This is a genomic window from Micrococcus sp. NPDC078436 (assembly GCF_040702705.1).
In the GTDB taxonomy this organism is placed as follows: Bacteria; Actinomycetota; Actinomycetes; order Actinomycetales; family Micrococcaceae; genus Micrococcus.
On record NZ_JBFBLX010000014.1, the window covers coordinates 1 to 56,253 of the forward strand.

Genomic DNA, 56,253 nt, shown 5'->3' on the forward strand with positions numbered 1-56,253 from the left:
TGGAGTACTACAACACTGAGCGGGGTCACGCCGCGCTCGGAGGACACCCGCCCATGAACCGGGTGCCACCAACCTCATGACCGGGTACACCTAGGCTGGGGGCATGAGCGCCCCCTCCCCCCTCGGACTCCTGCTGGACGTGGACGGTCCCCTGGCCTCCACCGAGACCCGCACCGTGCCGGAGGGGATCATCACCACCCTCGCCCGGCTCGCCCAGCGGCGCGTGCCGATCGGCTTCAACACGGGCCGCTCCGCCGACTTCCTCCTGCACAGCGTGATCGCCCCGCTGCGGGCGGCGGGGCTTCCGGACGACGCGCCGTTCTACGCCGTCTGCGAGAAGGGCGCCGTGTGGTTCCCCTTCTCCGCCGTCCCCGAGGGTGAGCTGCCCGAGGTGAGCGTCGACGTCCCCGTCCCGAACTGGGTCCGCACCGATCCGGACATGGCGATCGACCCCGAGCTGCGCGAGGCGATGTGGGCCGTGAACGAGGAGCGGGACGAGGACGTCATGTTCGCCGACCGGACGAAGCTGGTCATGGTCTCCCTCGAGGAGGAGGTGGGCGCGGACGACGCCGAGTTCACCCGGGTGCGCGACGAGGTCGTCGCGGCGATCGAGGACCTGCTGGAGAGGCGGGGCCTCGCCGAGGAGTTCGATGTGGACCCCACCATCATCTCGATCGACGTGGAGCACGCCTCCTCCGGCAAGGACCTCGGCGTCGCGCGGTGCCTGGGCTTGATGGCCGACGACGGCGTCGCCGTCCCCGAGCGCTGGATCACCGCGGGCGACTCCCGCTCCGACTACGCCATGGCGGACGCCCTGCACGCCATGGGCGCGCGCGTGGAGCACATGGACGTCCGCCCGGAGGACGGGATCCCGGAGAAGGCGTACGGCGTCCTCACCGCCGCCGACCTCGCGGAGCGCGGCGTCGGCCAGGCGGAGGACGTGCACGAGCGCGCCGGCGAGTCCCTCCTGCGGTGGGCGGAGCGGGACCTCCTCGGCTGAGCGGGTCCGCGTCACGGGGCGTCACCGGCGTCAACACGGCGACACCGGAAGTGGCGGCCGGCCGGCGTCGAGAGTGCACTGGGCCCATGACCGTGCACGCAACCGACACCCCCTCCCCCGCCGATGCGCGGGGCACCGCCCCGCTCGAGGTTCCCGTCCTCAACCTGTCGACCATGCGTCGGGCCGACGGCTCCTTCGACCCCGCGTTCCTGGAGCGCCTGCGCTTCGCGGCGCACAACGTGGGCTTCTTCCAGATCGTGGGCTACGGCGCGGAGCCCGGCCAGGTGGACGCGCTGTTCCGCGTGACCGCCGAGTTCTTCGCCCGCCCCGAGGCGGAGAAGCTGGCGCTGCACAACCAGGAGTCCCCGCACTACCGGGGCTACTCGGCGATCGCCGCCGAGCGGACGCAGGGCCGCCCCGACTCCCGCGAGCAGCTGGACTTCTCCGCGGACCGCGAGCCGATCCCGGCCGAGCGGATCGGCGAGGGGGAGGAGTTCTGGCACCTGCAGGGCCGCAACCAGTGGCCCGCCGGCATGCCGGAGCTCGAGCGCACCGCCATGGCGTGGACGGCGCTGATGGACCGCGTGGGCGAGGACCTCCTCAAGGCGCTCTGCGTGGCCATCGGCCTGGACGAGGACCACTTCTCCGCGGCGTTCGACGGCGACCGCGCGTGGATGGCCAAGCTGGCGCACTACGTCGGCGGCGTGGCCGAGGCCGGGACGCAGGGGGTGGGGCTGCACGCCGACTACGGGTTCATCACCCTTCTGCTGCAGGACGAGGTCGGCGGCCTCGAGGTGCGCCCCTACGGCCAGGACGCGTGGCTGCCGGTGGAGCCGATCCCTGGCGCGCTCGTGGTGAACCTCGGCGAGATGCTCGAGGTGGCCACGGACGGCTACCTCATGGCCACGATCCACCGCGTGCAGTCCCCGCCGCCGGGCGTGGACCGCTACTCCGTGCCGTTCTTCTACTCCCCCCGCCTGGACGCGGTGATCGAGAAGGTGGAGCTCCCGGCCGAGCTGGCCGCGGACGCCCGCGGGGTCTCCGACGACCCGACCAACCCGATGCTCGCCTCCTTCGGCTCCAACATGCTCAAGGGCTTCGCGCGCGCCCATCCGCGGGTGACCGAGCGGTTCCACCCGGGGCTGCTGAACCGCTGAGCCACCCCGCGGGAGCGGAGGTGTGAGCAGGAGGACAGGGCCCGAGTGGACCCCGGGGCCTGTCCTTCCGCACGGCTCGGTCCTAGCGTGGACCGGGAAGCGGCGCCTCCCCTCCCGAGCGGGGCGCCTCCCCCGACCCAGAGAGGTGCGCACCATGGCCACCGTCGCCCGCAACATCGTCGAGAGCCTCCACGCATCCGGGGTCCGCCGGATGTACGGCGTCTCCGGAGACTCCCTCAACGGCCTCACGGACGCGCTGCGCGACCACGGCGGCGTGGAGTGGGTGCCGGTCCGGCACGAGGAGTCGGCGGCGTTCGCGGCCTCGGCCGAGTCCCAGCTGACCGGCGAGCTCGCGGTGTGCGCCGGCTCGTGCGGCCCGGGCAACCTGCACCTCGTCAACGGCCTGTTCGACGCGCAGCGCACCCGCACGCCCGTCCTGGCGATCGCCGCGCACATCCCCTCCGAGGAGATCGGCTCCGGCTACTTCCAGGAGACCCACCCGCAGGAGCTCTTCCGCGAGTGCTCCGTGTACGTGGAGCACGTCTCCTCCGCGGACCAGATGCCCCGCCTGCTGCGCACGGCGATGCGCGCCGCCGTCGAGCAGCGCGGTGTGGCCGTGCTGGTGATCTCCGGCGACGTGGCGCTGACGGAGCTCGACGCCCCCGCCGAGGCCGTCCGGCACACGCCCTCCACCGTGGTCCCCGCGGACACGCTGCTCGTGGAGGCGGCCCAGGCGCTCAACGCCGCCCAGCGGATCACGATCCTCGCCGGCGCCGGCGCGGCGGGCGCCCACCGCGAGGTGGTGGCCCTCGCCGAGCGGCTCCAGGCGCCCATCGTCCACGCGATGCGCGGCAAGGAGCACCTGGAGTACGACAACCCGTACGACGTCGGCCTCACCGGGCTGCTCGGCTTCTCCTCCGGCTACAAGGCGCTCAAGGGAGCGGAGACGCTGCTCATCCTCGGCTCCTCGCTCCCCTACCGCCAGTTCTACCCCGAGGACGCGACGGTCATCCAGGTGGACATCCGGGGCGAGCAGATCGGCCGGCGGATCGCGGTGGACGTGCCCCTCGTGGGCGGGGTGAAGGAGACCGCGGAGGCCCTGCTGCTGCGGCTGCGCGGCAACGCGTCGTCGGCGTTCCTCGAGGAGATCCTGAAGGAGTACCGCACGACGCGGAAGGACCTGGACGAGCTGGCCACGCCGTCCCGCTCCACGATCCATCCGCAGTACCTGGCCCGCCTGATCGACGAGCGCGCCGCCGACGACGCCGTCTTCATCCCGGACGTGGGCTCGCCCGTGATCTGGGCAGCGCGCTACCTCACCATGAACGGGCGCCGCCGGCTCATCGGGTCCATGAACCACGGCTCCATGGCCAACGCCATCATGCAGTCGATCGGCGCACAGGCCGCGTACCCCGGGCGGCAGGTGATCGCGCTCGCCGGCGACGGCGGCCTCTCCATGATGCTCGGCGAGCTGCTCACCCTCGTGCAGAACGGCCTGCCCGTCAAGGTGGTGGTGTTCAACAACTCCTCGCTGAACTTCGTGGAGCTCGAGATGAAGGCGGCGGGCTTCGTCACGTTCGCCACGGACCTGAAGAGCCCGGACTTCTCCGTGGTGGGCGAGGCGGTGGGCCTGCGCGGCTTCCACGCGGAGACGTCGAAGGAGCTGCCGGACGCCGTGGACGCCTTCCTGGCCCACGAGGGCCCCGCGATCCTCGACGTCACGACCGAGCGCCAGGAGCTGACGATCCCGCCGAGCGTGGAGGCCGAGCAGGCCAAGGGCTTCGCCCTCTACGCGATCCGCACCGTGCTGGACGGCAAGGGCACCGAGCTCATCGACCTCGCCAAGGCGAACATCCGCCAGCTGTTCTGAGCGGACCCTGGCGGCCGACGGCGGCGGCCCGTCATCACCGGAGCCGGACAGCCCGCCCCCCGGTCTGACCGTCCCTCCGGTCGGACCTGCGAAAAGGGACAGGATCTGCGTCGAGGACGCAGATCCTGCCCCTTTCTGCCGACCGGGCCGGCGCCCGTCGAGTCGGCGGACGACGCGTCAGGCGCGGTGCGAGCCGGCCTCGTCCACGCCGCCGTCGCGCACGGACGTGGCACCCGGGGTGCCGGCCGCGTGGCGCTCGAGCTCCTCGCCGGTCATGCCCTCGCGGACGAGCCCGTCCGAGCGCAGCTCCCAGAAGTCGGCGTTGCGGATGCCGAGCGGGCGCGGGTCGAACTGCGGGTCCAGGCCCTGCTTCTTCTGGGCGTGGTAGTCCTTGAGGGCCTTCAGGGCGGGGCCCTGCAGGAACAGGATGCCGATGATGTTCATCCACGCCATGGAACCCACGCCGATGTCGCCGAGGCCCCAGGCCGCACCGGTGGTGGTGACGGCGCCGTAGGCCACGGACACGAGGATCAGGCCCTGCAGCAGGCGGATGACCACGCGGCGGACGGTCGAGTTCTTGGCGCCGCGGAACAGGTACGCGACGTTGACCTCCGCCATGTAGTAGTACGCCACGATCGTGGTGAACGCGAAGAACGCGAGGGCCACCGCCACGAAGGAGGGGCCGAAGCCGGTGAAGACGGTGTCGAAGCCGTTCTGCACGAAGGCGGGGCCCACCTTGGAGTCGGCGGGGAGGTTCCCCTCGAAGAGGACCGGGGTGGTCACGGCCTCGCCCTGGTACACGCGGTACATGCCGGTGGACAGGATGATGAACGCCGTGGCCGTGCAGACGAACAGGGTGTCGATGTAGACGGCGAAGGCCTGCGCATAGCCCTGCTTGGCCGGGTGGGAGACCTCCGCAGCGGCGGCCGCGTGGGGGCCGGTGCCCTGACCGGCCTCGTTCGAGTAGACGCCGCGCTTGACGCCCCACTGCACGGCGAGGCCGAGGATGGAGCCGAAGATCGCGTGCGTGCCGAAGGCGCTGGAGAAGATCGCTCCGAACACGGCGGGGATCTGGGAGAAGTTCAGGAAGAAGACGATCAGCGCCAGGATGATGTACAGGACCGCCATCACCGGGACGACGTACACGGCGAACGTCGCGATGCGCTTCACGCCGCCCACCACGATGAACGCGAGGATGATGACGATGCCGATGGCCACGGCCCACGCGGGCGCACCCCAGGCCTCGTTGATGGACGACGCCATGCCGTTGGCCTGCACGCCCGGGAGGAAGAAGCTGGTGGCGAAGACCGTCACGATCGCGAAGATCACGGCGTAGACCTTCAGGACCGGGCCGAACGCCGTGTGCTTGTAGGCCTTGTCGAAGTAGTACGCCGGACCGCCGCGGTACTCGCCGGTGTCCTTGTCCTTCTCCTTGTAGATCTGGCCGAGCGTGCACTCGATGAAGGAGGTGGCGGCGCCCAGGAAGGCGACCGTCCACATCCAGAAGACAGCGCCCGGACCGCCGAAGGCGATGGCCGTGGCCACGCCGCCGATGTTGCCCATGCCGACACGGCCGGCGAGGGACATCATGAGGGACTGGAAGGACGAGGTGCCGTCCGCGGACTTCTCGCCGTTCTTGAGCTGGGCGAGCATGTCAGGGATGCCCCGGACCTGGAGGAAGGCCGTGCGGAGAGAGAAGTAGACGCCTGCGAGGAGGCAGAGACCGATCAGGGGCAACGACCAGATGTAGCCGTTGGCCTCATCGATGAATTCGGCGAAGGTCATGGTGAGTCTCCGAAGTCGGGGTGCGAGCACCGAGACGGAGCGGGATCAGGGAAGGCGCCCCGCGGCAGGAAGGGAATCTGCTGAGGGGAACAGTACGCCACTCTGTGATGCCCGTCTCATCATTGGTCGACGCGTGACTCCCTGAGCCCGTGCGCCCGCCGCCGCACCCACACCCGCGCTCGTCCAGATCCTCCGGACGGGTCGCCCAGATCCTCCAGTCATGCGAAAAGCCCCGTCACCACGGGGGTGACGGGGCTTACCCGCGGAGGATGGGGGATTCTCCCCCGACCCGCATGATCTAGCCGATTCTGGAGGATCGGCTAAGGGCATGACTGTTCAGTGACTAGTAGGCCCCGGCACGGCGGCAACCGTCCGGGGCATGGTCCGAACAGTGAAGGTGTCCGAACATGTCCCACCCTACCCGTACCCTCCCCCAGCTTCTCCAGCCCGTCGCCCGCGCTGTCGTCTCTCTGACGCTCACGGCGGCGGGCTTTGTCGTGCTGTTCCTGCCCTCGATCTGGACCGGCCCCATGTGAGCCTCCGGCCCCCGCACGCGGGGCCGCGTCCTGTCCGCCGTCCTGGAGACGGTGGGCGGCACGAGGTCACAGCGTGACTATCCAGGCGGGACAGCCGGCCTACCTGATCCAAAGGCTCCGGCGCAGTCGAAACACCCTCCCCGAACCGTCCGAACTGCCGGGCGGAGGAACGGCCACGAGCTCGGCCACACCTAGGGCCATAACGGCAGACACCCCGAAACTCGGGGGGTCTAGTCGGCGTGGGCGAACGGCGCTGAGTGAGGGCGGGGGCGTCGGGAGCTTTGGGGCAGGGGACTTGAACAAGCCCGCCCGTAGGTCCGCTAGTCCCCGCAGGGGACGCCTTAGAGGCAACCAGCACACCAACCACCGGCCAGCACGGCCACGAACAACGGAGACACCATGAACACCCAGCAGCAGACCACCACCGTTCCCACCGGCTTCCGCGTCGAGGTCGATACCCAGGGCGACGACACGATCACCACCATTGCCGGCCCCAGCTCCGGCGGGGTGACCACCTTCATTGACGAGCGCGACGGCTCCGTGGTCCTGGCCGTGGACGGCTACGACAAAGACCTGTCCACCGGACTGGACCTGACTTACGAGGACGCCCGCCGTCTGGCCCGCGATCTGTCCGCCGTGGTCGAGCGTCTGGACGACTTGCAGCGCCCCGAGGTCGAGCGGATTGCCCGGGAGCTGCACGCGCGTGGCAAGCGGGCCACCGTGGACGAGCTGGGTCAGCGTGCCCATGACGCCGGGGTGAGTGTCGTCGCCGTGATGTCCGCGTATCAGGCTCTCGCGCGCGCCTGACCGGCGGGAGTACCCACTGAGCGGGTACCCCCGGAAGCACGAAACGGCCCCGGGCATTGCGGCAGGCGACACCACACGTGAGAGTTCCTTGAACACCGGGTGATCTGCTGGATTCTGTCAGAGTATGTCCAAGTATGTCGTCTCTACATACTCCTATACACTTCCCGCCGCCCGGCTATGATCCTCGTGTGGACCCAACCCTCAACCCATACAGCCCGGGCTCCGGCATTGCTCCGCCCTTCCTCGCAGGCAGAGACGCAGACCTCAGTGCCCTTGCCAGCCTCATCCACCGCGTACAGGACTCCAGGTCTGGCCGCGGCATCATCCTCTCCGGCCTCCGCGGCGTGGGTAAGACTGTGTTACTGAACCGTCTCCGAGGCATGGCTGATGAAGCCTCCTGGCTGACCATCCAGTTCGAGGCGCGCCCTGGGAAGGATGGGGCTAAAATTTCCCGCCAGACACTGGGTCAGGGACTGCAACGAGCCTCGCTGACGTATCGAGCCAAAGCGGCATCCGAGAAAATCGCGGCGATGTTAGATTCTATTCGGTCTCTCAACGTGACCCTTGGCGCAGATGGATTTAGTGTCGGCATAGAGAAGGACGCCATTAAGGGGGCCACTGGATCTCTTGAGGTAGATTTTCAGAGCACTATGGAGGCTGTCTGCCTAGTCTTACGTGACGAAGGCAAGGGTTTCGCTTTATTTATTGACGAAATGCAGGATCTCGACAAAGAGTTGATGCAATCGCTGATTGTGGCACAGCATTACGCCAATCAAAGAGAGCTTCCGTTCTTCGTGATCGGAGCAGGACTACCAAGCCTGCCAGCCCGATTGTCAGCGACTCGAAGCTATGCAGAACGGCTTTTTCAATACCGACCGATCGGACGCCTGCGACAAGAGGAAGCGGAGGAATCACTAGAGAGGCCAGCCGAGCGAGAGGGCGCGGCATACACCTCAAGTGCGCTCGAGATCCTCCTCAAGGAGTCGGGCCAGTACCCTTATTTCTTGCAGGAGTTCGGAAGCGCCCTGTGGGAAATAGCCCAAGACTCGCCATTCACCGAAGAGGCCGCTAGGGCGGCTGCGATTGCCGGCAAAGCCCGTCTCGATGCTGGATTCTTCCCCTCTCGGTGGGACCGCGCGACCCCCGGAGAGCGCGACTATCTCATCGCAATGGCGCAGGATGGAGAGGACCCCTCCCGAAGCGGGATTGTTGCCGACCGACTAGGGAAGGCGCCCCAAGGCCTGGGGTTGGTTCGCGCCAAGCTAATCGAAAAGGGGCTCATCTATGCGCCTGAGCGTGGGCAAGTTGCATTCACCGTACCCGGAATGGCGGATTACATCGCTCGCATAAGCGATTAGGCCAGGTTTCTGTGCTCTGACAGAACCTTGCGCTACCGTAGCGATCAGCGCCGCCCGCCGCATTCCCCCTCCGCTGGCCCGGCGGCGCTAGGTGCCCCCGGCCAATCCCGTTTCAACGCCGGGGGCACCGCTCGTTCGTTTCCCACCTAGGCAACCCATCGGTGACCACCTAGCATCACCACATGAGCAACGAGACGCCGATCCCAGACCGCTGCCCCACATGCGGCGGCGTGATCCGCCTACAGAAAGAGATCGAACCATCCCTTGCGGGCGGCAAGGTGTGGCGCTGCAACAAGGGCTGCTTCGAGCAGCGTTAAGCGCTCCGCCCGCCCCGCAAGGCGGGCCCGGCTAGATCAGCGCCCGAACTTGCCCGTAGTGCGCTTGTTCTCCCACCGCTGGAGCTGGTGAACCGCCCTACGCGAGTAACCGATGGACTCCATTGCGTCCTGCACCTGGCGCACCGTCATCCCACTGCCGGCCACCTCGCCCATGAGCTTCGGCATCAAGACCTCTGACTGCCCGTTCCGGTCCCAGCCGTTGTTGCCGTAGAAGTCGAGGTCGTCCAGCAGCTCCGATTGCTCGGCAGTGAATCCATCCCAAGTGTGCCCAGGGGGCTTTCGAGCCATTGCGGCACTCCTTCTCGCGACCTACGGGTGAGACGCATGCCACAGTACGGGCACGCTGGCGCTGGGGGTAGGTGTCTTCCCAATGGCGGTCACCACGGGCCCTCACCCGCCCTCGGGTCCGGCCCCGCCCACTCGGCCACGGTCGCGGGAGACAGACGCGCCTCCCACATGCGGTTCATGAGGGCGCCATGACGCTTCCACCACTCCTCCACGTCGTCAGGTGTCCCAGAGCGCCACAGCGCGCGCCACTCGGTCACAATCGCCGCGTGCTCGGGGTCCATCTTCACGGGACGACGGCGACGCTTCATGCCGCGCCCCTCACCTGCACGCCGTAGGCACCACGGGCCGCCCGACGCTGGGGCCGATTGTCCTCGGCGTCCGGGATACGGAGAGCGGCCAGGATGCGGGCCAGGTTGATCCGCTGCTGACGGGCTTCCACGTGCAACGGCTGGGCCACTTCATCGCCGCGCGCGTTGGTGACCGTCAAGGGCGCGCCCTCGGCCTGGGCGGCGAGCTGGTCCAGCAGGTCGGCGGTCCGGCACGCCTCCAGCAACAGCAGCTCCTCATGCGTCTCCAGTTCCAGGCTGTTCGTCACGTCGTTCCACAGGCGGGCGCCGCGCTCGCGCAGACCGGCGGGAGGGTTCGAGGTAGTCACTTGATCTAGTCCTGTCTTTTAGTGCGGGAGAACGGCGTACAGGGCCGTTCGGGATGGGGTCTGGGCCTCGCGCACGCGCGCGAGGACTGTTTCAGGTCACTCACAATCTGCGCTCCTATACGCAGGGCGGCAGGGGAGGCCGGGGGGAGGGTGGGGGGGTGGGGGCGACAGAGCCCCCGGGGGGCAGTCGCCCCACCTCGCAAGGCTGCGTAGGTAGGGCGACTGCAAGAAGATGCGTACGGTCCGCCTGAACCGATTGGGTTCCTCGCTTTCCTCTAGTCAGGCGGTATTTGTCCGCGCGCCGGCGCAGCGAGGTCTTTGCAGGTGAGCATCCCGCTCGTTCGCTTCGTTCCGGCCCGTGCGGGGTTGCACGTCCAGCCGGTGACGTTGACGCCGTGTCTCATGCCTAGAGCTTGGAGCGGGTCACCATGCCCCCGGGCCACCGAACACATGGACGGTGAACTGATCGGACTTCGGCGTCACAGCCGCCTTCTTGGTCGCTTCGTCGCCCCGGCGGGCGCGTTCGTGGGCGGCGTCGTCTCGTGCCTGGGCCTCGCGGTCAAAGGCGATGTAGGTCGTCTTCTCCGGCATTGCCTCGGCGGTGGCGATCACGATCCATCGCGCCATCGGCTGCACCTCGGCGGCGCCCAGCCAGTCCCATCCGTAGTCCCAATTCGGGCTGGTGCTATCGAAGTAGGCATCCCTCAGACGATGCTCTCCTGCGTCGGGGTGCGCGATGTTCCGCCCGTAGCGGGTGATGGGCGCGTTGTGGTTGACCCCGTCCAGAGAGTCCAGAAAGCCGGCAATGCTGTTCATCTGCATGGCCAGGTCGGTGAACGTGGACCACTGAGAGGCGGCGGGGCTGCTGAGTACGTTCACGGCGCGGAGCTCTCCGCCGCCGAACGTATTGCGGTACAGATCGAGCCAGGCGGTGGCGTGCGTGTTGAACATCTTTTCGAGACGAGGACGAGAATCGGCGGCCATCTTGTCGATGGCGGTGGTTTCGTCAGTGGTCAGGCGCCTCAGCACGGTGTCCGTGCGCAATGCCTCGAGAGTGCTCTTGAGTGCGTCAAGCTCGGTCGCGGCCTCCATGATCTCTTGCCGGTCGCCGCGAATGACGATGCCGGGCATGGAGTCATCGAGTGCCTTGATTTCTCCCTCGATGCTCTGCCGGAGGGCGCTTGCCGTCTCCGTGGCCTTCTGTGCTGCCGCGACTTCCTTGGACGGCTTGAGTCCGGCTGCGGTCATCTTGCTTAGCAGAGTGATGGCGCGGTGGTTGCCTCGACCGAAGGCGTTGAGAAAGTAGTTGTCCATGCTGGTTATTACCTTTCGAGGGGCGCACTATTGCGCAGGCGGTGGGGTGAACTGGAAGTAATGGAGCAGGCTAGATGCGTCACTCGCGATAGCTGTTGGGGTATCGCGTGCGCATCCTCTTGAGGCTTTCCGAGCGGGTGGGCGAAAATTCCAGGGCGCGCTCGTAGAACGACTCAAGGCTCGGCTTTGGTGGATACCCGAGTCTTTGCATTTCCTCGCGCGTCTTACCTGCGTCACTTGCCTGCTCGAAGATCAACAACTTTCGGTAGGCCTGGGGAGTGATGCGGGAGTTGTATCTGAAGGATGAATCTGAATGGTTCATGGCCGTGTTTCCTTCTGGGGGTTAGACGGATGATGCTCTGAGGTGTGCTGTTTGGAGAGTGCGGAGGATGCCGCCCCTATAGGGGGCGGGTCACGCGGCACGGGGCGGGGCGTGGTGAGCGTGGAGACGCCGGTACGCGGGTCGGTGTCCGTGATCCCGTGGCGGCGGTTCAGCTCGGCCAGGAATCCGGCCAGCCGGTCAGGCTGGTAGCCGCGTCGCGTGCTCATGCGGCCTCCGTCTCGTGGGCGCCGCGCAGTGCTTCCAGCTCGGCCTCGGCCTTCTCGGCGCGTACACGGAACCGCTCGGCCCGCTCCATGTGGAACCGGACCTGCTGGCGCATGTTGTCCTCTGTGCTCGGGCGGTCGGTGTTCGGGGTGTCGGTCATCGTTGGGCCTTTCTGGGGACGACGACGGCCCCGGCATCGCGGGGATGCTCGGGGCCGTCTGTATCGGTGTAACTCGTGTAACTGTGTATCGGGTTGGGGGCACTAGCCCCGACCTCTCCGTTACAGAGTTACAGGTGTTACAGGGGGGTGCGGGGCGTATACGCCTTGCTTCACGCGCATGATTCGCCCGGCTTCGTAGGCACGCTTGAGGTACACGCGCACCTTGGAGTCGTCCCAGTGCAGGAGCGTCGCCAGCTCCTTGGGTCGGATGCCCTCGGGGCACTTGCCTACTTCTTCCACGAGCTGGGCCATGTCATCGCTAACGCCTGCCGTGGCCCGCATGGTCTCAGCAGCTCGGGCCGCTTCGGCAAGGTCACCGCCGATGGTGTGCCAGCGTGAGCCGTCGAAACGCACCGCGTACTCACCTTCTCGGGCATCGCGGGACGTGACGGAGAGCGTGCCCTCCTCCTGATTGCGGTCACGGCGGATCACGAGGATCGAGTCAGCCGCGCCGGCCAATCCCTGAGTGCCACTGACGGCCTCCAGGAAGTCCTCCCGGCCCCCCTTGTTGGTGTGATGGACCACGATCAGGGAGGAGCCTGTGCAGGCGTCCACGAGGTTCTTCAGCGCGGACATCTGCGAGTAGTCGCGCCCGTACTGGTCATTGCTGCTGCTGTGCCCGCGCACCTTGCCCAGCGTGTCCAGGATGACCAGCGGCCTTTCATCGGCGTGACGGTCCAGAAACGCGCGAACCGTCACATCCGGGGCGGCAGTGAGGGCGGTGAGGAACAACAGGTTCGGCCCGCCTTCCACGTCCAGCATGTTCATGCGGGACTGCAACCGGCGCGGGCCGTCCTCCAAGGCCAGGTACAGCACGGGGCGCTGATCTACAGGGATTGTGCCCAGTGCCTTTCCGCCCGTGGCGGCTGCTTGTGCCAGGTCCAGCACCATCCACGATTTCCCCACCTTGGGCGCGGCCACGAGCAGCGTCAGGCCCTCGGGGATCAGCCCAGGCACGACGTACTCCACGGGGGCGAACGTCTGCCGGGTCAACCAGTCAGCGGAGAATGCGCCGTCCAGGGGGTCCGGGGCGGTCACCTCCGACCAGTCCACTTCCAACTCATGCGGCGTCGGCAAGGGCGCTCACCCCCTGCCGCGCCTGAGCGTGCCAGTCACGGAATTGGAGGACGGAGCGCAGCTGAGCAGCCTCGGCCCCGTCCCAGACGCCGAACGTGCGGCGGACAGAATCCACGATGGCCGGGTGCGCCGTGCAGTCGTGCTCGGACGCGAGGGCCAGCACGAGGGCGATAGCGCGCCCCCAATCGCCGCATGGGCAGGTCGGGGCGTGCTCGGCCTCGGCCAGCTTCTCCAGCAGCTCGGACGTGAACAGATCGTTCTCCCGGACCTCACTCACTGGCCCCACCCCCGTACACCTCGGGCACCAGTCGGCAGAGCACGACCTCGGCATGGTGCCCGCGGGCCACCGCGCGATCAGCAGCCCTCTGGGCGGGCTGTGCCTGGAGGAAAACGCGGCGACGATGGCGGGGTTCAGGGTCACCCGGCACGGTCACGACGAGGACGAAAACGCCCGCGACGAGATCGGCAGAATCCGGTACGATTGAGGGAGAAATCGGCGTCTTGGTGGTGTCTGATTCGGTCTTGGTGTTGAGCGCCGTCCCCAGGGTGAGGGGGCGGCGTTCTTCTGTCTGGGGATGGGTCACGCGGCGGTCACCGCCTCGCGGGCGTACTGCTCGGCCGCTCGGCGCTGACGGCCCCGGGTGAGGGTCTGGTAGGCGGCGTGCTGTTCCCGTCCCATGAGGGGCCGCGCGTCGGGTCCGACATTGCCGGCCTCCGTCATGCGCTCGATGGGCCGCAGATTGGCTGGTCCGGGATGCAGGGTCTCGGCCCAGCGGTCCGGCAGGGTCGCATGGGCCAGGGCGGCATCCTTGTAGACACGGCGGGTGAGGTAGTCCGCATTGCGACGCGACAGCCCCAGCTCACGGCGGTAGTGGTGGTGCAGCTCGGCAATGGTGACCTTGTTAGTCTCCATCTCAGGGGCCTTGGGTGAGCGTTCGCTCACAGGCCGGGGAGTGGTGGCGGTTCTCAACGGGCATCACCGCCCCGGAGGGAACCGAGAGGCGTCACGGGCTGCCGGAGACGCTGAACGTCTTCCGGGTCGATGCGGATGAGCCTGGGGCCGTAGCGGTAGGCGGCGAGGTCGCCGCGGGCGATGAGGCGGCGGATCGTGCTGGGAGAGGTGCCGAGATAGTCGGCGGCGTCTGCGATGGTCCAGCGAGATTCTTCAAGTCGAACGGCTGTCATGAGGTGTCCTCTGAGAACACGAATGCCGAGCACACGGCCACGTCTGTCTGTGGTCTCGTGGTGCTCGGCGTCCCATGCGGGGCACTCCATATGGAGTGTCTACCGTTCGCCCTACTCACCGGGAATCAGCTGTGCAGCCTACCGCCTTCGCGGTCCCAGCCCCTCGGGCTAGCGTCGTCATTCACTTTTCGCGGTCATACTATGGCACATGCACCACTAGCGTCAAGCATGGTCACAAATTGGCAGGGCTGCCATCCATTCCCGCAGTCAGGCTCGCCAAGCGGGACCGCTCAGCGTGCTGGTAGACCTCCACACTCTTCACGTCTGAGTGCCCGGCGTAGGCCTTCAGCTCGGCCAGTGTCGCGCCCTGCTGTCCCAGGCGGGTGAGGGCGGTATGACGCAGGCCGTGGAAGGTGAAGTTCTCCAAGGGCGTGCCACCCTCGGCCACCTTGACTGCATTCAGCTGGTCCATTGCGGTGCGGAATCGCTTGCCGATGGTGTTCGGGTTGTGCAGCCGGTTCCCCCCTCCGGCGCGAGGGAACAGCAGCGCGTCAGCCTCGGGGTCGGTGTGGGCACGGAGGTGTGACTCCAGGTCATCCACGATGGCGGCAGGCACGGGGATGACGCGGCGTCCGGCCTCAGACTTCGGGGCCTCCTCACGCACGCCTGAGCCTCGGGCCTGGACCTGGGCGGCGACCTGTAGCCACGTCGTCCCGTTGTCGTCGCGGGTGATGTGGCGGCGGCGCAGTGCCAGCACCTCCCCCAGACGCAGACCGGCCCAGCCGGCCAGCAGCACGGCAAGTCGATCAGAGGCCGGCATGAGGTCTGCCAGGCGGGTGAGGTCGTCCGGGGCGATGACCTCGCGGTTGCGCTCTACGGGCCGGTTCTTGCGGCGGAACTTGCGTGCGGCCAGCGGCGGGACGGGAGAGGTCAGCAACCACGGATCGAAGGTGCGGGGCAGGTCGGCGGCGTCGCCCGTGGCGAACTTGAACACAGCGGCCACGTCGCGGTGAATGCGAGCGGTGCCGTCGATGCCCAGGGGACTCGCCTCCATGCGATCCAACCAGTCGTTGACCTCCAGGGCGGTGACTTCGGAGACGGCCCGATCCCCGAACTCGGGGAGGAAATGGGCCTCCAAGTGCCGCTTGTAGGTGTAGACGGTGCCCTCTTTCAGACCGGACGCCGCCAGCCATGCCAACCACGCCTCGGACAGCTCGCGGACAGTGCGGGTGTCCCCGAGTGCCTGGGCCTTGCGTGCCTCGCGTTCGGCCTTCAACCGCTGGCGGCGCACGCTGGGCGGCTCGAACGTGCCGCGTGCCTTCTCTGCACGGGCGATGTCGAGGGCGGCGCGCGCGTCCCCGATGGTCTGGAACATGCCCAGGGAGTGCTGCACGCCGTCAACGAAGAGGCGGGCACGGTAGGACTTGCCGATCCGGCTGATGCCTCGCGGGAGCTTCGCCTCCTTCGGCATGTCCCATCCCCCTGACTAGTTGACTGCTATGTGTCTGGTTCTATGGTACCTTGTGACCATCACTGAACAGCCGTGACACAAGGGCAACCGCCCACAATCGGCTCAGACATGCGAAAAGCCCCGGAACCACTGGGGTCCCGGGGCTTACCCGCGGAGGATGGGGGATTTGAACCCCCGAGGGCGTTAACCCAACACGCGTTCCAGGCGTGCGCCATAGGCCGCTAGGCGAATCCTCCTTGGCTGCCCCAATGCGGAAGACCGCACAAGGGCAGGCTCCATCATAACCAGGTGGCGCGCCGGGACGCCAATCGCCCGCCCGACTGGCCCTGCGTCCGAGCGCTGGTAGACTCGTGGACGGCCCCTCACGTGGTGTCATCTCGCTGAACTCCCCCAGGACCGGAAGGTAGCAAGGGTAGGTGGGCTCTGGCAGGTGCGTGAGGGGTCTTTCACGTCGTCAGGAGGTCCCATGTCCGCTGGCCGCTATGCACCCTCGCCCACGGGGACCCTGCACCTGGGCAACCTGCGCACCGCACTGGTCTCGTGGCTGGCGGCCCGCGCGTCGGGCCGGCCCTTCCTGCTGCGCGTCGAGGACCTGGACCGCGTCCGCTCCGGGGCCGAGGCCGAACAGCTCGCCGACCTCGCCGCCGTCGGGATCACGTGGGACGCCCCGCCCGTGCGCCAGTCCGAGCGCACTCCCCGCTACGACGCGTCCGTCGCCGCCTTGCGCGCCGCCCACGGCGCGGACGTGGTGTACGAGTGCTTCTGCTCCCGCAAGGACATCGCGGAGGCCACGTCCGCACCGCACCCCACCGCGGAGCCCAGGGACGACGACGGCGCCGCGGCCCCCGACACGCCCCTCGCCTCGGGCGCCGCACGGCGGCCTCCGGGCTTCTACCCGGGCACGTGCCGCGGCCTGACGGAGGACGAGCGGGCCGAGCGTCGTCGGACGCGGCCGGCGGCACTGCGGATCGACGCGGCCCGGGCGGCCGGCCTGCCGGCGGGCACCGTGCCGCGGGCCCACGCCCGCGACGTCCTCCACGGCGAGGTCACGGGCCTCGTGGACGACCTCGTCCTGCGCCGCAACGACGGCGCCTACGCGTACAACCTGTCCGTCGTCGTCGACGACCTGGCCCAGGGCGTGGACCAGGTGGTGCGCGGCGACGACCTGCTCGACTCCACGCCACGCCAGCGCTGGCTGGCTGAGCTGCTCAGCGCGGCGCGCGGCGAGACGGCGCCGCCCACCGAGTACCTGCACGTTCCCCTCGTGCTCAATGCTGGGGGGAGGCGACTGGCCAAGCGGGACGGCGCCGTCACCCTCGCCGACCTCGCGGCGCAGGACCCCCGCTGGACGCCGGAGCGCGTCCGGGACCGCCTGCTGGAGTCGCTCGGCCTGCCGGCCGGCCCCCTCGAGGGCGCGGTGGCGGCGTTCGACCCGCGGGGGCTGCCACGCGAGCCGTGGGTGTTCGACCCGGCGGGCTTCGTGGCCTGACCCGGCTGGCAGCGGCCGGCACCCGAGGCGCCGACCGCGGCCGCGGCTCAGAGAACCTGCGCGGCCTGGTCGAACTCGAGGCGGCCCTGGCGCGGGCTGACGGCCTTCTCGTGGTCGGAGGCCGCGTGGCCCACGTTGATCACCACGAGCGAGCGCCAGCCGCTCTCGGCATGGAAAGCGGCGTCGACGCCGTCGGTGCTGAAGCCGGCCATGGGGCCCACCTCGAGGCCGAGGGCGCGCAGGGCCACGGTGAGGTAGCCGATCTGGAGGAGCGCGTTGGTGCGGCCCATGCCGTCGCGCAGCTCGGCCTTGCTCTCCCACTGCTCCCGGAAGCCCTCGCGGAAGGGGGCGAGGTGGGGCATGTGCTCGTGCCAGCGCGGGTCGTAGGCGGCGATCAGGGTGAGCGGCGCCGCGAGGGTCTTGTCCGCGTTGAACCCGGCCATGTGCGGGGCCAGCCGCTCGCGGGACTCGCGCGACTCGACCGCGGTCAGGCGCAGCGGCTGGCTGTTCATGGCGGTCGGCGCCCAGCGCACGTGCTCGTAGGCCTCGCGGACGAGGGCGGTGTCCACGGGCTGGTCCGTGAAGTGGTTCGTGGTGTGGCGGTCCTCGAAGAGGGCGGGCAGGACGGAGGCGTGGTCGATCCGGGTCATGACGGCGTCAACGCCCGCGCGGACGCACGCCATTCCCGCCGCTCCTGCACAGGCGTCGCAGCGGGCGGCGGGGGCCGACGACGGCGGCCGGCGGGCCGTACGGCGTCCGGGTGAGCCGCTAGGGTGAGCCAGGTGAGCACCGCCCTGTATCGACGCTATCGCCCGGACCGATTCGAGGAGGTCATCGGGCAGGATCACGTCACGGTCCCGCTGCGCACCGCGCTGTCCAAGGACCGGGTGAGCCACGCCTACCTCTTCTCGGGCCCGCGCGGCTGCGGCAAGACCACCTCCGCCCGCATCCTCGCGCGCTGCCTGAACTGCGCGGAGGGCCCCACGCCCACGCCGTGCGGCGAGTGCGACTCGTGCCGCGACCTGGCCACGGGCGGGCCCGGCTCCCTGGACGTCATGGAGATCGACGCCGCCTCCCACGGCGGCGTGGAGGACGCCCGCGGCCTGCGGGAGCGGGCCACCTTCGCCCCGGTGCGGGACCGGTACAAGATCCTGATCATCGACGAGGCCCACATGGTCACGGCGGCAGGCTTCAACGCGCTGCTGAAGATCGTGGAGGAGCCGCCGGAGCACCTCAAGTTCATCTTCGCCACCACGGAGCCGGAGAAGGTCATCGGGACCATCCGCTCCCGCACCCACCACTACCCGTTCCGCCTCGTGCCGCCTGAGCCGCTCATCGCGTACCTCGAGCAGCTGTGCGCCGAGGAGCAGGTGCGCGTGGAGCCCGGCGTCCTTCCCCTCGTGGTGCGGGCCGGCACGGGCTCGGTGCGCGACACCCTCTCCGTGCTGGACCAGCTCATCGCCGGCGCCGAGCAGGGTGCGGTGTCCTACGACCTCGCGGTGAGCCTGCTCGGCTTCACGCCGGAGGCCCTGCTGGACGACGTGATCGACGCCGTGGCCGCGGACGACACCCCCACCGTGTTCCGCGTGGTGGACCGCGTGGTGCAGTCCGGCCAGGACCCGCGCCGATTCGTGGAGGACCTGCTGGACCGGTTCCGCGACCTCGTGATCGCGCGCGCGCTGCCGGAGGAGGCCGGTGCCATCCTGCACGGCATGCCGGAGGACCAGGTGCGGCGCCTGTCCGCGCAGGCCGCCCAGCTCTCCCGCGCGGAGCTCTCCCGGCTGGCGGACGTCACCAACCTCGCGCTGACGGACATGGTGGGCGCCACGAGCCCCCGCCTGCACCTCGAGCTGCTGATGGCACGCCTCGTGCTGCCCGCCACGGACGACACGCACCGCGGCCTCTCCGCCCGCCTCGAGGCGCTCGAGCGGCGGCTCGAGTACGGGGGCTCGCCCGCGGCCTCTGCACCGGCCCAGGCCGCCGAGGCCGCCGAGGGCACCCCGCACACGGGGGCCGTCGGGGAGGCGGCCGGCCTCTCCGGTGCCGCCCTGGCCCGCGCAGCCATGCGCCGACCCGAGGCCGAGGAGACCACCCCCAGCGCCCGGCAGCAGGACGCGCCGGCCCGCCAGGAGCAGCGCCCGGCCGCCCCCACGCAGGCGCCCGCCGCGCCCGAGACCCCGCCGTCGTCGGCCGCCCCCGCAGCGCCGACCGCGCCGACGCCGCCGAGCGTCCCCGAGCAGTGGTCCCCGCCGCAGCAGGACGGATCCCCCACGCCGGACGAGGCCGCCGGCAGGGCGGACGCGGAGGGCAAGGGCCCGGAGAAGCCGGTCCCGGAGAACACGGGCGCGGAGCCGACCTCCGCGGCCCCGTCGTCCCAGCGCTCCGGCGAGGCCGAGGGCCGGGCCGCGGCCCCGAGCACCTCCGGCACGGGCCCCTCCTCCGCGAACCCCGTGGAGATGGTGCGCCGCGCCTGGCCGGACATCCTGGCCGCCCTCGAGGACTCCTCGCGGCTGGTGTGGATGCTGGTGAAGGACAACGCGTCGGTCACCGGATACGACGGCTCACTGCTCACGATCGGATTCCAGCAGGACGGCCCGCGGCAGTCGCTGCTGGGCCGCGGCGGTGACCGGGTGCTGGCCGAGGCCGTCCACCGTGTGCTCGGCATCCGCCCGGAGCTCGACCTCATCCTCGGCGGGGATGCTCCCCGCCCCGAGCACCGCGCGTCCGCCGACGCCCGCCAGGCCTCCGGCCGGCCCGCATCGGGGTCGCCGCGCCCCCAGCAGCAGCCCCCGCAGGACGCATCGGACACCCGCGGCCTCCAGCGCCCTCCGGCCCAGCCAGCGACCGCGTGGCCCGCGCCCGCCGACACACGGACCTCTCCCGAGCCAGGGCGCCCCACGTCCGCCGCGTCCGCGCCACCTGCGGCCGCGCCCGCTCCTCCGTCCGCGCCCGCGTCTGCTTCCCCCGCTCCCTCGGCTCCGACCGCGGACAGCTGGGGCCATGCCGGCGAGGCGCCCCCCGCGTGGGAGGACGCCCCGCCGAGCGAGGAGGACCCGTGGGACACCCTCCCCGAGTTCGACCCGGACTCGGACATGGAGGACTCCCCCGGTCCCGAGGGATGGGTGCCGCCGCAGGGTGCCCAGGAGGACGGCGGACCGCAGGAGAACGCCTCGAGCGGCACGCCCGGGTGGGACGGGCCGGTGCCCAGCCCGTCGGACTGGGGCACGCCGCCGCAGGCCGACCAGCCCGCCCCGGCCCCCCGGCCGGACGAGGCGGCCTCGCCCGGGGCCGAGCCCTGGCCCCCCGCCGGGCCCGCCCCGACCGCGGACGCCGCGCAGCGGCTCCAGGACGTGACCCCTGAAGCGGCGGAGCGCGCCTACGATCCCGGACCCCTCGTCCGCGAGTCCGCCCCCACCATTCCCGTGTTCGCCCGGCCCGAGGCGGAGCTGCGTGCCGAGTTCGAGGCCCGCTTCGGCACCACGCGGCCCGCCGGCTTCGACGGCGGCTCCCGCGGCGGCGCCTCCGACGCACGCGGGGCGGAGCACACGGCACCGCCGGCCGCCTCGGACCAGACGCGCACGGGACGGGCCGACGGCGACGGCGTCCCCCCGGGCCAGGGCGATGACCCCGCCGCCTCGGAACGAGAGGACCCCCACCCGGCCGCTTCGACGGCCGCGGTCTCGAGCGACGCCCACCCCGACGCCACCGGCGAGCCCTCCTCGGACGGGACGCCGGCCCCCGGCGTGCCCGCGCACGACGGGGGTGGACCCCCCGCAGCGGGGACCGCGCCGCGCGGTTCGGGGCATCCCGCCAGCATGTTCCCGCGCCTCATGGAGCGTCTCGAGGCGGGCGGGCCCCTGGAGCCGCCCGTCAACGCCCGCGACGCCGGCGGAGACGGGACGGTCGGGCCCTCCTCGAACGGCCCCTCCGCCTCCTCCGGGCCGTCGGGGAGCACCGCTCCGCCGTCGGGTCGGCCGAGCCCCACCGCCCTGGGCGCCCGCCCAACGGGAGACGGCCGTGCCGCCGCCGGTGGGGAGCCTCCCGCTCCTCCCGCGATGGACCCGCGTGCCGCCGCGATCCGGGCGGCCCGCGAGGCCGCACAGGGCCGCGCGCCGGCTCGGCCCGCCGCGCCGGCCACCGCGTCCTCCCCCGCCGTCGCGTGGACGGACGAGGTGGCCAGCGACGACGATGTGGCGCTGGAGGACTCCGGGCTCGTGGGCCGGGCCGTCGTCGAACGCGTGCTCGGCGGCCGGCTCCTCGAGGAGCGGCCGCACGAGCCCGTGCGCTGACCCACACGGCCGACCCGCGCCCTTGTCATGTCCGGTGGTCGTGGCAGACTCGCGTCAGCGCGGTGACCCCGCGCGGACGGACCGGACGGAGCCGGCCGGGCCCACGCAAGACGAAGGGACGACGTGTACGAGGGAGCGGTTCAGGACCTGATCGACGAGCTCGGGCGGCTGCCGGGCATCGGGCCGAAGTCCGCCCAGCGGATCGCGTTCCACATCTTGGAGGCGGACGCGCAGGACATGACGCGCCTCGCGGACGCGATCCGCACCGTCAAGGACAAGGTGCGGCTCTGCTCGGTGTGCTTCAACGTCTCCGAGCAGGACGTGTGCGCGCTGTGCCGCGACGCTCGCCGGGACGCCGCCCAGATCTGCGTGGTGGAGGAGTCCCAGGACGTGATGGCCATGGAGCGCACCCGCGCGTTCCAGGGCAAGTACCACGTGCTCGGTGGCTCCATCAATCCGATCGCGGGCATCGGCCCGGAGCAGCTGCACGTGCGCGAGCTGCTCACCCGCCTGCAGGACGAGACCGTGCAGGAGGTCATCCTCGCCACGGATCCCAACCTCGAGGGGGAGGCCACGGCCACCTACCTCGGGCGTCTGCTCGGCGCCACCGGCATCCGCGTCACCCGCCTGGCCTCCGGCCTTCCCGTGGGCGGCGACCTCGAGTACGCGGACGAGGTCACCCTCGGCCGCGCCTTCGAGGGCCGCCGCCTCGTCAGCGGCTGACCGGGCACCCACGGCGACGGCGGCACCGGAGGTCGGTGCCGCCGTGGCCGCCCGCGGGGGAGGGAGCCTCCGGGGGACCGCTCAGGCCACGCGCGTGCCCGCGGCCAGCTTCCCGGCCGGCGTGTCGAGGCGGCGGTGTCCCCACCACAGCAGGCCCGCCGTGAGCGCGCCCTGCATGGCCAGGCCGAGCGGCCACACGGGCCATGTGCCCTCGCGGTTCGGCTCACCCGCCTGGTCGATCCCGCGCAGCTCCCCGTTGAGGCACTCCACGGACTGCAGGGGGTCCCTCTGGGTCCACCGCACCCCGCCCGAGATGAGGTTCAGCGCGCCGATCTGGCCCATGTACGGCTCCGACTGGGGCACCGGCGACCACGGCGTGGCGTCCGCGAGCACCACGAACGGGTTCGGCGCGAGCATCCACCCCGTCCGACGCGGGTCCGGGACCACCTGGTCCGTCACAGGGCCCCCGCACTGGTCGGCGACGAGGTCCCACGCTGCCGGGTCCTCGGCCGCCTGCGCGTCCATCTCCTCCGGCGTGGTGGCCTCGTCCATCGTGGCCGTCTCGTAGCCGTACCGGGGCTGGCTGGCCTGCACGGTGATGTTGATGACGGAGAGGGAGAGCAGGAAGCCGATCAGGGTGCCCAGCGTCAGCAGCGCCACGAGCAGATAGGTGACGACGACGGCGAACAGGGTGCGCCCCGTGATGGCCGAGACCGCCACGCCGATCCCCGTGATCACGGCGAACTCCACCAGGATCATCGCGAGGCCCACGAGGACGAACAGCGGAGAGACCCGTCCCACCAGCGCGGCCACCACGAGCCACGGCAGGGCCGCCACCAGGAAGGCCGCCGAGGCCACCCATGCCGCGAGCCACTTGCCCGCCATGAGGTGCCACGTCTTCAGCAGGGTCACCTGCGTGATGGCCAGCGTCCCGCCCGCCCGGTCGCCGGAGATCGCGTTGGCCGCGAGCGCCGGGGACACCAGCAGCGAGAGGGTCAGGACGAACATCAGGACGCCGTCGAACAGCCACTGGCCGGCCATGCGCAGGGAGGTCTCACGCTGAGCGTCGGACACCCCCTGCATCTCGCCGAGGGTGGAGGCGTGCAGGCCGAGAGCGCCGAGCGTCACGGCGCCGACCACGAGGAAGAACACGCCGAGCAGCGCGAACCAGCCGCGGGAGCGCAGCCGCTGGCGCAGCTCCATCCCGACGACGGTGCGCACCGCCGCCCCCGCGCCCAGGCGCGGGGGGACGATGCCGGGAGTCGGCGCGCCCGGCGTCGCGCTCGAGGGGGCGAGGACGTGGCTCACGGGCGTTCTCCTTCGGTGTGACGGCGGTGGTCCAGGTCGAGGTCCAGGTAGGCGTTCTCCAGGCGGGAGCCCTCCGGGGCGAAGTGGCTCACGGGCACGCCGTCGCGCACGAGGTCCGCGAGCAGCTCGGCGGCGGCCTGCTCGCCGCGCACCTGCACCACGACGCCGTCCCGGCGGTTCCCGGCATCGGCGCCGGGGACCAGACCGTGCGCGGCCAGGGCGTGGACCAGCTCGTCCCGACGCGCGGGGTCCGGCCCTGCGATCCGGTAGGGACGGGTCTGCGCGCCGGCCGCGGCGAAGTCCTGCGTGGAGACGGTGGCGCCCTCGCGCACGAACACCGCGCGGTCGGACATCTCCTCGAGCTCGGCGAGCACGTGGGAGGACACGAGCACGGCGGTCCCCGCGGCGGCCATGGCGCGCAGGTCGTCCCGCAGGCGGATGCGGGAGGTGGGATCGAGCCCGTTGGCCGGCTCGTCCAGCAGGAGCACGGCGGGGCGGTGCACGGTGGCGCGGGCCAGGGAGAGGCGCTGCTGCTGGCCACGGGAGAGGACGCGCGCGGGGCGGCGGGCGAACTCGGTGAGCTCCACCCACTCCAGCTGCTCGTCCGCCCTTGCGGCGGCGGCGACGCGGCCCATCCCGTAGAGCCGTCCCAGGCTCGTGAGGATGTCGTGGCAGGTCAGCGACTCCCACACGCCGAGGGTGTCCGGCATCCAGCCCAGATGCCGGCGGGCCTCCTGCGGGTCGGCCGTCGCGTCCACGCCGGCCACGGCGACGGAGCCGGCGTCGGGACGCAGGAGCGTGGCGAGCAGGAGCATGAGCGTGGTCTTGCCGGAGCCGTTGGGCCCCACGAGGGCGGTCACGGTCCCGGCGGGCGCGGTGAGGGAGACGTCCCGCACGGCGTGGACGGGACCGAAGGAGCGGGCCAGGCCGTGGGCCACGATCCCGCTGCCCGCGGCGGGCGGAGGTGGGGAGACGTCGAGCACCGAGGAGAGGGTCATGCCTCCATGCTGACCGGGGCGGGGCGACGACGTCGTCCGCCCAGAGGATGATCCCGCGCGGCGCGGGGTCATCCTCACGGGTGGTTCGGGCGGTTCCGGGCGGTTCCGGGTGGCCCGGACCGACCCCACGGTCCCCGCAGCCCCGGCGGCTCACGATGCGGACGTCCCGGATCACACTGCGGGACCGGAGGCGGTGCGCCCCTACACTGGAGCGGTCCGTGGGGACACCTCGTCTCGACCCCGCCCGAAGGGAGCTCCATGAGCCTGATCGTGCAGAAGTTCGGCGGCTCCTCGGTGGCCGACGCCGCCGGCATCCAGCGCGTCGCCCGCCGCGTCACCGCCACCGTCGCCGCGGGCCACCGTGTGTGCGTGGTCGTCTCGGCCATGGGCGACACGACGGACGAGCTGCTCGACCTCGCCGCCGAGCTCACCGACGCCGCCCCCGCCCGCGAGATGGACATCCTCCTCTCCGCGGGCGAGCGCATCTCCATGTCCCTGCTGGCCATGGCCATCCATGCCGAGGGCGTGCAGGCCCGCTCCTTCACGGGATCGCAGGCCGGCATGATGACGGACACGTCGTACGGCCGCGCCCGGATCGTGAAGGTCAGCCCGCACCGCGTGCAGGGCGCTCTCGACGACGGCGCCGTCGCCATCGTGGCCGGCTTCCAGGGCATGAGCCCCGAGTCCCAGGACATCACCACGATGGGCCGCGGCGGCTCGGACACCACCGCCGTCGCCCTCGCCGCGGCGCTCAAGGCGGACGTGTGCGAGATCTACACGGACGTGGACGGCGTGTACTCGGCCGACCCGCGCGTCGTGCCCACCGCCCGCAAGATCGGCGAGCTCTCCTCCGAGGAGACCCTCGAGCTGGCCGCCTCCGGCGCCAAGGTGCTCCACCTGCGCTCCGTCGAGTACGCGCGCCGCTTCGGCGTGCCGATCCACGTGCGCTCCTCCTTCTCCGACCACGAGGGCACGTGGATCATGCCCGACCCGAACGACACCATCACCCTGCAGGAAGGCGCTCCCATGGAACAGCCCATCGTCGCCGGCGTGGCGCACGACCGCTCCGAGGGCAAGGTCACGATCGTCGGCGTCCCGGACGTCCCGGGCAAGGCCGCCGAGATCTTCCGCGTGATCGCCGAGTCCAACGTGAACATCGACATGATCGTGCAGAACGTCTCGCGCGCGGGCTCCGGCCGCACGGACATCTCCTTCACCCTCCCGATCGTGGAGGGCAAGGACGCCCTGGCCGCCCTGCGCGCAGCGCAGGAGCGCATCGGCTTCGAGGACATCGAGTCGGACAAGGAGATCGGCAAGCTCTCTCTCGTGGGCGCGGGCATGCGCTCCAACCCGGGCGTCTCGGCCACCTTCTTCAAGGCCCTCTCGGACGCCGGCGTGAACGTGGACATGATCTCCACCTCGGAGATCCGCATCTCCGTGGTCACCGCGGAGGACAAGCTCGACGACGCCGTGCGCGCCATCCACACCGCGTTCGACCTGGACGCCGACGAGCAGGCCACCGTCTACGGGGGCACCGGGCGCTGAGCCCGGACGCCGGCCCCGGGGGCCCGGGCGCCCTGCTCGAGCCCGACGCCGGATGGCCCGGCTTCGCAGCGTTGCTCTCCCCGCGCCTGGACCAGGAGGACTGAGCGGCGCACGCGCCGCCGTCGCCCTCCCTCGCGCACATGGACGACGCCGCCCCCACACCGTCATGGAGAAGGTGCGGGGGCGGCGTCGTGAGCGCCCGTCTCGTCAACGAGGACGATGGGGGTCAGGCTCCGGTCACGGGACCGTGACGGTCACGTCGGTCGCAGCGCCGTCGGCCCAGATGACCTGTCCGCGCCACGTGCCGTCGGTGAGGCCGGACCAGGACAGCTCAGCCTCGGTGAGCTCACCGTTGGTGACGGGCACGGGGTTCGGGGTCACGGTGAGGTTGCCCGCGTCCTCGCGCAGCTCGAGCGTGTCCAGGGACGCGTCGTCCGCGCCGCCGTCGGCGGTGGCGTAGAGGTTGGCGATCACGAGGTACTCACCGGCCACCGGGTTGTCGAGGGTGATGGTCTCGCTCGCCGACTCGGTCGCCATCTGCACGACCTTGCCCTCGGGGGTGACCACGGCGAGATCCCAGTCGGCGTCCGAGGCGCCGGCGTTGATGCTGGCCACGAAGGACTTGGCACCCTCGCCCACGGTCACGGTCTTCACCGCGGTGGAGGTGTTCTCGTTGACGGAGATGGACTCGCCCGGGGTCTTGGTCACGGGGGTGGCGTCCACCTTGCCGAGGCCCAGGATCTGCGGGGTCAGCTCACCGGTCATGCCGGGGTTGATCTCCACCGTGGCGGAGCCGGAGGCGCCGGAGCCGGTGACCGACGACGTCGCGGTGGCCGCCAGGGCCTTGAGGGTCACCGGGGAGGTGACCTCCGGGACGGACTTGCCCTTGGCGGTGCTCCAGGTGAAGGAGCCGTGGGTCCACTCGTTCGTCGGGGCGTCCGTGCGGGTGAAGGTCAGGGTGACCTCGGCGGACTGGCCCTTCTTGAGGTCCAGGGACGACGGCGAGGCGGTCACCTCGAAGCCGGGCACCGAGCCGGAGAACTGCCAGCGGCCGTTCTCGAGGGCGGTCACGGTGCGCGTCACGGAGGTGGAGCCCACCACATCGGGGATGGCCACGGAGGGGATGTTGACCTCGCGCCCGGCGATGTCACCCATGATCAGGGCGTCCCACTGGGTGGCGTCGGACTCGTAGACCAGACCCGGGCGGTCGGCGGCCTTCGGGTCCGCGGAGCCGGCACCGGTGGCGAAGTTGTCCTCGTTGACGGAGCCGTCCGCGGTGAACACGTCGCCGGCGGTGGTCATGAGCGCCGACTTGACCGCCATGGGCGACCACTCCGGGTGCTTGCCGATCAGCAGGGACGCCATGCCGGCGAGGTTCGGGGCCGCCATGGACGTGCCGGACATGAGCCCGAACTCGTTGCCCTCGTAGGACGGGTCCAGGGGGGAGACGCCGGCGATCACGTTCACGCCGGGGGCGGCGACGTCGGGCTTGAGGAACTCCTGGTTCACGGCGTTGGACGGGCCGCGCGAGGAGAATCCGGCGATCTGGGGCAGCGGGTCCTCGGGCAGGCCCGTGGTGTCCTGCGGCACGATCGTGGCGGTGAGGCCGCCGGCCTTGACCTTCTCGATGATCGAGGCGTCGTTCGTGTGCACGGTGGGGACCGAGTGGATGTCCGCGTCCAGGGAGCTGGGCGTGACGTTCACGAGGATCATGCCGACGCCGCCGGCCTCGGCGACCACCTGGGACTTCTCGACGCGGGCGTTCTGGCCGCGCTCGCAGAGCACGATCTTGCCGGCGGTCTTGGCCGGGTCCAGGGAGCCGGGCAGGCACAGGCGGGCCTGGTCGGCGGTGGCGCCGGCGGCGGCCACCTGGGACGCGTGCACGACCTCCGCCGGGCCGACGCCGGTGCGGGACGAGGAGGCGCCGCGGACCTTGGTGCCGTCCGAGAACTCCACGGTGCCGGTGAGCTCGTTGGAGAAGGTCTCCGCGGCCACGGTGGTGACCCACGGGGAGGAGTGGTTCACGGTGTTGGCGGTGGGGCCGGAGTTGCCGCCGGAGGCGGAGACGAAGATGCCGGCCTCGGCGGCGGAGCGGAAGGCCATGGCCACCGGGTCCACGACGGAGGTGTTGTTGCCGGAGATCGAGTAGTTGAGCACGTCCACGTTGTTCTCGATGGCCTGCTCGACGGCGGCCACGGAGGCGGAGGTGTAGCAGCCGCCGGTGTCCGGATCGGTGTCCTCCCAGCAGATCTTGTAGGAGATCAGCTTCGCGGCGGGGGCCACGCCGGCGCCCTCGCCGAACGAGTCGCCGTTGATGTCCTGCGCCACGCCGGTGTTGCCCAGGATCGTGGTGGCCACGTGGGTGCCGTGGGAGGCGACACCGAGAGGGGAGATGCGCTCGTTGGGGTCGCGCTCGTCGATCGGGACGAAGCGCTCGAAGTCCTCGGAGAAGGCGTAGGCGCCCAGCAGCTTGCTGTCGCACGAGGAGGCCGGGAAGTCGGGGCCGGTCTCGCACTCGGCGACGGCGGTGGTGCCGTCCGCCTTGAGCATGGCGATCTGGCCGTCCGCGGTGCGGTACGGCTCGCCCACCTTCGGCTTGCCCTTGAGCGGGCCGACCGGCTCGCCGTCGATGAACGGGTTGTCCGGGTGGATGCCGGAGTCGATGACGCCGACCACGACGCCCTTGCCGGCGTTCTTCTCGGAGCCGTACGTGGTCTTCCAGGTGCCGTTGCTGCCGGGAAGGCCGAGGAACTCGGTGGAGGTGTAGTCGGGGGCGACCTGCTCGTCCGGAGTCACAGCGAGGACGCTGCGGTCCTTGCTCAGCTGGAGCGCCTCCTCCGCGGTGAGCTCGGCGACGAACGCGTTCACGGCGCGCTGGAAGGTCATGGCCGGCGCGACGCCGTGGTCCTTCGCGACCTTCTCCTGCTGGCGCTTGAGCTTGGCCTCGTAGTTCTTCACGCGGGGGTGCGACGGATCGAACTTCTCCTTGGGCGCGGCGCCCGGGGCCGGGGCTCCGGCCTCCTCGGCGGTCACCGAGGGCTGGTCCGCGAGGATCACGAAGTAGCGGCCGTCCTCGAACTGCTGGTCCACGCTGAGCTTGCCCTGGGGGCTGGAGGCGGCGGCGCCGGAAGGCGGCTGGACAGCCGAGGCCGGAGCGGCCAGCGCGGGAGCGCCGAGCAGGCTGGCGCCGAGGACGGCGGCGGCGAGACGACGCCGGGCAGGGGTGTGGGAACGGGGCATGGCCTCCGCCTTTCTCATCAAGGACAGGTCCGGGTGCCGCTTCGTCGCTGAGGCGGTGGGAGCGGGGGCAGTCGAGGCCGGAGAGCCTGTGTGACTCGCACCACAGTCGGATGGATGCAATGTAGCTCACAGCGTCCGGTTTGGCCAGACGATCGTCAGCCCTCCCCCCCAGGAGCGACACAGAGGGCCCGCCGGGCGCGGGGCACGGTCCGGCCGGCGGCCGCGTGGACGTCGTCGGGACCGGGAGGGAGGCGCGGCGCGGGAGAATGGATGCGCCATGCTCCAGATCCAGACCGACCCGCCCACTCCTGTCGCCGCGCCGACCGGGGACGCGCGCCCCGCCGTCGTCGTGCTCCCCGCCGAGGAGTGGCGGGCGCGCGCCCGCGCGCACCGGGAGCGGATCTCCGCGCGGACCGCGCCGCTGGTGGCGCTGCACATGCGCGGCGAGAAGCATCCCGTGCAGGACTTCCTGTTCGGCTACTACGCCCACTCCCCCGCGGCGCTGGCGCGCTGGCATCCCGGGGCGGGCATGCTCCTCGCCGACGACGACGCCGGGTCGAACGCCGCCGCTGAGGCCGAGGAGTCCGGCGCCCCGGCCCGAGGGACGTGGAAGCACGTGCGCCGCGTGCGCGCGGGAGAGCCGCTCGCGCCGGGCGGGCCGCCGTCGCCGGCCGCGGGCTGGACCGTGGACGAGACGGCCTTCGCACGCGACCGGGCGACCGGCGTCGCCTTCACGCGCGACCTTCTCGCCCGGACCTCCGCTCGAGCGCCCCGGCTGGGGTGCTTCGGCCTGCACGAGTGGGCCATGGCGTACCGCGCGGACGTGCACGGCGTGCGCCACTCCCAGCTGCCTCTGCGCCTGGGCGCGGCGGGGACGGACGCGGTGGTCGAGTCCCAGAGGATCCGGTGCACGCACTTCGACGCCTTCCGCTTCTTCGCGCCCGAGGCGCGAGGGCTCAACGAGGGCGACGACGGTGCGCTCCCCACGCGGGAGGGCATGCGGGACATGGAGCAGCCGGGATGCCTGCACGCGGGCATGGACCTCTACAAGTGGGCGTACAAGCTCGTGCCGTGGGTGAGCTCGGAGATCGTGGCGGACTGCTTCGACCTCGCGTGGGACATCCGGGCCCTGGACATGCGGGCCTCGCCGTACGACCTCACCGGCGTGACCGACCTGGCCGGCGGCGACTACCCGCCCGTGCGGATCGAGACGCCCGAGGGCCGGGCCGAGTACGCGCGGGCGCAGCGCGGGTTCGCGGAGCGGGGGCAGGCGCTGCGGAGGCGGCTGCTGGAGGCGATGGAGGCGCTGGAGGGGCACGGTGGGTCGGAAGGCCTGGAGGCGTCAGCAGGCATCGGGGTGCCGCAGACGCGCCGTGGCCTGGGAGGATGAGCGGCATGAGTGAGCTGCCCCCGGAACTGCGCGGCGTGCGCGTCGACGACGACGACGCGCCCCGCCGCCCGCGCCCGATCGTGCTGATCGTGACGTGGCTGTGCATCATCGGCCTCGTGATGAGTGTGGCGGCGGGGATCTTCAGCTCGTTCTGAGGGCGCGCCGGAGGCCCGGGAGGGGCGCCTCGATTCCCCCTCACGCCCGCCGGCCGGCCCCGGGGCTGAGGGTCCGCGGACCCGCGGTGGCGGCGCCTCCTCAGGCCGAGGGGAACTCGCACACCCCGTCGTGGCAGACGGCGCCGCCGTCGGACGGCGGGGCCTGGACCCGGGCGGCCTCGTCGCGCAGGACTGCCGCGAAGTGCTCCACGCTCTGGGCCCCGGAGACCGTGGCGGAGTCGTTCACCACGAAGAACGGGACGCCGCGCACGCCGAGGTCCGCGGCACGCTGCTCGTCCGCGCGCACCTCGCGCGCATAGCGGTCGCCCGCGAGGACCTCGTCCACCTCGGCCGCCTCGAGGCCGACGTCCAGGGCGAGCCTCCGGACGACGTCGGCCGAGCCGATCTCCTCCCCCTCGGAGAAGTAGCCGCGGAGGAAGCGCTCCTCCGCCTCGGCGCCGAGCCCGCGGGACGCGGCGAGCTGCAGCACGCGGTGGGCGGTGAACGTGTTCCCCGGCTTCGCGGTGCGCCACTGGAAGTCCAGGCCCACGCTCCGGGCCTGCTCCTCCTCGTGGGAGAGGACCGCGAGCGCCTGGGGCGTGCTCGCGCCGTAGGCCGTGCTCATGACCTCGGGCAGCGTCATGCCGTACGACGCCGGCGCCTGCGGGTTGAGCTCGAAGCTGTGCCACACGATCTCGGCGTCCACGCCGGTCTCCTCGATGGCGAGCTCGAGGCGGCGCTTGCCGATGTAGCAGAACGGGCAGATGACATCCGACCACACGTCGATCTTCATGGGGATCCGACCTCTCTGGGGACGCAGCCGTCGCGGGTCGGCGGCATGTCGTCTCCGGGGCCCAACGCCCCGCCGGGACGGAACATTCCAGGTCAGCGGGGGCAGGAACGGTCGGGCCGATACGGTGACGCCATGATCCTGCACATCACCCTGCCCGAGGACTGGGCCGGGGCCCGCCGCACGGGCCGCTACACGGCGTCCACACGGGGCGCCACCTTCTTCGAGGTCGGCTTCCTGCACGCCTCCGAGGACGCCCGACAGGCAGCCGCGGTGGCGGCGGCGTTCTACGCGGACCGGCCGGACGCGTTCCTCGTCGCCCTGGACGAGGAGGCGCTCGCCGGGTCTGGCTTCGCGGTGCGCCGCGAGCCCGGCGACCCGGCCGACCCCGCCTCCGAGCGCTTTCCGCACGTCCACCCGGGCACGCAGGCCCGGGACCACATCCCCGTGCCGCTGATGACGCCCGTCGCCATGCCCGGCGCTGAGGCCCGCGTCCTCCGGCAGGACACCGCCGAGGCCGCCGCACTGCAGGACGCCGGGTGGACGGTGCGCTCGCGGTCCTGGGGCGCACGCCTGCACCTGGCCGACGACGCCGACCTCGCCCCGTACCGGGACCTGGTGGCCGCGGCGGAGGCGCAGGGGGTCGAGGTGCGGGTGCTGGAGACTGCGGACTCGCTCGCCCTGCGCGCACTCGACGCCGAGGCCGCCCCGCGCTTCCCGCGCACCGACGGCTCGTTCCACACGCCCCTGTCCGACGATCTCGAGGCGCGGCTGGACGGCGAGGACGGGGTCGCCGTCGGGGCGTTCGCGGGCGCGGAGCTGATCGGTGTCACCCTGCTGTTCCGCACGCACGGAGCGGACGGGGACGTCCGGTGGGACGTCGACCGGACGGCGGTGCGGCAGGGGCACGAGGGGCGGGGCCTGGGGAAGGCGGTGAAGGCGGCGTCGATGCTGGCCACGCACGCCCGGGGCGGGCGGATCTGGGGCACGGGCGGCGCCGAGGTGAACGCGGCGTCCCTGCGGATGAACGAGGCGCTCGGGTTCGCGCTCGAGCCGCTGTGGCTGGCCCTCGTGCCGCCGACCCCCGCCCCCACCAACGCCGGTTGAGTTCTCGGGCGTGTTCCGGCCCGGCACCCCCGAGAACTCAACCGATGTTCAAGCAGGGGGGGCGAAAGGGTCAAGCTCCCTTGACGTCCAGCGTCCTTGACTGTCAAGCTTGCTTCACACCGCCGGGGACGGGCCCCGGCCCCGCACGAAGGAGCAGGCCATGACCTCCCCGCACACCCACGACGTCGCCACCCCCGCCACCGAGGCGCCCCGCGCCACCACCGACCCCCGCCGGGACACGCGATCGTTCTGGGGCCGGTCCGCCCGGCTGGGCGGTGGCACGGGCCGGCTCCTCCTCGTGAGCCTGGTGCTGGGCCTGCTCATCGCCCTGCTGATCGGCGCCGCCGCCTACGGCCTGGCCACCCTGCGCGAGCAGCCGGACGCTCGCTACCCCTGGATCATGGGCCTCATCATGGCGGCCACGTCCCTGCCGATCGGCACCGGCGTCGCCTGGTTCTTGTTCGTGGATCGCACGACCGTCCGCGGCGCGATCCGGGACACCGAGGAGACCGTCGAGGGCCGCTGGCTGGAGAAGGCGCAGTCCGGGGCGTTCGGTGACCTGCTCGTGGTGATCGGGCTGGGCACGTTCGTGATCGGCATGACCGGGTGGCAGCCGTCGCCGTCCCTGACGGGTGCCACCCTGATCGTCGTCGCCGCGGCCTCCGCCGCCGTCCGCTACCTCCTGCTGAAGCGGCGGAGCTGAGCCGTGGAGAACTCCCTGCCGGCCGAGCGCGCACGCCTCGGGTGGTCGCAGCAGCGCCTCGCCGACGAGCTCGGCGTCTCGCGCCAGACGGTCATCTCCCTCGAGAAGGGCCGATACGACCCCTCCCTCCCCCTCGCCTTCCGCCTGGCCGCCGTGTTCGGCCGGCGCATCGAGGACCTGTTCACCCCGGATGCGGACTGACCCGCCCGTAGACTGGCGCGACCCCCGACCGGCCCCACCCCAAGAGCACCATGACCGGCCTTCCCCCCGAGCTGCGCGACGCCGACCTCGCCCCGGACGACTCCCCGCGCCACCCCCGGCCGGTGGTCACGATCGTGGCACTGCTGTGCATCGCGGGTCTGATCCTCAGCGTGGCCGCCGCGTTCCTCTCCGCCTTCTGACCCCTCCCTCCGGCCCCGACGACGCCGCGCGGCCGGCTCAGCCGGCGACGTCCCCGTCCACGTAGCGCCAGACGCCGTCCTCGCGGCGGAACCGGCTGTGCTCGGTCAGGCGCACGCGCGCCCCGGAGGCGTCCCGGCCGAGCGCCGTGAACGTCACGGTCCCGACCGTGTCGAAGGGGCCGCCGCCGGTCGTGTCCGTCACCGCCAGGCGGGTGAACGCGGTGGGCGTCTCCCCCGGCCCCGGGGTCAGGTCCGCCGCGGACGGTCGCGTCTCGGCCGCCCAGGTGGCGCGCAGGTAGGCGACCATCGCGGCCGCGGTGCGGGCGGCGTCGTCGTGATCCGTGGCGACCAGGAGGGCGAACGCCGTGTACCGCGAGCGCATGAGGTCCTCGGCCGTGGGCGCGGCGAGGGTCCTGTCCGCGGCGTGGCGCGCGTGCCAGCGGCCGCAGCAGTCGGGGTACGGCAGGCCCCGGCCGCACGGGCAGGGCTCGGCTCCCGGCTGGTCGGCTGTCACCGGCTCAGGCGCGATCGGTGCCGGCCGCGCGTCGTCGCCCGGCGCGGGCGCGCATGCGGCGGACGGCGGACAGCGCGACGCCGCCGAGGGCCAGCACCATGGCCGGGCCCAGCGGGCTGACGGGACGGACACGCCCGGAGTCGGGGGCGACGGCGGCGCGTCGGCCCGCGGCCAGGCGGACGGGACGAGGGGCGGCGGCGCGGTCGTCGCGACGGCGGGGGATGCGGGCCAGGATCATGCGCCCAGGCTAGTCGCCGACGCACGGCCCCGCCCCTCCTGCACAGGCCTCCACAGAACCCTCGCCCTCCCCAGGCGGCCGCCCTCCCCGCGCCCAGCCTCGCCCGCGCGGCCGATCCTGAGCGCATGGACCTCGCACCCCTGCCCGAGGACCCCGGTCTCCGCACCGGCCGCGGCCCGCTGCTGCGAGTGACCGCCCGCACGGACGCGACCACGCGCCGCCGGGTGGCGCGGGCCTGGGATGCCGGGAAGCTGCTGCGCCTCGTGCGCGGCGTCTACTGCCCCGTGGCCGACTGGCTCGGGGCCGCACCCTGGGACCGGTTCACCCTGGCGGCGTCGGCGGTGGTGCTCGCCCGCCCGGACGCGGTGTTCACTGGCGCGACCGCCGCCCACCTCCACGGGCTGCCCCTGATCGAGACGCCCCGGACGCTGCACGTGCGCGCCACGACGCCGCACCACCACGGTCGGTCGACCCTCGTCCGCCAGGCTCTCGCCCCCGGCGCCGCCCCGCTCCCTCCGCCGCCGACCCTCTCCCCCGTGTGGAACCCGGTCTCCGCGCCCGGCCACGAGCCCGTGGAGATCCTGCTGCGGACGGCGGGCGGAGTCCTCCTCGGCACGGCCCGGGCGGAGTCGCTCTCCACCGTGCACCTGCAGCTGGCGGCCGGCCTGCCCCTGCGGGAGAGCGTGGCCCCGCTGGACCGTCTGCTGCGCGACCGGCCCCGGGAGTGCACCGCATGGGCCGCCGCCCACGCCGAGCTCCCCGCCTCCCGGGCGGCCCGCGAGCGGTTCTCCCGGGCCTGCGCATTCGCCGACGGCGCGTCCGAGTCGCCCGGGGAGTCGCTGAGCCGCGTCCTCGTCCATGAGCTGGGGTTCGCCCCTCCCGTGCTGCAGCACCGCGTCCGCACCCCGGGCGCCGCGCACGAGGACCGGGTGGACTTCTGGTGGCCGCAGCTCCGTGTGGGCGGCGAGTTCGACGGGATCACCAAGTACGACGTCGGGCTGCACGCCTCCGAGGCGGACCGACGCCGGGCGATCCGGGCGGAGAAGGAGCGGGAGGTCCGCCTGCACCGGCTGCTGTCCGGTCTCGCCCGCTGGACGTGGGAGGACCTGCGTTCCCCCGCCCGACTGGAGGCCGAGCTGGCGCGCCACGGCGTGCCCCGGCGTCGCGGGTGAGGGGTCGGGGCCGGCGGGTCGGTGCGTGCTCCGACTCAGGACCTCCGGCTGTGCTCAGGACCTCGTCATGAGGACGCGGTCCTGAGCACAGCCGGAGGTCGGGGCGGGGCGGGGCGGGACGGAGATGGAGCGGGCGGGGCAGGACGGCCCCGGACTGGGCCGCGCGCCCCCTCGGTAGACTGGCCGGGCAAGCTCGCGGAGCGTCCGGCGGCCCCGGCGTGAGACGGCACCACCGCTCTCCTCTGGCCGCCCCGGAGCGCCACCCGCACGGCCCCCTCAGACACCAGGAGCGTTGGATGCCCATCATCGTCGTCGACGTCATGCCCAAGCCCGAGATCCTCGACCCGCAGGGCAAGGCCATCAACGGGGCCCTGCCCCGCCTCGGGTTCACCCAGTTCAGCCAGGTCCGCCAGGGCAAGCGCTTCGAGCTCACCGTGGACGGCGAGGTCACGGACGAGATCCTGGCCGCCGCCCGCAAGGCCGCCGAGGAGATGCTCTCCAACCCGGTGATCGAGGACGTCGTGAACGTCGAGCTCGTCGATGAGTCGGGGACCGACGACGAGGCCCACGCCTGATGGCCGCGGACCTCCCCCTCATCGGCGACTACTCGACGCCCGCCACTCCCCTGTCCGGCGCCCGCATCGGCGTCGTCACCTTCCCGGGCACGCTCGACGACGTCGACGCCGCCCGCGCGATCCGCCTCGCCGGCGCGGAGGCCGTGGCCCTGTGGCACGCCGACGCGGACCCGCAGGCCGCGCTGTCCGGCCTGGACGCCGTCGTCGTCCCCGGCGGCTTCTCCTACGGCGACTACCTGCGCGCCGGCGCGATCTCCCGCTTCGCCCCCATGATGGACGCCATCGCGGAGGCGGCCGGCGGCCCGCAGGGCGGCGCGGACGCGCTCCCGGTGCTCGGCATCTGCAACGGCTTCCAGATCCTCACGGAGTCCCACCTGCTGCCGGGCTCGATGATCAAGAACGACCACCTGCACTTCATCTGCCGCGACCAGGAGCTCACGGTCGAGTCCACGGACACCGCGTGGACCCGCGACTTCGCGCCGGGCCAGACCATCACCGTGCCCCTGAAGAACCAGGACGGCCAGTACGTGGCCGACGACGCCACCCTCGACGCCCTCGAGGCCGAGGGCCGCGTGGTGTTCCGCTACAAGGGCTGGAACCCCAACGGCTCGCGCCGCGACATCGCGGGCGTGGCCAACCCGGCGGGCAACGTGGTGGGCCTGATGCCGCACCCGGAGCACGCCGTCGAGGCCGGCTTCGGCCCGGACACCGCGGACGGCGTGCGCGCCGGCACCGACGGCCTGGGCTTCTTCACCTCCGTCCTGACCACCCTCGCGAGCCGGGGAGGCGCCGCATGAGCCAGCAGTTCAACATCGAGACCGTGGAGCACGCCGCGGCGAACCCGGACGTCGCCCAGCCGTGGGCGGAGCTCGGCCTCAAGGAGGACGAGTACGCGCGGATCCGCGAGATCCTGGGCCGCCGCCCCACCGCGGCGGAGCTCGCGATGTACTCCGTGATGTGGTCGGAGCACTGCTCCTACAAGTCCTCGAAGGTGCACCTGCGCCAGTTCGGGGACAAGCTCACCGAGGAGATGAAGAAGAACCTCATGGTGGGGATCGGCGAGAACGCCGGCGTCACCGACCTCGGCGACGGCTGGGCCGTGACCTTCAAGGTGGAGTCGCACAACCACCCCTCCTTCGTGGAGCCCTACCAGGGCGCGGCCACCGGCATCGGCGGCATCGTGCGCGACATCATCTCGATGGGCGCCCGCCCCGTGGCCGTCATGGACCCGCTGCGCTTCGGCGCGATCGACCACCCGGACACCGCCCGCGTGGTGCACGGCGTCGTCTCCGGCATCGGCGGCTACGGCAACTGCCTCGGCCTGCCGAACATCGGCGGCGAGGTCTCCTTCGACGCCTCCTACCAGGGCAACCCGCTCGTGAACGCGCTCGCCGTGGGCGTGCTCAAGCACGAGGACCTGCGCCTGGCGAACGCGTCCGGGGTCGGCAACAAGGTGGTGCTCTTCGGCGCCCGCACCGGTGGCGACGGCATCGGCGGCGCGTCCGTGCTGGCCTCGGAGTCCTTCGACGCCGGCGGCAAGCCCGCCAAGCGCCCCTCCGTCCAGGTGGGCGACCCGTTCGCGGAGAAGGTGCTCATCGAGTGCTGTCTCGAGCTGTTCCACGGCTCCCTCGTGGAGGGCATCCAGGACCTCGGTGCCGCGGGCATCTCCTGCGCCACCTCCGAGCTCGCCTCCAACGGCGAGGGCGGCATGCGCGTCGAGCTGACCGACGTGCTGCTGCGCGACTCCACGCTGACCCCGGGCGAGATCCTCATGTCCGAGTCGCAGGAGCGCATGATGGCCGTCGTGACGCCGGAGAACGTCGCGGCGTTCGAGGCCGTCATGGCCAAGTGGGACGTGGAGTACTCGTGGCTCGGCGAGGTCACCGGCGACGGCCGCCTCGTCATCACGTGGGACGGCGAGGTCATCGTCGACGTCGACCCGCGCACCGTGGCCCATGACGGCCCCGTGTACGAGCGCCCGTACCACCGCCCCTCCTTCCAGGATGCGCTCCAGGCGGACACGTTCCGTGCCTCCGCGGCCGGCCAGGACCTGCCGCAGGACGGCGACGCGCTCAAGGCCGCCGTCGTCGAGCTGATGGCCTCCCCCAACATGGCGGACGTCTCCTGGATCACCCGGCAGTACGACCGGTACGTGCGCGGCAACACCGCGCTCGCCTCCCCCGACGACGCCGGCGTGGTCCGCGTGGACGAAGAGACGGGCATGGGCGTGGCCCTGGCCACGGACTGCAACGACCGCTACGCGTACCTCGACCCGTATGCGGGCGCGCAGCTGTCCCTCGCGGAGGCCTACCGCAACGTGGCCACCGTGGGCGCCGTGCCGCTCGCCGTCACCGACTGCCTCAACTTCGGCTCCCCCGAGGACCCCGAGGTGATGTGGCAGTTCGCCGAGGCCGTCCGCGGCCTCGCCGATGCGTGCCAGGTGCTCGGCGTGCCCGTCACCGGCGGCAACGTCTCGCTCTACAACCAGACCGGCGGCGTCGCCATCCATCCCACCCCCACCGTGGGCGTGCTGGGCCAGCTCGACGACGTCGCGCGCCGCACGCCCTCGGGCTTCGGCCGGGACGCGGACGGGCAGGCGGTCTACCTGCTCGGCGTCACCCGCGATGAGCTGGACGGCTCCGAGTTCGCGAACCTGCGCGGCCACCTGGGCGGCACGCCCCCGGAGGTGGACCTCGAGCAGGAGCGCCTGCTCGGCGAGCTGCTGGTCAACGCCTCGCGCGACGGCATGATCGACGCCGCGCACGACGTCTCCAAGGGCGGCCTCGCGGCGACCCTGGCGGACATGGTGCTGCGCTTCGGCGTCGGCGCGCGGATCGTGCTGGACGAGGTCCACCGCCGCGACGGCGTGGACCTGTTCACCGCGCTGTTCTCCGAGACGCAGGGCCGCGCCGTCGTGTCCGTGCCGCGCACCGAGGAGGTCCGCTTCAATGACATGACCACCGCGCGCGGCTACACCGTGACCCGGATCGGCGTGGTGGACGTGGAGTCCGGCGCCCTCGAGGTGCAGGGCGGGTTCGAGCTGCCGATCGCCGAGCTGCGCGAGGCCTGGGAGGCCACCCTGCCGAAGCACTTCGGCTGAGCGGGCGCCCCACGCCTGTGACGAGCCCTGCGTCGTCGCTGTCATCCGCCCCGGATGGCAGCGACGACGCAGGGCTCGTCGCGTGAGGGGCTGAGCGAGGGGCGGCGCGGGGGACGCAGGATGGGGTGGGCAGGGGCCGAGATCCACCCTGGGGCGGATGTGCCCCCCGGCCCATCCCCGTAGGTTCATGGGGTGACCGATGCGAGCGTGCGCCTGCGGGCCGATCCGATCTGTGGGCTGACCCACGCCGAGGTGGCCGAGCGGGAGGCGGCCGGTCTCACGAACGCGCAGCCGCGGGACACCTCCCGCAGCCTCGCCACCATCCTGCGCGTGCACGTGCTCACGCTGTTCAACCTGGCCATCGGCCTGTGCGCGCTCGTGGTGGTCCTGCTGGGCCGCTGGTTCGACCTCATCTTCAGCCTCGCGGCCGTGGCCAACGTGGTCATCGGCGTGGTGCAGGAGTACTCCGCCAAGCGCACCCTGGACCGGATCGCCCTGCTGAACCAGGACGACGCCCTCGTCGTCCGCGACGGGGAGCGCGTCCCCGTGCGGATCGTCCAGATCGTGCTCGACGACGTCGTGGTGCTGCGCCGCGGCGACCAGGTGCCCGTGGACGCCGAGGTGCTCGCCTCGGAGGGCCTGGACCTCGACGAGGCCCTCCTCACCGGGGAGAACGACCCCGTCCCCAAGCGCCCCGGCGACGCCGTGCTCTCCGGCTCCTCCGTGGTCGCGGGCACCGGGCTGGTCCGCGCGACCGCCGTGGGCGCCGACTCGCACGCCGCCCGCCTCGGCGCCGAGGCCAGGAAGTATCGGGCGATCCACTCGGAGCTGCGCGAGGGCCTCGAGAAGGTGGCCCGCTGGCTCACGATCGCCCTGGTGCCGATCATCGCCGTGATCGTGAACGGCCAGGTCACCGCGGCCGGCGGCTGGGGACGCGCGCTCTCCGCCCCGCGCGAGGAGACGCTCGAGCCCGCGCTGATCGCGTCCGTGGCCGCCGTGACCAGCATGATCCCGCAGGGCCTGGCGCTCATGACCACCATCTCGTTCGCCGTGGCCGCCCTGAAGCTGGCCCGGCGCGAGGTCCTCATCCAGGAGCAGCCCGCCGTGGAGGTCCTGGCCCGCGTGGACACCGTGTGCCTGGACAAGACCGGCACGCTCACGGAGGGCGGCGTGAGCTTCCACGGCGCCAGCCCGCCGCACGCCGGGGACGCCGGTGCCGCGCCTGGCATCAGGGCTGAGATCTCCCCGGCCACCCGGGCGGCGCTGGCCTGGTTCGGTGCGGACCCGGACGCCAACCCGACGGCGGCCGCCCTCCGAGAGCCGTTCGCCGCCGCGCCCGTGCCCATCCCGATCGCCGCGGTCCCGTTCTCCAGTGCCCGGCGCTGGTCCGCCGTCGTCTTCGGTCCAGACGCCGACGCCCACGCCCCAGGCCTCGCCGGGACGTGGCTGCTGGGCGCCCCCGAGGCGCTGCTGGACGCCGCGCACCTGGGCCCGGAGCGCACCGACGCCGTCGGGGCGGGCTGCGCGCACAGCGCGGACCGCGGGCTGCGCACCATGCTGCTGTGCCGCGCGGACGCCGCACCCGTCGGCGAGGAGCTCCCCGCGGGCCGGGATCCGGCCGCCGTGCTCACGTTCCAGGAGAACGTGCGCCCGGACGCCGCGCAGACCCTGGGGTACTTCCGGGATCAGGGGGTGCGGATCGCCGTGATCTCGGGGGACAGTCCCCGCACGGTGGCCGCCGTCGCCCGCACCGTGGGTGTGGACGTGCCCGGCGACGCCGTGGACGGGCGCACCCTGCCCTCGGATCCGGAGGAGCTCGCGGAGGTCATGCAGGCCCACAGCGTGTTCGGCCGCGTCGCCCCGGAGCAGAAGCGGGCCATGGTCGCGGCCCTGCAGAGCCGCGGCCACGTGGTGGCCATGACGGGCGACGGCGTCAACGACGCCCTCGCGCTGAAGACCGCCGACCTCGGGATCGCGATGGGCAACGCCGCATCCGCCACCAAGGCCGTCTCCCGGATGGTGCTGCTCGACGGGCGCTTCGACCGCCTGCCGGCTGTGCTCGCGGAGGGGCGCCAGGTGATCGCCAACATGGAGCGCCTGGCGCACATCTACCTCACGAAGACCACGTATGCGCTGCTGCTCGGCGTGGTGTTCTCCCTCCTGGCCTGGCCGTTCCCGCTGCTGCCCCGGCAGGCCTCCACGGTGGACCTCATCATGATCGGCGCGCCCACGTTCTTCCTCGCGCTGCTGCCCAACGCCCGGCGCTACGTGCCGGGGTTCCTCGGGCGTGCGCTGCGGTTCGCCCTGCCCAGCGGCGCGGTGATCCTCGCGGCCATGCTGGCCCTGGGCTGGTACGTGCGGAACCGGGCCGCGGGCGAGGTGGGCACGGCGCAGCTGCAGACCGCCGCCATGATCACCCTGACGCTCGCGGGCCTCTGGGTCCTCAGCACCATGGCGCGGCCGCTCACCCGCGGCACGGCGGTGCTGATCGCCGCGATGTACGCGGTGCTCGCCCTCGTGGTGCTCGTGCCGGCCTCCCGCTGGTACCACGTCCTCGAGGTCCCTGCCCCGGACGTGCTCACCGCGTCCCTGGTGATCGCCGGGCTCGCGTGCGCAGGCATCGAGGCGATCCACCGGGTGCACCGGCGTCATGGGGAGCGCACGGTGCCCCTGAGACGTTGACGCTGTGCCCTCGGCGGGGCGAGAGTAGGGCGTGATTCCACTGTGGAACGGCACCTCCTCCGGGTGGGCCCTCCGCAGCGGGGCAGATCTGACCGTCAGACACAGAAGGAGAACACCATGCGTTGGCTCACTCTCGGCCTCGGTGCCGCCCTCGGCTACTTCCTCGCCTCCGGCGAGGGCCGCCAGAACCTCGACAAGATGTCCCAGAACGCGCAGAAGCTCTGGAACGACCCCAAGACCCAGGAGAAGGTGGGACACGTGCAGGAGACCGCTCAGCAGAAGTTCGCCGAGGTGAAGAACTCGGACAAGGTCCAGGACCTCGCCGCCAAGGTCGGCGCGGGTGAGAAGGACGCGCTCAAGGGCGATGACCGCGCGAGCCGCTCGGAGGACTCCTTCGCCGACCAGCGCGTGACCGAGTCCAACAACGACAACGTGCAGGCGGCCAACGCGACCGGCGCCGATCCGGACTTCATCTCGGATCCCTCCACCCCGCTCGGCGACGAGGGCCCCACGGCCCGCTGACCCGCGCACCCCGGACCGACGACGCGGCCCGCCTCCCCCTCCGGGGCGGCGGGCCGCGTCGCGTCCGTCGAGGGTCAGGTCGCGGGTGCCGCGGCGGGCTCGGCGATCGCATCCTCGGCCGGCGCTTCGATGGGCGGCACGGCGTTCCACTCGGAGAACGTGGTGACGGCCCCGGTGCCCGCGGACTCGGTCTCCACGGTCAGCAGCTCGCCGTCGTCCTGGGCCACGGTGAAGGCCCGCAGCGCGACGCCGCCGCCCTCCCCGCTCGCCGGCACGTCGAGCACGTAGCGCACGGCGTCCTGGCCGCTGCGGCGCAGGGTGTCCGCGTCCGCCTCCTTGCCGTCCAGGCCGTCGCCGGCGGGCAGCGCCGCCAGCAGCGAGTCCACCATGGCCCCCATGCCCTGTGCGGACGGGTCGCCCGTGGCCTCGGCCGCGGTCCACTTCTCGGCGTACTCGGGGTCCTCCCCGGCCACGCCGCCGCGCTCCTCGAGCGTGAAGCGGGAGAAGGTGCGCCCGTCCACGGTGCGGCTCTCGTCGCGCGTGGTGTACGCGCCGTCGCGGAACTCGCTCACGTAGCGGAAGTCCTCTCCCGACGTCGGCCCGGAGATGTCCGTGGAGTCCGGCACGGTGGCGCCGGCGGACGTCTGCGCGCCGGCGCGCAGCTCGGTGACCATGCGGACCGAGTCGGCCTGCTCGAGCTGGGTGCGGGCCTTCGCCCACGCCTCGGGGGCGTCGCCGCCGTCAGCCCCGCACCCCGAGAGCAGCAGGGCCGCCCCCGTCCCCAGGACGGCCAGCGGGAGGGCCCGGCGCGCGCCGCGCCGCTTCATCAGGTCGCCACGCATCACTCGGACACCTCCTCCGGCACCTCGGCCGGGTCGATCGCGTTCCAGTCGCTGAGCTCGTACTGCTGGATGGCGTTCGCGGCCTCCACCTGCAGGCCCACGAGGGAGCCGTCCTCATCCACCGTGAAGGAGCGCACGCGGACGGGCTCGCCCTCGCCCGCGGCGGCCTGGGCCGCGCCCGCGACGTCGGCCGGCACCGCGTACCGCTGGGCGTGGCCGTCCTGGAGCTCGACCTCCTCCGGCTCCACGTCCGCACCCTCGAGGGCGTCCGCGGCGGGGAGGGCGATCCGGTCCAGCTCGGTGCGCAGCGGGTTCGCCTGGGCCTGCGCCTGGTCCGCGGGGAGGCGCTTCCACCCGTCGTCGCCGTACGCGGCGCGCACCTGCGCGGGGACGTCCTGGCCCTCCGTGCTGACGCGCGCGTAGACGTCCTCGCCCACGGTGCGGGTGTCCACGACCATGCGGGAGTCCTCCCCCACGCCCATGGTGGCGGTCGAGGTGGCGTTGCCGCCGTCGAGCGTGCCGGCGATGTCCCACGTGACCACGCTGGGGCCCTGGCGTCCCGTGGTGTACGCGGTGGAGAGGCGGACCGACTCCGCCTCGTCGAGCTGGGTGCGGGCCTGCTTCCAGGCCTCACCCGCGGGCTGGGGATCCGACGCGCACCCGGCGAGGGCCAGGGCGCCGATGAGCCCCAGTCCCGCCGCGTGGACGGCACGTCTGCGCTGCATGTTCTCCTCCTCGGTGCGGCCGCGGGGTGGGCCCGCGGTCCTCGCGCCTCACCTTACCGACGACGGCGCAGCGCGAAGGACGCCCCGTGGTGGCCCTCCGGGAGGTGGTCGCCACGACCGAAGAGCTTGTGGCGCAGCGTGCCGTCCGTGTACGCGGTCTTGTAGCGGCCCAGACGCTGGAGCTCGGGCACCACGTGCTCCACGACGTCCTCGAACGTCCCGGGGGTGATGTGATAGGCCAGGTTGAAGCCGTCCACGTCCGTCTCGTCGGCCCACTCGGCCAGCTGCCGGGCCGCCGATGCGCCGCCGCCCACGATCACCGGGCCGAAGCCGCCGATGCCCACCCACTCGGCGAGCTTGCGCACGGTCCACTCCTCGTCCGTGCCGGAGGCCTTCTGGAAGGTCTCCACGGTGGACTGGATGGCGTTCGACTTCACGTCCCCGATCGACTCGTCCAGGTCGTACTGGGACAGGTCGATGCCCATCCAGCCGGACATGAGCACGAGGCCGCCCAGCGGGTCCACGTACTGGGCGAGGTCGTCGTACTTGGCGCGGGCGTCGTCGTCGGTGGCGCCGGTGACCACGGTCTGCATGGCGAAGACCTTGACGTCGTAGGGGTCGCGGCCGACCTCGACGAGGGCCTGGCGGATCTTCGCGGTGGTGGCCTTGGCCAGCTCCTTCGTGGGGGAGTTGATGAAGACCGCCTCGGCGTGCTTGCCCGCGAAGGCGCGGCCGCGCGTCGAGGCGCCGGCCTGGTAGACCACGGGGGTGCGCTGCGCGGAGGGCTCGGTCACGGCATGGCCGGGCACCTTGAACCACTTCCCCTCGTGGGCGATGTCGTGGACCTTCGCCGGGTCCGCGAAGACGCCGGTCTCCTTGTCGTAGACCACCGCGTCGTCCTCCCACGAGCCCTCGAGGAGCTTGTAGACGACGTCGAGGTACTCGTCCGCGTGCTCGTAGCGCTCGTCGTGCTCCATCTGGTCGTCCTGGCCCATGTTCTGGGCCGCCGAGGGCAGGTAGCCGGTGACGACGTTCCAGCCCACGCGGCCACCCGTGAGGTGGTCGAGCGTGGCGAGGCGGCGGGCGAACGGGTACGGGTGCTCGTAGGCGGTGCCGGCGGTGACGCCGAAGCCGAGGTGCTCGGTGACGGCGGCCATGGCCGAGACCAGCAGGAACGGGTCGTTGACCGGGGTCTGCGCACCAGTGCGGATGGCGGCCTCGGAGGTGCCCCCGTAGACGGAGTAGGGGCCGAGCACGTCCGCGATGAACAGGCCGTCGAAGAGACCCTGCTCAAGGGTCTTGGCCAGGTGCGTCCAGTAGCCCAGCGTGTTGTAGTCGCGGGCATGGTCGTCCGGATGGCGCCACAGGCCCGGCGACTGGTGGGCCACGCAGTTCATGTCGAAGGCGTTGAAGAGCAGCTCGCGGCCGCGGCCCGGGGCCGGGGGGGCGGCGGGGACGGCGGGCTGGGCGGTGTTCTCGGTGGTCATGGCAGGAGGTCCTTCGGGAGTGGAGGGCAGAAGAGGTCGGACGCTCAGTCCAGCCCCGGCCGATGCGGGGGGCAATTCGGGGTGGCGGCGAGGCGCGCGGAACGTCACCTTCGCCGCGCCCTGCAGGGAGGGCCGCGCGGCCGCCGGCGTGTGACCCGGGGTTGCGGGGTGCCCGACGGGTCAGTCCTCGGAGACGGGGGTGAGCACGCCGGCGACCAGGGGATCGTCGGTGGTCTCGAGGTACTCCTTGAACTTCGGGTCGCTGAAGACCTCCTGCAGCTTCTTGGTCTCCGGCGACTCCACGGCGTCGGTGGCGACGATCAGGCGGGAGGCGAAGCTCCGGGGCGGGTCCGGGAAGAGGATCCCCTTGTCCCGGCTCACCTTGCCGGCGTCGAACAGGTTCGTGTATCCGACGGCGACGTCCACCGAGTCCAGGGTCCGCGGCATGGACAGCAGGTCGATCTCCTGGAAGTCGAAGCCGCGGGGGTTCGCGGTGACGTCCTTGAGGCGGGCAGTGCGCGGCTCGATCGACGGGTCCAGCTCGATCAGGCCCTCACGCTGGAGCAGCCACAACGCCTGCCCCTGGTTCGCGAGGTCCGTGGGCACGGCCACCACGGCCCCGGCGGGGACGCCGTCCAGGGAGTCGTAGCGGGAGGAGTACAGGCCGAACGCCCACTGGTACAGCTCCGTGGTGGGCGTCAGGTCGAACCCGTTCCCGTCCGCCACCTGTTTCATGTACCACTGGTGCTCGAAGATGGTGGCGTCCACCTCACCCGTGGCCACCGCGCGGTTCGCCTGGACCGAGTCCGCGATCCCGACCGGCTCGATGGTGACACCGTGCTGCGGCGCGATCTCCGCCGCCACGTACTCGAGGATGCGCTCCTCGCCTGCCATGGCGGGCTCGTAGTGGACCCGCAGGGGCCGGTCGACGGCCGCCGCCGATCCGCCGGCGGCCACCGCCGGATGGGCCGCACCCCGCATCAGGATGACCCCCAGAGCCAGGGCGACGATCGCGGCGACGGCGGCCACGGTCCAGGGGAGGCGGTCGGTGCGCCGCCGCAGGGTGAACCCGTGGTCGTGGCCGGTGGTGGACGGAGTGGAACGCGGCAAGGGGTGCCTCCTGATGAGGTCGAGCGGGCGAGGGGAAGGGCGAGGATGAGAACGTGGGCGTCCCGGCGAGGACGCCCGGCCGTGATCGGTCACGGGCGTTCCAGGGACCGGGCGAGGCGGTCGCCGGCGAACTGGACCAGCTGCACGCTGACGATCAGCACGACGATGGTCGCCGCCATGACGGTCATGTCGAACCGCTGGTAGCCGTAGGTGACGGCCAGATAGCCGATGCCGCCGGCACCGATGGTCCCCGCGATGGCCGAGTACTCGAGCATCGAGATCGTGTTGAGGGTGAGGGCCGAGACGAGGCCCGGCACCGCCTCCCGCAGCTGGGTCTGCAGGATGATCTGGACCGGCGAGCTGCCGGTGACGAGGCCGACGGCGAGGTTCTCCCGAGGGAGGTCGTTCAGAGTGTTCTGGACGAGCCGGGCGAAGAAGGGGACGCCGGCGATGACCATGGGCACCACGGCGGCACGGATGCCCAGGGTGGTCCCCGTGATCCATGCGGTGAAGGGGATGATCGCGGCCATCAGGACGAGGAAGGGGAGCGAGCGCCCCATGTTGGCGACCCAGCTGAGGACGCCGTGCCAGCGGGGATGGGGGAAGAGCCCACGGGAGGACGTGTTGTACAGCAGCACGCCTCCGATCCCGCCGAAGGCCACGACGAAGACCATGACGATCCCGACCATCGCCCAGGTCTCGCCGTAGGCCGGGAGCAGGAGCGCAGGGATCTCGCTCCACGGGGTGTCGAAGGTGAGCGGCTCGGAGGCGGCGGCGGCGAGCGCGATCATGCCGCGACCCCCGCGACCTCACGCGTCAGGTCGGCGTCGGCCGGACGCCCGCGCACGGGCACGTCGGCACCGCCCTCCACGATCACCCGGAGCCCGGCGGCGTCCAGAACCGCGACGGCGGCGGCGACCTGCCGCTGATCGTCGGTGTCGAGCCCGATCACCAGCCGGCCGAGCGGACGGGTGCCGTGGTCCTCGAGGGTGCCGCCCAGCAGGCTCACCCCCGCGGACACGGCGCGGGCGAGGTCGCCGAACCAAGCGGGGTCGACGGGGACGGAGCCCAGGGAGACGCGCAGGACGGTGCGCACACCGGGCACCCGCTCCACCGGGTGGACGGGCAGGAGCTGGCCGGCCGCCGGAGAGTCCCCGCGTCCGATCAGGTCGGCGACCCGTCCGTGCTCCGCGATCCGCCCGTGGTCCAGGAAGGCCACCTCGTCGGCCGCGGCCCGGACGGCCTCCATCTCGTGGGTGATGAGGACGATCGAGACTCCGAGGTCGGCGCGCAGCTCGGTGAGGAGGCGGAGGATCTGATGGGTCGAGCGCGGATCGAGACCTGAGGTGGACTCGTCCGAGAGGAGGATGCGAGGTCGAAGAGCGAGCGCCCGGGCGATGCCGACCCGCTGCGCCTGACCACCCGAGAGCTGGCCGGGGTAGGCGTCCGCCTTGTGCAGCAGATCCACCCGTTCCAGGAGCTCCGCCACCCGCGCCTCCATCTCCCCGTGCTCCACTCCGAGGTTGCGCAGCGGCAGTGCGACGTTCTCAGCGACGGTGATCCGGCGCAGCAGCGCCGAGTGCTGGAAGATCGTCCCGATCGAGCGGCGGCTGTCCCGCAGCGCACGCCCGGAGAGCTCGGACAGGTTGCGCCCGTCCACGAGGATCTGCCCGGAGGAGGGCGTCTCCAGGAGGGAGATGCAGCGGGACAGGGTGGACTTGCCGGCCCCCGACGGACCGACCACGGCGGTGATGGATCCGTCCGGCACCGTCAGGTCGATGCCCTTCAGCACCTCGACCGGTCGCCCGGTCTTCAACTCGTATCTCTTGTGCAGATCGACGATCTCCAGCACGGCGTCTCCTTCATCGGGTCGCGACCGGCGCACGGGTTCTCGCGTCGGGCCGCCGCACGGCGAGGCCCGGGAAGCGTGGACGCGTCCATCGGTCCTGGCGGGAGCACCCTGGCCCTCACCCTGCCTGCGGGAGGCGGGTGAGGCGGGCTGCTGCGGCGTCGTCGAGCCAGATCTCTCGGCCGCTCTGGATGGGTGCGATGACTTCATCACACCTGCCCCGCGCCTCACAGCCGGGCCGACCGGCGAGGACTCATCGCGGCCGCCAGGGCCGTGGGGGATCTCGGCGCCGCGCACACGTCGTCACAGGACCGCCCCCACCACGACGACGGCGACGCCCCCGCCCGGGTGCGTCGCCGTCGTCGTGCTGGGGTCACGGTGCCCGCCGACCCCGCCGCGCTCAGTCCTCCGGGACCTCGCCGGCGGAGGTGTACGCGACCGGGGCCGCGCCGTTGACCAGGCGGTCCCCGACCATCCGGACCTTGAACACGGCAGGATCGTGCGTGGCCAGGGTGCGGGCGTTGCGCCAGTGGCGGTCCAGCTGCAGCTCGGTGGAGGTTGCGGAGGCGCCGAGGGTGTCGAAGATCCGGGTGCAGACCTCGAGGACGAAGTCCGGCACCACGGCCTGAGCCCGGTAGGCCGCGTCCATCGCCTCGTCCCACAGGCGGGCGCTCACCTCGCCCTCGACGTCGTCCGGATGGGCCGCGTCCCACGCCGCGGCGGCGTCCATGGCCCTCCCGACCTCGCGCACGAGCAGCCGAGCCGCGCTCACCTGCCCGGCCATGCGCCCCACGATCTCGAGCAGCTGCGGATCCTGCTGCGGGCGGTCCGCCGTGCCGGTGTTGAACGTTCGGGTGCGGGCCTTCAGGAGGGCCACGCCCTCGTCGAGGGCCGCGCGGGCCACGCCCACCTGCAGGGCCAGCAGCGTGGCCTCCTCGAGCACCGGCACGGGCCCGTGCGAACGCGGCACCTCGAGCAGGTCCTCCGCGGCCGCGCCGTCGAGCACCACGGACCCGGTGGCGGTGAGCCGCTGGCCGAATCCGTCCCAGTCATCCTTGATGCGCACGCGCGGCTGGCGCACGCGCACCACCGCGATCGCCCGCTCCGGCTCGCGCACCGCGCCGCCGGCCCGCTTCGAGTTGCGTCGGGAGACGAGGTCGGCCCCGTCCACGCCCACCGTGACGATGGTCCACTGCGCGAACGCCGAGCCCGTGGCGTAGTACTTGTGGCCCGTGACCACCCACGTGCCGCCCTCGTCGCGGGCGGCACGCGCCGCCGCCCGGCCCGGCGCGGCCCCGGATCCGGCGCGCTCCGCGAGGGCGGAGCCGGCCCACTCCCCCGCGGCGGCGTGAGGCATCCAGGCCTTCCTCAGGCGCTGAGGCTGGTCGTCGACGGCGGCCACGAACACCAGGTGCGAACGCCACAGGTGTGCGGTGTTCACGTCCCGCGCGGCGAGGTCGGCCAGCAGGCGCAGCACCGTCTCGTGCCCGGCTCCGCGCCCGCCGAACTCGGCCGGGACGCTGACCTTCCCCAGCCCGGCCTCCTGGAGCCGCTGCTGCGCCACGAAGGGCAGGTGGCGCCCGGCCTCGCGGGCCCGCTCGCCCTGGGCGGCGGCGTGGAACACCTCGGCGAACTCGGCGGAGAGGGATGCGTGGTCGGCGGCGGGGCTCTGCATGGGCACCACTCTTCCAGAGCGCCCCGGGGGTGCCGGGCAGCCGGCGGCGCGGCAGGCGGCGGCCGGCCCTGCGTGACGCGGGGCGGGCGGGGCGGCCGCGGGGATTCGTACGCTCGAGGACCGAGCCCGGGCTCCTCCGAGACGCCCGCCGCTTGCGCTCGCCACACCCCCGACCGAACCGAGGTTCCCTCCCGTGACCGCGTCCGTCCCCGCAGCCTCCCCCGCCGATCCGGTGCGCCGCCCGAACGACGGCGTCCCCGCCGCCGCGCTCGCCACGCTGCCCGGCCCGCTGCCGCGGGAGGTCGTGGACGCCGCCGACCCGGACGTGCACCCGGGCCGTCCCGCCGGCCTCGCGCACGGGGGCCGCGGCGATGGCGAGCGCGTGCGCGAGGAGGAGCGGCTCGCCTTCTGGGAGGCCGTCGGACGGCGCCTCACGTGGGACCGTGACTTCACCCGCGTGCAGGACCTCGCCCCGTCCGATCCGGCGGCCGAGCGCGGCCCGGACATCCGCTGGTACGCGGACGGCGCCCTGAATGTGGCCGTCAACTGCGTGGACCGGCACGTGGACGCCGGCCGCGGGGAGAAGGTGGCCCTGTACTTCGAGGGCGAGCCGGGCGACCGCGAGGCCGTGACCTACGCGGACCTGCAGCGCCGTGTGGCCCGCGCGGCGAACGCGCTCGAGGAGCTGGGCATCACCGCCGGCGACCGCGTGGTCGTGTACCTGCCCGTGATCGTGGAGACGATCGTCATCGCCCTGGCGTGCGCGCGCATCGGCGCGGTGCACTCCCTCGTGTTCGGGGGCTTCTCCGCCGAGGCGCTGCGCTTCCGCGTGGAGGACACCGGCGCCAAGCTGCTCGTCACCACGGACGGCCAGCACCGCCGTGGGAAGGTGGTGCCCGTCAAGGAGAACGCAGACGCCGCCGTCGCCGGTCAGAACCAGGTCGAGCACGTGCTCGTGGTGGACCGCTGCGGCCTCACCGGACCGGGCGCGATCGCGTGGACGGACGGCCGGGACCTGTGGTGGCACGACGTCGTGGACCGCCAGCCGGCCACCCACGCCGCACGCGCCTTCGAGGCCGAGCACCCGCTGTTCATCATGTACACCTCGGGCACCACGGGGCAGCCCAAGGGTCTCGTGCACACCTCGGCGGGCTACCTCGCCGCGGCCTCGTGGACGCACGACTTCCTCTTCTCCCACCCGGACGTGTCCCGCCGGGGCGACGACGTGCACTGGTGCACCGCTGACCTCGCGTGGGTCACCGCCCACACCTACGAGATCTACGGACCGCTCTCCAACGGCGTCACGCAGGTGATCTACGAGGGCGTGCCCAATGCGCCACATCCGGGCCGTCACTTCGAGGTGATCGACCGCTACCGTGTGACCAGCTACTACACCGCGCCCACACTCATCCGCTCGCTCATGGGCTGGCACCCGGACGGGATCCCGGCGGAGGATGCCGGCGGCCCCTCGCTCGCGTCCATCCGCCTGATCGGCACCGTGGGCGAGGCCGTGAATCCCGAGGCGTGGGCGTGGGCCCGCACCCAGATCGGCCGGGCCGGGCTCGAGCGCACCGGCACCCCGGTGCCCATGGTGGACACGTGGTGGCAGTCCGAGACGGGCTCCACCGTCATCTCCCCCCGCCCCACGGACACCACGTTCAAGCCGGGCTGCGGTTCCCGCCCGCTGCCCGGCGTCGACGTGGCCGTGGTCGACGACGACGGCGCGCCCGTGTCCGCGCACCTGCAGGGCAAGATCGTGGTCACCCGGACCTCGCCGTCCATGGCGCGCACGGTGTGGGGCAACCCGGCACGGTACTTCCGCTCCTACTGGGCGGACTACGCGGAGCAGGGCTGGTTCCTCGCCGGGGACGGCGCCAAGACCGATGACGACGGCGACGTCTGGATCCTCGGGCGCATCGACGACGTCATCAACATCTCCGGGCACCGGCTGAGCACGATCGAGATCGAGTCGGCGCTCGTGGCGCACCCCCATGTGGTGGAGGCGGGCGTGTGCCCCGTGCCCGACGAGCGCACCGGTCACGCGGCGGTGGCCTTCGTCGTGCCGAGCCGGGAGTGGGCGACGGCGTTCGCGGACGGGGGCGAGGACGTCGCGACGAAGCGCGCCGAGGAGCTCCGCCGGCACGTCGGCCGGGTGATCGGCCCGGTGGCCAAGCCGGGCGAGGTGGTGTTCGTCCCGGATGTGCCGAAGACGCGCTCGGGCAAGATCATGCGGCGCCTCCTCTCGCAGCTGCACACCGGGGACCGCCTCGGGGACACCACGAGCCTGCAGAACGAGTGGTGCGTCGGGCAGATCGCGGAGGTGCTGGCCGCCCGCGCCTGACCGCCCCGCTCTCGCCGGCGAGGTCCGCGTTCGCGGACTGGATCTCGGAGGAGGGCGAGCCCGCGGGCCCGGCCGACTCGCGGATCGAGGATGACGACGTCAGCCTCTCACCCCCGTCCGGAACCGTCACGGGGCGGGGTCCCGCCCGCCCCCATAGACTGGCGGCCGTTCCCCGCTCGGTCCCGCCCCCTGAAAGGCCCCCGTGACCTCATCCCCCGACGCCGGCTCCCCGGGCCCCGCGCACGACGACGGCGAGCGCGCCCTCGTCGCCGACACCCTCGCCCCCGGCACCGGCCGACTCATCGGCCTGCTCGTCTCCGCCGCCTTCGTGGTGATCCTCAACGAGACGATCATGTCCGTGGCGCTGCCGCGCCTGATGGAGCAGTTCTCGGTCTCGGCCGCCTCGGCGCAGTGGCTCTCCACCGGCTTCATGCTGACGATGGCCGTGGTCATCCCCTTCACGGGGTGGCTGCTGAACCGGTTCACCCTCCGCACCGTGTTCATCATCGCCATGAGCGCGTTCACGCTCGGCACCGCTCTGGCGGGACTGGCGCCGACCTTCGGGATCCTGCTCGCCGGACGCGTGGTGCAGGCCGTCGGCACGGCCATCATGATGCCGCTGCTGATGACCACGGTGCTCAACGTGGTGCCGCTGGCCCGCCGCGGGCGCATCATGGGCGTCATCTCGATCGTCATCGCCGTGGCCCCGGCCACCGGCCCCACCGTGGGCGGAGTGATCCTCGAGCACTTCACGTGGCGCTGGCTGTTCTTCACCGTGCTGCCCATCGCCCTGTTCGCTCTGGCCGCCGGCGCCGCGTGGGTCCGCAACGTCACCGAGCCGCATCCTGTCCGCCTGGACGTGCCCTCCGGAGCGCTCTCCGCCGTCGGCTTCGCGGGCCTGGTCTTCGGCCTCTCCAGCATCGGCGAGGCCGCGGGCGGGCACGCGGCCGTCGCGCCGTGGATCCCGATCCTGGTGGGAGTGCTCGCCCTGGCGGCGTTCGCGGGCCGCCAGCTGCGGCTCAAGGACCGCGCGCTCCTGGACCTGCGCACGCTCGCCCGGCCCACGTTCACGGTGGCGCTGGGCGTGATGCTCGTGTCCATGATGGCCCTGTTCGGCACCATCATCCTGTTGCCCATCTACCTGCAGGAGGTGCTCGGCTGGAGCACCCAGCAGTCCGGCCTGGCTCTGCTGCCCGGCGGCGTCGTGATGGCGGTGCTCGGCTACGTGGTGGGAACCCTCTACGACCGCATCGGCCCGCGCCCGCTCGTCGTGCCGGGCTCGGTTCTCGGCGCCGCGGGACTGTGGGGCTACACCACGCTGAGCGAGGACTCGAGCGCCCTCATGGTGGTGGGCCTGCACGTGGCCATCTCGATCGGCCTCTCCCTGCTGTTCTCCCCGCTCATGACGACGGCGCTCAGCGCCCTGCCCCGGCCGCTGTACGCGCACGGCTCCGCCCTGATGTCCACGCTGCAGCAGGTGGCCGGCGCGGCGGGCACGGCGCTGTTCATCACGCTGCTCACGGTGGGCACGGCGTCGACGGCCGCGGCAGGCCTGCCGGCGCGGGCCGCCATGATGGACGGCGTGCACCTGGCGTTCCTCTCTGGCGCGGCGGTGTTCACGCTCAACGTGGTGGCGGTGTGGTTCGTGAAGCGCCCGGCGGCCGACGCGGCGTGAGCCCTGCCCCGGGTGACGAGCCCTGCGCTGTCGCCCTGGAGACCGCGCGACAGGCACAACGACGCAGGGTTCGTCGCATGGGCACGTCACCCCTCAGGGGAAGATCTGCCCCACCGGCGTCTGCTTCTCCGCCTGGAACGCGTCCTCGGCGCGGCCGAACGCCCAGTAGGCGCTGACGGACATGGACCGCCGGTCCACCCCGCGCTCGTCCGTGAGGTACGCCCGCGCGGCCTTCACCTGCTCGCGCTCCCCGTGCACGAACGCGTGCACCCGGCCCTCGCGCCACGGGAGCGCGCGCAGCTCGGCAGCCCAGCGCGTCGCCTCCGGGGTGAAGTCCCCGCCGCGGTGCAGCCAGCGCACCTCGACGCCGAGCGGTGCCTCGAGCGGCAGCTCGTCCTCCGCGCCGCCCACCTCGATCAGCGCGGTCCCGACGGCGTCCGGGGCCGTGCGCGCGAGGTCCTCCAGGGCGGCGGCGATCGCGGGCAGGGCGGAGTCGTCACCGACCAACAGGTGCCAGTCCGCCCCGGGATCGGGGCTGTAGCTGCCGCCGGGTCCCATGAACGCCACCGTGTCCCCCGGCTGTGCCGAGGCGGCCCACGGACCGGCGAGGCCGTCGTCGGGACCGGTGCCGTGCACCACGAAGTCCACGTCCACCGTGCCGGCCGCCGCGTCCACGGCGCGCACCGTGTAGGTGCGGCGGACGGGCATCTGCTCGGGCGTGAGGCGCTCGCGGAGGGCGTCCAGGTCGTAGGGCGGGGTGAGGCCGAGCACAGGGTCCGCGAACAGCAGCTTGATGTACTGATCCGCCGCACCCTTGGCGGCCCAGCGGGCGTGGAAGTCCGCGAACTGCTCGCCGCCGAGCGTCAGGCGGACCAGGTGCGGGCTGAGGCGCTCGGTGCGCTGGACCGTCAGCACGGTCTGGGGGCGGGCGGGGCGGCCGGGCTCTTCGGGGCGGGTCATGCCCTCACTCTCCCACGCCACGGCGCGACGAGTCCTGCGTTGTGGTGCCTGTTCCCGCGGGAACGGCAGCACAGCGCAGGGCTCGTTGAGGACGGGGAGGTCAGCCGCGGAACCCCGCGCCCCGGTGATCCTCCGGCAAGTGCGGCCCCGCGCCGGTGATGTTCTCGCGCAGCGTCCTCCCTGTCTCGGGCTCGCGCAGCGCGCCGCGGCGGCGCAGCTCCGGGCTCACGAGCGTGGTGAACCGCTCGAGGTCGGCCGGGCGCACGGCCGCGGAGATGTTGAAGCCGTCCACACCGGTCTCGGCCTGCCAGCGCTCGAGCTCGTCCGCCACGGTCGCCGGGGAGCCCACGATCACGGGGCCGCGCCCGCCGATCGCCACGAACTCGGCCACGTCCCGCAGCGTCCACAGCTTCCCCGAGGGGTCCGCGGTGAAGGCCGCGAGCGCGGAGCGATTCGCGTCCGTCACCACGTGCTCCAGCGGCGCGTCCGGGTCCAGGCCCGCGAAGTCCACGCCGGTCCATCCGCCAAACAGGGCGAGGGCACCCTCGACGTCCACGAAGTCCGCGTAGCCACGCAGCCGCTCCTCCGCCGCCTCGTCCGTCTCGGCGGCGACGACGGTCACCATCGCGAGCACACGGATCGCGTCCTCGGCGCGGCCGGCGTCGACGAGCCCCGCCCGCGTCTGCTCGACGAAGCGGCGGACGTGCGCCGCCGTCGGGCCGATGGCGAAGACGGCCTCGGCGTGCTCCTGCGCGAACCGCAGCCCCCGCGCGGAGGCGCCGGCCTGGAAGAGGAACGGGGTGCCCTGCGGACCGGGGTGGGTGAGCGCGGTGTCGGGGACGCGGAAGTGCGTGCCCGCCACGCCGGCCGGGTGCACGCGCTCCGGGTCCGCGAAGACGCCGGCGGCGGCGTCCTTGACCACGGCGCCCGGCTCCACCGATCCCTCGAAGAGGCGGTAGACGGCGTCGAGGTGCTCGTCGGCGCGGTCGTAGCGCTCGTCGTGCGGCAGCTGCCCGTCCAGCCCGAGGTTGCGGGCCGCG

Annotated in this window: 54 protein-coding genes, 1 tRNA gene and 1 other RNA gene (1 of these 56 only partly in view); 26 read left to right on the forward strand and 30 right to left on the reverse strand. The window is 72.2% G+C overall.

Translation table 11 applies throughout. The annotated features are described in order from the left end of the window. Positions 1-103 precede the first annotated feature (103 nt). The 3 genes from AB0302_RS08580 to poxB all read left to right on the forward strand — a co-directional run bounded on the left by AB0302_RS08580 (position 104) and on the right by poxB (position 4,027). A complete protein-coding gene (locus AB0302_RS08580; protein WP_366371372.1) occupies positions 104-1,000 on the forward strand; it encodes a haloacid dehalogenase in 897 nt (298 codons plus the stop codon). Positions 1,001-1,086: 86 nt separating this feature from the next. Beyond that, on the forward strand, positions 1,087-2,157 hold the full coding sequence (locus AB0302_RS08585) for a 2-oxoglutarate and iron-dependent oxygenase domain-containing protein (protein ID WP_366371374.1): 1,071 nt from the start codon (positions 1,087-1,089) through the stop codon (positions 2,155-2,157). A 154-nt stretch (positions 2,158-2,311) separates the two neighbouring features. Continuing rightward, a complete protein-coding gene (poxB, locus tag AB0302_RS08590) occupies positions 2,312-4,027 on the forward strand; it encodes a ubiquinone-dependent pyruvate dehydrogenase (protein WP_366371376.1) in 1,716 nt (571 codons plus the stop codon). A gap of 177 nt (positions 4,028-4,204) precedes the next feature. Here the strand turns inward: poxB and AB0302_RS08595 are convergent, their stop codons facing one another. Next, positions 4,205-5,812, reverse strand: a complete 1,608-nt coding sequence (locus tag AB0302_RS08595) for an alanine/glycine:cation symporter family protein (protein WP_298986591.1) — start codon at positions 5,810-5,812, stop codon at positions 4,205-4,207. A gap of 407 nt (positions 5,813-6,219) precedes the next feature. Between AB0302_RS08595 and AB0302_RS08600 the strand changes: the two genes are divergently transcribed. From AB0302_RS08600 to AB0302_RS08615, 4 genes are all read left to right on the forward strand, one after another. Continuing rightward, positions 6,220-6,348, forward strand: a complete 129-nt coding sequence (locus AB0302_RS08600; protein ID WP_366371378.1) for a hypothetical protein — start codon at positions 6,220-6,222, stop codon at positions 6,346-6,348. A gap of 399 nt (positions 6,349-6,747) precedes the next feature. Next, complete coding sequence (locus AB0302_RS08605; protein ID WP_366371380.1) at positions 6,748-7,155, forward strand: hypothetical protein; 408 nt, start codon at positions 6,748-6,750, stop codon at positions 7,153-7,155. Positions 7,156-7,289: 134 nt separating this feature from the next. Further along, positions 7,290-8,513, forward strand: a complete 1,224-nt coding sequence (locus AB0302_RS08610) for an ATP-binding protein (RefSeq protein WP_366371382.1) — start codon at positions 7,290-7,292, stop codon at positions 8,511-8,513. Between the two features lie 182 nt (positions 8,514-8,695). Further along, the gene (locus tag AB0302_RS08615; protein ID WP_366371385.1) at positions 8,696-8,830 is read left to right on the forward strand and encodes a hypothetical protein; all 135 of its coding nucleotides are present in this window, start codon (positions 8,696-8,698) and stop codon (positions 8,828-8,830) included. A gap of 36 nt (positions 8,831-8,866) precedes the next feature. On the opposite strand, the gene AB0302_RS08620 is transcribed toward AB0302_RS08615, so the two are convergent. The 13 genes from AB0302_RS08620 to AB0302_RS08680 form a co-directional block, all read right to left on the reverse strand. After that, the gene (locus AB0302_RS08620) at positions 8,867-9,139 is read right to left on the reverse strand and encodes a hypothetical protein (RefSeq protein ID WP_298712833.1); all 273 of its coding nucleotides are present in this window, start codon (positions 9,137-9,139) and stop codon (positions 8,867-8,869) included. 89 nt (positions 9,140-9,228) lie between these two features. Further along, the gene (locus AB0302_RS08625; protein WP_366371387.1) at positions 9,229-9,447 is read right to left on the reverse strand and encodes a hypothetical protein; all 219 of its coding nucleotides are present in this window, start codon (positions 9,445-9,447) and stop codon (positions 9,229-9,231) included. Further along, positions 9,444-9,794: a terminase gene (locus AB0302_RS08630; protein WP_366371389.1), complete on the reverse strand. Its 351-nt coding sequence runs from the start codon at positions 9,792-9,794 to the stop codon at positions 9,444-9,446. The genes AB0302_RS08625 and AB0302_RS08630 overlap by 4 nt, the downstream gene beginning before the upstream one ends. A 423-nt stretch (positions 9,795-10,217) precedes the next feature. Next, positions 10,218-11,108: a hypothetical protein gene (locus tag AB0302_RS08635; protein ID WP_366371391.1), complete on the reverse strand. Its 891-nt coding sequence runs from the start codon at positions 11,106-11,108 to the stop codon at positions 10,218-10,220. A gap of 79 nt (positions 11,109-11,187) precedes the next feature. Continuing rightward, the gene (locus AB0302_RS08640; protein ID WP_366371393.1) at positions 11,188-11,430 is read right to left on the reverse strand and encodes a hypothetical protein; all 243 of its coding nucleotides are present in this window, start codon (positions 11,428-11,430) and stop codon (positions 11,188-11,190) included. 223 nt (positions 11,431-11,653) lie between these two features. Then, positions 11,654-11,815: a hypothetical protein gene (locus AB0302_RS08645; protein WP_366371395.1), complete on the reverse strand. Its 162-nt coding sequence runs from the start codon at positions 11,813-11,815 to the stop codon at positions 11,654-11,656. Positions 11,816-11,935: 120 nt separating this feature from the next. After that, a complete protein-coding gene (locus AB0302_RS08650; RefSeq protein ID WP_366371397.1) occupies positions 11,936-12,928 on the reverse strand; it encodes an AAA family ATPase in 993 nt (330 codons plus the stop codon). Between the two features lie 7 nt (positions 12,929-12,935). Then, entirely contained in the window at positions 12,936-13,229 is a 294-nt protein-coding gene (locus tag AB0302_RS08655; protein WP_366371399.1) for a hypothetical protein, read from the reverse strand. Next, complete coding sequence (locus tag AB0302_RS08660; RefSeq protein ID WP_366371401.1) at positions 13,222-13,536, reverse strand: hypothetical protein; 315 nt, start codon at positions 13,534-13,536, stop codon at positions 13,222-13,224. Before AB0302_RS08660 ends, AB0302_RS08655 begins: the two co-directional genes overlap by 8 nt. Beyond that, the gene (locus AB0302_RS08665; protein WP_298712808.1) at positions 13,533-13,865 is read right to left on the reverse strand and encodes a hypothetical protein; all 333 of its coding nucleotides are present in this window, start codon (positions 13,863-13,865) and stop codon (positions 13,533-13,535) included. The genes AB0302_RS08660 and AB0302_RS08665 overlap by 4 nt, the downstream gene beginning before the upstream one ends. 53 nt (positions 13,866-13,918) lie before the next feature. Continuing rightward, complete coding sequence (locus AB0302_RS08670; RefSeq protein WP_366371403.1) at positions 13,919-14,227, reverse strand: helix-turn-helix domain-containing protein; 309 nt, start codon at positions 14,225-14,227, stop codon at positions 13,919-13,921. 142 nt (positions 14,228-14,369) lie between these two features. After that, entirely contained in the window at positions 14,370-15,608 is a 1,239-nt protein-coding gene (locus AB0302_RS08675) for a site-specific integrase (protein WP_366371405.1), read from the reverse strand. Between the two features lie 151 nt (positions 15,609-15,759). Beyond that, a tRNA-Ser gene (locus AB0302_RS08680) sits at positions 15,760-15,844 on the reverse strand. Between the two features lie 117 nt (positions 15,845-15,961). Here AB0302_RS08680 and ffs point away from each other — a divergent pair. Both ffs and gluQRS read left to right on the forward strand, forming a co-directional pair. Then, positions 15,962-16,058: signal recognition particle sRNA small type (ffs, locus tag AB0302_RS08685), an RNA gene on the forward strand. 16 nt (positions 16,059-16,074) lie between these two features. Then, positions 16,075-17,097, forward strand: a complete 1,023-nt coding sequence (gluQRS, locus tag AB0302_RS08690) for a tRNA glutamyl-Q(34) synthetase GluQRS (RefSeq protein WP_366371407.1) — start codon at positions 16,075-16,077, stop codon at positions 17,095-17,097. A 47-nt stretch (positions 17,098-17,144) separates the two neighbouring features. On the opposite strand, the gene AB0302_RS08695 is transcribed toward gluQRS, so the two are convergent. Beyond that, the gene (locus AB0302_RS08695) at positions 17,145-17,747 is read right to left on the reverse strand and encodes a malonic semialdehyde reductase (RefSeq protein ID WP_366371409.1); all 603 of its coding nucleotides are present in this window, start codon (positions 17,745-17,747) and stop codon (positions 17,145-17,147) included. A gap of 132 nt (positions 17,748-17,879) precedes the next feature. Here AB0302_RS08695 and AB0302_RS08700 point away from each other — a divergent pair, with 132 nt between their 5' ends. Both AB0302_RS08700 and recR read left to right on the forward strand, forming a co-directional pair. Continuing rightward, entirely contained in the window at positions 17,880-21,386 is a 3,507-nt protein-coding gene (locus AB0302_RS08700) for a DNA polymerase III subunit gamma and tau (RefSeq protein WP_366371411.1), read from the forward strand. Between the two features lie 123 nt (positions 21,387-21,509). After that, positions 21,510-22,109, forward strand: coding sequence for a recombination mediator RecR (recR, locus tag AB0302_RS08705; RefSeq protein ID WP_366371413.1), 600 nt, complete (start codon positions 21,510-21,512; stop codon positions 22,107-22,109). Positions 22,110-22,190: 81 nt separating this feature from the next. On the opposite strand, the gene AB0302_RS08710 is transcribed toward recR, so the two are convergent. After that, positions 22,191-23,417 carry a hypothetical protein gene (locus AB0302_RS08710; protein WP_298710461.1) on the reverse strand — a complete coding sequence of 409 codons (1,227 nt, stop codon included), beginning with the start codon at positions 23,415-23,417 and terminating at the stop codon, positions 22,191-22,193. Then, complete coding sequence (locus AB0302_RS08715; RefSeq protein ID WP_298710463.1) at positions 23,414-24,415, reverse strand: ABC transporter ATP-binding protein; 1,002 nt, start codon at positions 24,413-24,415, stop codon at positions 23,414-23,416. Before AB0302_RS08715 ends, AB0302_RS08710 begins: the two co-directional genes overlap by 4 nt. A gap of 258 nt (positions 24,416-24,673) precedes the next feature. Between AB0302_RS08715 and AB0302_RS08720 the strand changes: the two genes are divergently transcribed. Next, the gene (locus AB0302_RS08720; RefSeq protein ID WP_319075489.1) at positions 24,674-25,960 is read left to right on the forward strand and encodes an aspartate kinase; all 1,287 of its coding nucleotides are present in this window, start codon (positions 24,674-24,676) and stop codon (positions 25,958-25,960) included. Positions 25,961-26,197: 237 nt separating this feature from the next. Here the strand turns inward: AB0302_RS08720 and AB0302_RS08725 are convergent, their stop codons facing one another. Beyond that, positions 26,198-29,200, reverse strand: a complete 3,003-nt coding sequence (locus AB0302_RS08725; RefSeq protein ID WP_366371416.1) for a S8 family serine peptidase — start codon at positions 29,198-29,200, stop codon at positions 26,198-26,200. A 277-nt stretch (positions 29,201-29,477) separates the two neighbouring features. On the opposite strand from AB0302_RS08725, the gene AB0302_RS08730 reads away from it, so the two are divergent. After that, entirely contained in the window at positions 29,478-30,590 is a 1,113-nt protein-coding gene (locus AB0302_RS08730) for a 3-methyladenine DNA glycosylase (protein WP_366371418.1), read from the forward strand. Positions 30,591-30,595: 5 nt separating this feature from the next. Continuing rightward, on the forward strand, positions 30,596-30,745 hold the full coding sequence (locus AB0302_RS08735) for a hypothetical protein (protein ID WP_366371420.1): 150 nt from the start codon (positions 30,596-30,598) through the stop codon (positions 30,743-30,745). 100 nt (positions 30,746-30,845) lie between these two features. Here AB0302_RS08735 and AB0302_RS08740 read toward each other — a convergent pair whose 3' ends face one another. Continuing rightward, a complete protein-coding gene (locus tag AB0302_RS08740) occupies positions 30,846-31,538 on the reverse strand; it encodes a DsbA family oxidoreductase (protein ID WP_366371422.1) in 693 nt (230 codons plus the stop codon). 132 nt (positions 31,539-31,670) lie between these two features. Here AB0302_RS08740 and AB0302_RS08745 point away from each other — a divergent pair, with 132 nt between their 5' ends. From AB0302_RS08745 to AB0302_RS08760, 4 genes are all read left to right on the forward strand, one after another. After that, positions 31,671-32,642, forward strand: coding sequence for a DUF952 domain-containing protein (locus tag AB0302_RS08745; protein WP_366371424.1), 972 nt, complete (start codon positions 31,671-31,673; stop codon positions 32,640-32,642). A 160-nt stretch (positions 32,643-32,802) separates the two neighbouring features. Next, positions 32,803-33,345 (forward strand): hypothetical protein, encoded by a 543-nt coding sequence (locus AB0302_RS08750; protein ID WP_366371426.1) that lies wholly within the window; start codon positions 32,803-32,805, stop codon positions 33,343-33,345. A gap of 3 nt (positions 33,346-33,348) precedes the next feature. Next, the gene (locus AB0302_RS08755; protein WP_248116508.1) at positions 33,349-33,546 is read left to right on the forward strand and encodes a helix-turn-helix transcriptional regulator; all 198 of its coding nucleotides are present in this window, start codon (positions 33,349-33,351) and stop codon (positions 33,544-33,546) included. Positions 33,547-33,596: 50 nt separating this feature from the next. Beyond that, on the forward strand, positions 33,597-33,746 hold the full coding sequence (locus AB0302_RS08760; protein ID WP_298986503.1) for a hypothetical protein: 150 nt from the start codon (positions 33,597-33,599) through the stop codon (positions 33,744-33,746). Between the two features lie 37 nt (positions 33,747-33,783). Here the strand turns inward: AB0302_RS08760 and AB0302_RS08765 are convergent, their stop codons facing one another. Together AB0302_RS08765 and AB0302_RS08770 are read right to left on the reverse strand one after the other, a co-directional pair. Next, positions 33,784-34,260: a YchJ family metal-binding protein gene (locus AB0302_RS08765; protein WP_366371429.1), complete on the reverse strand. Its 477-nt coding sequence runs from the start codon at positions 34,258-34,260 to the stop codon at positions 33,784-33,786. A 4-nt stretch (positions 34,261-34,264) separates the two neighbouring features. Next, positions 34,265-34,498 (reverse strand): hypothetical protein, encoded by a 234-nt coding sequence (locus AB0302_RS08770; RefSeq protein WP_248116502.1) that lies wholly within the window; start codon positions 34,496-34,498, stop codon positions 34,265-34,267. Positions 34,499-34,623: 125 nt separating this feature from the next. Here AB0302_RS08770 and AB0302_RS08775 point away from each other — a divergent pair, with 125 nt between their 5' ends. From AB0302_RS08775 to AB0302_RS08800, 6 genes are all read left to right on the forward strand, one after another. After that, positions 34,624-35,670 carry a hypothetical protein gene (locus AB0302_RS08775; protein ID WP_366371431.1) on the forward strand — a complete coding sequence of 349 codons (1,047 nt, stop codon included), beginning with the start codon at positions 34,624-34,626 and terminating at the stop codon, positions 35,668-35,670. A 296-nt stretch (positions 35,671-35,966) separates the two neighbouring features. Next, positions 35,967-36,245 carry a phosphoribosylformylglycinamidine synthase subunit PurS gene (gene purS, locus AB0302_RS08780; RefSeq protein ID WP_366371433.1) on the forward strand — a complete coding sequence of 93 codons (279 nt, stop codon included), beginning with the start codon at positions 35,967-35,969 and terminating at the stop codon, positions 36,243-36,245. Then, the gene (gene purQ, locus AB0302_RS08785) at positions 36,245-37,042 is read left to right on the forward strand and encodes a phosphoribosylformylglycinamidine synthase subunit PurQ (protein ID WP_248116496.1); all 798 of its coding nucleotides are present in this window, start codon (positions 36,245-36,247) and stop codon (positions 37,040-37,042) included. The genes purS and purQ overlap by 1 nt, the downstream gene beginning before the upstream one ends. Further along, on the forward strand, positions 37,039-39,345 hold the full coding sequence (purL, locus tag AB0302_RS08790; protein ID WP_366371436.1) for a phosphoribosylformylglycinamidine synthase subunit PurL: 2,307 nt from the start codon (positions 37,039-37,041) through the stop codon (positions 39,343-39,345). The genes purQ and purL overlap by 4 nt, the downstream gene beginning before the upstream one ends. A 192-nt stretch (positions 39,346-39,537) precedes the next feature. Further along, the gene (locus tag AB0302_RS08795; protein WP_366371438.1) at positions 39,538-42,027 is read left to right on the forward strand and encodes an HAD-IC family P-type ATPase; all 2,490 of its coding nucleotides are present in this window, start codon (positions 39,538-39,540) and stop codon (positions 42,025-42,027) included. A 117-nt stretch (positions 42,028-42,144) separates the two neighbouring features. After that, entirely contained in the window at positions 42,145-42,549 is a 405-nt protein-coding gene (locus tag AB0302_RS08800) for a YtxH domain-containing protein (RefSeq protein WP_248116492.1), read from the forward strand. Between the two features lie 74 nt (positions 42,550-42,623). Here the strand turns inward: AB0302_RS08800 and AB0302_RS08805 are convergent, their stop codons facing one another. The 7 genes from AB0302_RS08805 to AB0302_RS08835 form a co-directional block, all read right to left on the reverse strand. Next, positions 42,624-43,391 (reverse strand): hypothetical protein, encoded by a 768-nt coding sequence (locus AB0302_RS08805; protein WP_366371440.1) that lies wholly within the window; start codon positions 43,389-43,391, stop codon positions 42,624-42,626. Beyond that, complete coding sequence (locus tag AB0302_RS08810) at positions 43,391-44,116, reverse strand: Tat (twin-arginine translocation) pathway signal sequence (protein ID WP_366371442.1); 726 nt, start codon at positions 44,114-44,116, stop codon at positions 43,391-43,393. The genes AB0302_RS08805 and AB0302_RS08810 overlap by 1 nt, the downstream gene beginning before the upstream one ends. 53 nt (positions 44,117-44,169) lie before the next feature. Further along, on the reverse strand, positions 44,170-45,603 hold the full coding sequence (locus AB0302_RS08815) for an LLM class flavin-dependent oxidoreductase (RefSeq protein ID WP_366371444.1): 1,434 nt from the start codon (positions 45,601-45,603) through the stop codon (positions 44,170-44,172). A gap of 180 nt (positions 45,604-45,783) precedes the next feature. After that, positions 45,784-46,713 carry a MetQ/NlpA family ABC transporter substrate-binding protein gene (locus tag AB0302_RS08820; protein WP_319075469.1) on the reverse strand — a complete coding sequence of 310 codons (930 nt, stop codon included), beginning with the start codon at positions 46,711-46,713 and terminating at the stop codon, positions 45,784-45,786. 89 nt (positions 46,714-46,802) lie between these two features. Then, the gene (locus AB0302_RS08825; RefSeq protein ID WP_135030714.1) at positions 46,803-47,504 is read right to left on the reverse strand and encodes a methionine ABC transporter permease; all 702 of its coding nucleotides are present in this window, start codon (positions 47,502-47,504) and stop codon (positions 46,803-46,805) included. Next, entirely contained in the window at positions 47,501-48,565 is a 1,065-nt protein-coding gene (locus tag AB0302_RS08830) for a methionine ABC transporter ATP-binding protein (protein WP_366371447.1), read from the reverse strand. The genes AB0302_RS08825 and AB0302_RS08830 overlap by 4 nt, the downstream gene beginning before the upstream one ends. Positions 48,566-48,962: 397 nt before the next feature. Next, positions 48,963-50,237 carry an acyl-CoA dehydrogenase family protein gene (locus AB0302_RS08835; protein ID WP_298710501.1) on the reverse strand — a complete coding sequence of 425 codons (1,275 nt, stop codon included), beginning with the start codon at positions 50,235-50,237 and terminating at the stop codon, positions 48,963-48,965. A 382-nt stretch (positions 50,238-50,619) separates the two neighbouring features. Between AB0302_RS08835 and acs the strand changes: the two genes are divergently transcribed. After that, positions 50,620-52,578: an acetate--CoA ligase gene (gene acs, locus AB0302_RS08840; protein WP_366371480.1), complete on the forward strand. Its 1,959-nt coding sequence runs from the start codon at positions 50,620-50,622 to the stop codon at positions 52,576-52,578. Positions 52,579-52,780: 202 nt separating this feature from the next. Next, positions 52,781-54,253 (forward strand): MDR family MFS transporter, encoded by a 1,473-nt coding sequence (locus AB0302_RS08845; RefSeq protein WP_366371450.1) that lies wholly within the window; start codon positions 52,781-52,783, stop codon positions 54,251-54,253. A 93-nt stretch (positions 54,254-54,346) separates the two neighbouring features. On the opposite strand, the gene AB0302_RS08850 is transcribed toward AB0302_RS08845, so the two are convergent. Both AB0302_RS08850 and AB0302_RS08855 read right to left on the reverse strand, forming a co-directional pair. Beyond that, entirely contained in the window at positions 54,347-55,213 is an 867-nt protein-coding gene (locus AB0302_RS08850) for a siderophore-interacting protein (RefSeq protein ID WP_366371452.1), read from the reverse strand. A gap of 100 nt (positions 55,214-55,313) precedes the next feature. Next, positions 55,314-56,253, reverse strand: the 3' portion of a protein-coding gene (locus AB0302_RS08855) for an NtaA/DmoA family FMN-dependent monooxygenase (RefSeq protein WP_366371454.1). 446 nt of this gene lie beyond the right edge of the window; only the last 940 of its 1,386 coding nucleotides appear in the window; its start codon lies beyond the right edge, outside the window — the gene reads right to left on this strand; it ends in the stop codon at positions 55,314-55,316.

Bases quoted from the DNA above. Each gene is read 5' to 3' on its own strand.
- AB0302_RS08815 (WP_366371444.1), bottom strand. From the start codon at position 45,603: ATGACCACCGAGAACACCGCCCAGCCCGCCGTCCCCGCCGCCCCCCCG.
- AB0302_RS08600 (WP_366371378.1), top strand. From the start codon at position 6,220: ATGTCCCACCCTACCCGTACCCTCCCCCAGCTTCTCCAGCCCGTCGCC.
- AB0302_RS08635 (WP_366371391.1), bottom strand. From the start codon at position 11,108: ATGGACAACTACTTTCTCAACGCCTTCGGTCGAGGCAACCACCGCGCC.
- AB0302_RS08725 (WP_366371416.1), bottom strand. From the start codon at position 29,200: ATGCCCCGTTCCCACACCCCTGCCCGGCGTCGTCTCGCCGCCGCCGTC.
- AB0302_RS08695 (WP_366371409.1), bottom strand. From the start codon at position 17,747: ATGACCCGGATCGACCACGCCTCCGTCCTGCCCGCCCTCTTCGAGGAC.
- AB0302_RS08670 (WP_366371403.1), bottom strand. From the start codon at position 14,227: ATGGAGTGCCCCGCATGGGACGCCGAGCACCACGAGACCACAGACAGA.
- AB0302_RS08615 (WP_366371385.1), top strand. From the start codon at position 8,696: ATGAGCAACGAGACGCCGATCCCAGACCGCTGCCCCACATGCGGCGGC.
- AB0302_RS08740 (WP_366371422.1), bottom strand. From the start codon at position 31,538: ATGAAGATCGACGTGTGGTCGGATGTCATCTGCCCGTTCTGCTACATC.
- AB0302_RS08770 (WP_248116502.1), bottom strand. From the start codon at position 34,498: ATGATCCTGGCCCGCATCCCCCGCCGTCGCGACGACCGCGCCGCCGCC.
- AB0302_RS08750 (WP_366371426.1), top strand. From the start codon at position 32,803: ATGACCTCCCCGCACACCCACGACGTCGCCACCCCCGCCACCGAGGCG.
- AB0302_RS08645 (WP_366371395.1), bottom strand. From the start codon at position 11,815: ATGACCGACACCCCGAACACCGACCGCCCGAGCACAGAGGACAACATG.
- AB0302_RS08850 (WP_366371452.1), bottom strand. From the start codon at position 55,213: ATGACCCGCCCCGAAGAGCCCGGCCGCCCCGCCCGCCCCCAGACCGTG.
- AB0302_RS08760 (WP_298986503.1), top strand. From the start codon at position 33,597: ATGACCGGCCTTCCCCCCGAGCTGCGCGACGCCGACCTCGCCCCGGAC.
- AB0302_RS08610 (WP_366371382.1), top strand. From the start codon at position 7,290: ATGTCGTCTCTACATACTCCTATACACTTCCCGCCGCCCGGCTATGAT.
- AB0302_RS08605 (WP_366371380.1), top strand. From the start codon at position 6,748: ATGAACACCCAGCAGCAGACCACCACCGTTCCCACCGGCTTCCGCGTC.
- AB0302_RS08715 (WP_298710463.1), bottom strand. From the start codon at position 24,415: ATGACCCTCTCCTCGGTGCTCGACGTCTCCCCACCTCCGCCCGCCGCG.
- purQ (WP_248116496.1), top strand. From the start codon at position 36,245: ATGGCCGCGGACCTCCCCCTCATCGGCGACTACTCGACGCCCGCCACT.
- AB0302_RS08580 (WP_366371372.1), top strand. From the start codon at position 104: ATGAGCGCCCCCTCCCCCCTCGGACTCCTGCTGGACGTGGACGGTCCC.
- purS (WP_366371433.1), top strand. From the start codon at position 35,967: ATGCCCATCATCGTCGTCGACGTCATGCCCAAGCCCGAGATCCTCGAC.
- AB0302_RS08775 (WP_366371431.1), top strand. From the start codon at position 34,624: ATGGACCTCGCACCCCTGCCCGAGGACCCCGGTCTCCGCACCGGCCGC.
- AB0302_RS08585 (WP_366371374.1), top strand. From the start codon at position 1,087: ATGACCGTGCACGCAACCGACACCCCCTCCCCCGCCGATGCGCGGGGC.
- AB0302_RS08825 (WP_135030714.1), bottom strand. From the start codon at position 47,504: ATGATCGCGCTCGCCGCCGCCGCCTCCGAGCCGCTCACCTTCGACACC.
- AB0302_RS08805 (WP_366371440.1), bottom strand. From the start codon at position 43,391: ATGCGTGGCGACCTGATGAAGCGGCGCGGCGCGCGCCGGGCCCTCCCG.
- purL (WP_366371436.1), top strand. From the start codon at position 37,039: ATGAGCCAGCAGTTCAACATCGAGACCGTGGAGCACGCCGCGGCGAAC.
- AB0302_RS08665 (WP_298712808.1), bottom strand. From the start codon at position 13,865: ATGGAGACTAACAAGGTCACCATTGCCGAGCTGCACCACCACTACCGC.
- AB0302_RS08595 (WP_298986591.1), bottom strand. From the start codon at position 5,812: ATGACCTTCGCCGAATTCATCGATGAGGCCAACGGCTACATCTGGTCG.
- AB0302_RS08675 (WP_366371405.1), bottom strand. From the start codon at position 15,608: ATGCCGAAGGAGGCGAAGCTCCCGCGAGGCATCAGCCGGATCGGCAAG.
- AB0302_RS08800 (WP_248116492.1), top strand. From the start codon at position 42,145: ATGCGTTGGCTCACTCTCGGCCTCGGTGCCGCCCTCGGCTACTTCCTC.
- gluQRS (WP_366371407.1), top strand. From the start codon at position 16,075: ATGTCCGCTGGCCGCTATGCACCCTCGCCCACGGGGACCCTGCACCTG.
- AB0302_RS08730 (WP_366371418.1), top strand. From the start codon at position 29,478: ATGCTCCAGATCCAGACCGACCCGCCCACTCCTGTCGCCGCGCCGACC.
- AB0302_RS08640 (WP_366371393.1), bottom strand. From the start codon at position 11,430: ATGAACCATTCAGATTCATCCTTCAGATACAACTCCCGCATCACTCCC.
- AB0302_RS08810 (WP_366371442.1), bottom strand. From the start codon at position 44,116: ATGCAGCGCAGACGTGCCGTCCACGCGGCGGGACTGGGGCTCATCGGC.
- AB0302_RS08625 (WP_366371387.1), bottom strand. From the start codon at position 9,447: ATGAAGCGTCGCCGTCGTCCCGTGAAGATGGACCCCGAGCACGCGGCG.
- AB0302_RS08720 (WP_319075489.1), top strand. From the start codon at position 24,674: ATGAGCCTGATCGTGCAGAAGTTCGGCGGCTCCTCGGTGGCCGACGCC.
- AB0302_RS08735 (WP_366371420.1), top strand. From the start codon at position 30,596: ATGAGTGAGCTGCCCCCGGAACTGCGCGGCGTGCGCGTCGACGACGAC.
- poxB (WP_366371376.1), top strand. From the start codon at position 2,312: ATGGCCACCGTCGCCCGCAACATCGTCGAGAGCCTCCACGCATCCGGG.
- AB0302_RS08745 (WP_366371424.1), top strand. From the start codon at position 31,671: ATGATCCTGCACATCACCCTGCCCGAGGACTGGGCCGGGGCCCGCCGC.
- AB0302_RS08835 (WP_298710501.1), bottom strand. From the start codon at position 50,237: ATGCAGAGCCCCGCCGCCGACCACGCATCCCTCTCCGCCGAGTTCGCC.
- AB0302_RS08620 (WP_298712833.1), bottom strand. From the start codon at position 9,139: ATGGCTCGAAAGCCCCCTGGGCACACTTGGGATGGATTCACTGCCGAG.